The following is a 40,696-nucleotide window of genomic DNA, read 5'->3' as shown; positions in this document are numbered from 1 at the left end:
ACGCGCTCGGCGCTGCAGAACGCCGCTTCCATCGCGGCGCTCTTCCTCACCACCGAGGCGGTCATCGCCGAGAAGCCCGAGAAGAACCCTGCCGCTCCGGCCATGCCGGGTGGCGGAGACATGGACTTCTAAGGTCGCTTTTCATCAGACCGGCCCGGGCGCGTGTTGCCCGGGCCGGTCTGTGTTTTCTGCGGCGAATGACTACTTGAGGGGTTTGACCCAGCGCGACCATTCGGGCTGCGGTGTGTAGCCCGCGGCCGACCAGGCCCCCTGGGCGGAGACGTTGGAGTCCAGAACCATCGCGTCGGCGCGGAAGGCGCCGAAGGCGGTGATGCGGGCCTCGGCCGCGGCCAGGAGCGTGGTGGCGATGCCCTTGCGGCGGTGGGACGGGTGGACGGCCAGGCGGTAGAGGTGCGCCCGCCAGCCGTCCCAGCCCGCGATGAGCGTGCCTGCCAGCTGCCCGTCGAGCTCGGCGATGAGCAGAGCCTCCGGGTCGCGTTCGATCAGCGCGACCACCTTGTCGGGCGAGTCGCGCCGGTCGGTGCCCTCGGCGGCCAGGAGCCAGAAGTCGAGCACCGCGGGCACGTCGCCGAGCTCGGCGTAGCGGATCTTCAGTCCAGAATCGACGGCCATCACACGCCGAAGTGGGCGACGATGTGGCCGCGCGCGAGCGTGTTGGCGGTGATGTTGAAGCCGACCACCGCCGGGCTGGCGTCACTGGGGACGCCCAGCTCCGCCACACCCAGCGCGTGCACCGTGTAGACGTAGCGGTGCGGGTCGCCGGGCGGGGGAGCGGCGCCGCCGTACTCCTTACTGCCGTAGTCGTTGCGCGCGTGGGTCGCCCCCGCGGGCAGGCCCTTGAACTCGGGGGCGGTGCCCGCGCCCGTGGGGAGCTCGGTGACGGAGGCCGGGATGTCGAAGAGCACCCAGTGCCAGAACCCGCTGCCCGTGGGCGCGTCGGGGTCGTAGCAGGTCACGGCGTAGCTCTGGGTCTCGGCCGGGGCGCCGGACCACTGCAGGTGAGGTGACAGGTTCTGTCCGGTCATGCCCCAGTCATTGAAGACGTGGAGGTCTCCCAGCCTCTCCCCGTCCGTGATGTCGTTGCTCTGGACCGTGAGCGCGGGGACCGACGGCAGGTGTTCGTGTGGAAGCGGTGCGGGCACGGCGTCCTCCTTGGTTGAGATCCTCCACTACCCTCGCCATCCTAGGAGCTCGGGAGAGGCCGGGCCCGCTCGCGGTCAGGCGGTCAGCTGGGCGGGCAGTGCCTTCCCGTGCAGGACGGTGAGCGAGGTGACCGCGCGGGTGAGCACCACGTACAGCCTGGCCAGGCCGCGGGGCTCGGCCGCCACGATGTCGGCCGGCTCGACGACGATCACGTGGTCATACTCCAGGCCCTTGGCCAGCGTCGCCGGGACGATCAGCAGCCGGTGCTCCTCGGTCGTGTCGGGGTCGAGCACGGCGTGGGCGAGCCCGTCGAGCTGCCTCGACACCTCCTCCACCAGCGTGTCGGGCACGATCACGCCGATCGAGCCCTCCCGGGCCAGGGCCTCGCGCGCCGCGTCGGCGACCGCGCCGCCGGGGCGTACCGACAGCGAGCCCACGCCGGGACGCAGCGAGCGCGGCGGAGCCAGCGCCGGGGCGATCGACGGCAGCAGGCGGGCGGCGTAGTCGAGCACCTCGCGCGGCACGCGGAAGCCCAGCGTCAGCTCGGTGACCTCGCCCCCGTCCTGGCCCAGATGCCTGAGCACGGTCTCCCACGAGCTGGTGGACCACGGGGTGGTGCCCTGGGCGAGATCGCCGAGCACGGTGGCCGAGCCGTTGCGGCAGCGCCGGCCGAGCGCGCGCAGCTGCATCTCCGACAGGTCCTGCGCCTCGTCGACGACCAGGTGGCCGAGCGAGGGCGTGCGTTCGATCAGGTCGCCGAGCTCGTCGAGCAGCGCGGCGTCGGCCGCCGACCACTTCGCGGACTTCCAGCCTCGGTACGGCTTGCGCCAGAGCAGCTCCTGCTGCTCCTCGGGCGACAGATCCGACTTGGCGGCTCGCGCGAGGAAGTCGGGGTCCGAGAGGAGCTTGAAGAGAACCTGCTGCGGCACCAGTTTGGGCCAGACCGCGTCGACGAGCTGCTTGACCGGCTTGGACCTGGCCACGGCATCCTGGACCCGGTCGTCGGGCGACTCCCCGCGCTGCTCCATGCGTACGAGCACCATGTGCGCGAGCCGCTGCGCCAGCGCCGCCCGGCCGGGTCCGTAGCGGGTGGTGCCGCGCAGCGAGGCGACGATCTCGCGTACCTCGTAGTCGGCCACCCGGAAGCGGTAGGCGCCCTTGCTGTAGACGACGCCCTCCTCCGGCTTCACGATGTGCAGCCACAGCGCCCGCTCCAGCACGGCGGCCATGCGGGCGTCGCCCTTCAGCGCCGACACCATCGGGTCCTCCGGCGTGGCGTGCTCGCCGAGCAGGCCCGCGACCGTGGTCTGGTCGACCTTGACCTCGCCGAGCGCGGGGAGCACGGAGGAGATGTAGGACAGGAAGGCCCGGTTGGGGCCGACGATCATGACGCCCGACCTGGCCAGCCGCTCGCGGTGGGTGAACAGCAGGTACGCGGCCCGGTGCAGGCCGACGGCGGTCTTCCCGGTGCCCGGCGCGCCCTGGACGCAGACGGTCTGGGCGAGCGTGGCACGGACGATCTCGTCCTGGTCGGGCTGGATCGTGGCCACGATGTCGCGCATCGGGCCGGTGCGCGGGCGCTCGATCTCCTCGGTCAGGATCTTCGAGGGGCCGATGTCGGCGTCCTCGCCGAGCGGCTCGTCCTCGAACGCGGTCAGCAGGCCGCCGTGGTAGCCGAACCGGCGCCGCCGCGCGACGTTCATCGGATCGGCGGGGCTGGCCTGGTAGAACGCCCGGGACACCGGCGCGCGCCAGTCGATCACCAGCGGGCGGCTGGTGCCGTCGTGCACGTGGCGTCGGCCGACGTAGATCGTGCCGGGCAGGTCGTCATCCGCCGAGCGGTCGAGGCGGCCGAAGAACAGCGGGGTGTCGGGGTGGTCGGCCAGCGCGGCCACCCGCTTGTCGAGCAGCGACTGCAGAATCTGCTGCGACACCCAGTCGCCGGCCGCGTCGGCCGACAGTGATTGGGCGTGCAGGCGCATGGCCTGCAGCGCGGCTCTCGACTCGGCCAGATGGGCCTGCTCGGCGGCGAGGACGTCGGCGGGTATGTCGGGGGCCAACTGGTGTGCGGGCATGCGGAAGTGCCTCCCTGGTCAAGGTAACGGAGGTGGTGTAGGCAGCGAATCGACCAGTTTAGTGGGGCGCTCGGCAGGCTTCCACAGCATTTACCCGGGGTAGGGAGAGACTGTGGCAAGGGTACGGATCGGTATCTCTCCGATCATTCCGACGGTCGCCAGCTTCCTGCTGGCGGCGTTGTGGGCCTTGTCGGTGTTCGCGGGGTGGGGGCTGGAGGCGTTCTGCGCGGGTGGCGAGTCCGCGTCGGACTGCTCTCAACGGCTCGATTCGGTCTCGACGGTGTCGGGGCTGTTCGCCGTGGCCGCCGCCTGCTGCACGGCCGCCGCCTGGTTGGCGCCCTCGGCCAGAAACGATCCACGGGTGTTCACCCGATTCATGGGCGTGAGTGTGGCCGCCTGGATCGCCGCCGAAGGGGTGCTCTTCCTGGGCGGCATGCTGGCAAGATAACGACAACCTGCCAATAACCGAGAATTCGGGCATATCAGGTGGATTTGTCGGATCATGGGGGTATGTCGCTGGCTACTTGAGAGGTGCGGCGGCGATAGCACGCTGGTGAGGGGGGTGGTTCGATTGTCGACAGCCCGCGGAGTCTCGTGGACGTAATCGACGTCGGAGCCTGGCCGCTCGGAGGGTGAGCGGCCGGGCCTTCGCCTCACATAGCTTTACACGCCGCCGAGCACGTCGTCGGCGTCGATGATCTGGTACGCGTAACCCTGCTCGGCCAGGAACCGCTGCCGGTGCGCCGCGAACTCCTGATCGACCGTGTCCCTGCTGACCACCGTGTAGAAGCGGGCGCCTCCGCCGTCGGCCTTGGGCCGCAGCACCCGGCCGAGCCGCTGCGCCTCCTCCTGGCGCGACCCGAACGTGCCCGACACCTGGATGGCCACGGCCGCCTCGGGCAGGTCGATGGAGAAGTTCGCCACCTTGGACACGACCAGGACCTGGATCTCCTTGTCGCGGAAGGCCTGGTAGAGCCGCTCGCGCTCCTTGATCCGGGTCTCGCCCTTGATCACCGGCGCGTTGAGGTGCTCGCCCAGCTCGTCGAGCTGGTCGATGTACTGGCCGATGACCAGCACCTGCTCGCCCAGGTGCCGGCGGACCAGCGCCTCGGTCACGCGGGTCTTGGACGGTGTGGTGGCGCAGAACCGGTAGCGCTCCTCGGACTCGGCCATCGCGTACGCCAGCCGTTCCTCGTCCGTGAGGGTGACCCGGACCTCCACGCAGTCGGCGGGGGCGATCCAGCCCTGGTTCTCCATCTCCTTCCAGGGCGCGTCATAGCGCTTGGGGCCGATCAGCGAGAACACGTCGCCCTCGCGGCCGTCCTCGCGCACCAGCGTCGCGGTCAGTCCGACGCGCCTGCGGGCCTGCAGGTCGGCGGTCATCCGGAAGATCGGCGCGGGCAGCAGGTGCACCTCGTCGTAGACGACCAGGCCCCAGTCGCGCGCGTCGAACAGCTCCAGATGGCTGTAGACGCCCTTCCGCCTGGTCGTCATCACCTGGTAGGTGGCGATGGTGACCGGGCGGATCTCCTTCTTGCTGCCGGAGTATTCGCCGATCTCGTCCTCGGTCAGCGAGGTGCGCTTGAGCAGCTCCTGCTTCCACTGGTGGGCGCTCACCGTGTTGGTGACCAGGATCAGCGTGGTGGCCTGGGCGTGCGCCATCGCGGCCGCGCCGACGATCGTCTTGCCGGCCCCACAGGGCAGCACGACCACGCCGGAGCCGCCGTGCCAGAAGGAGTCGGCCGCGTCCTGCTGGTAGGGCCGCAGGCTCCAGCCCTCCTGCACCAGCTCGATCTTGTGGTGCTCGCCGTCGACGTAGCCCGCGAGGTCCTCCGCGGGCCAGCCCAGCTTGAGCAGCGCCTGCTTGACGTTGCCGCGGTCGCTCGGATGCACGGCCACCGAGTCGCCGGTGAGCCGTTCGCCCAGCATGGGCTGGATCTTCTTGGACCGCAGCACCTCTTCGAGCACGGCCCGGTCGGTGGAGGTCAGGACCAGGCCGTTGACCGGGTCCTTCTCCAGCTTGAGCCGGCCGTAGCGGTCCATGGTCTCGGCGATGTCCACCAGCAGCGCGTGGGGCACCGGGTAGCGGCTGAAACTGATCAGCGCGTCGATGACCTGCTCGGCGTCGTGCCCGGCCGCGCGCGCGTTCCACAGCGCCAGCGGGGTGACGCGGTAGGTGTGCACGTGTTCGGGGGCGCGCTCGAGCTCGGCGAACGGTGCGATGGCCTTGCGGCAGTCGCCGGCGTTCTCATGGTCGACTTCGAGGAGCAGCGTCTTGTCCGACTGGACGATGAGCGGGCCGTCGTTCACGGACATCCCTTCTACGGTTGACGCCTATCCAACACTCGCGACGGCAAGAACAGTCCCCGAACAGGTAATCAGTCGTCGAGGTAGCCGTTGACGCCGAGGAAGACGAAGGTGCCGAGCGTCAGTGCGAAGCCCACCCCGAACAGGACCCAGCTCCATACGAGCAGGTTCTTGGCACTGGCCGGCTCCGTGCTCGACCGGCCGAGCGCCAGGCCCGCGAGGACGGCTCCGGGGATGGCCAGGATGTTGCAACAGCTGACGATCGCGAGCAGATTGAGCACCAGCGCGACGATGGCGGTGGCCCTGGGCCCCTCGGACGGCCGAGGCGGCGGGGGATAGCCGTAGCCATAGCCGTAGCCATGATGCGGTGGCGGCTGCTGGCCGTATGGTGCGCCGTAGGGCTGGTACGGATATTCGCCCGATGGATCTTGCTGGCTCATGCCACCTCCCAACAGGTCAACATTTATCACGGAATGGCCACGCGCCCGGCCAGGTCTGCGGTCTCGCCATAGATATGGACCCTCTCACACGTCTCTAGAGGGCGAGACCCAGAGCAGGGAGGCGTGTTGCACCCGGACGACCTACGAGTCTTCACGGCGTTCGTCACGACGCGATCGGACAGCCTCATTCGTCTGGCGTACGTGCTCACCGGCGACCAGCACGCCGCGGAGGATCTGCTCCAGAGCGCGCTGGCCAAGACCGCGGACCGATGGCGGAGCATCAGGGGCGATCCTGAGGCGTACGTCCGCCGAGTCATGTACCACGAGCAGGTCGGCCGGTGGCGCAGCCCGCGCTGGGGCCGCGAGCGCGTGGTCGAGACGCCGCCCGAGCGGATCGCCGGCGACGACACCGCGCAGGTCGACGACCGGCTCACGCTCGAACAGGCGCTGCGCAGGCTGCCCGCCAAGAAGCGGGCCGTGCTGGTTCTGCGCTACTTCGAGGATCTGCCGGAGTCCGACGTCGCCAGGATCATGGGGTGCTCGATCGGCACCGTACGAAGCCAGACCCACCAGGCCGTGAAGCGGCTGCGCGGGCTGGTGGGCGAACCCGTCAATCTGGAGGCCTGAGATGCCAGTCGACGAACGTTCGGTCGCCGAGGCCCTGACCAGGCTGGCCGACCGAGCCCGGCCCGTGGATCCCGAGCTGCTGCTGACGCGTGTCCTACGGAGGCGGACACGGCTGCGGTGGCCGAGATGGGGGCTGGCCATGGCGGCGGCGGCCTCTGTGGTGGCCATCGGGGTGGTGGCGCTGCGGACGCACGACCAGATGGTGACCTCTCCCGCGACCTCGCCCGCGACCTCACCCATGAGCACACCCGTGAGCACACCGACGGCGAGCGCGCGGTTCACGAGCACGCCCCCCGCCGCGTACGTCCCGGACATCCCCGGCCTGCCGCGGAACACGATCGCGCAGTTCGCGACCGTCGAGGACTGCATGCCCAAGGGTGGTCCGGTGCACAGCATGGACGGCAACCAGCGGGTGCCCAGGTACGGGGGCGTCAAGGACTACCGCTGGCTCGTGGAGGCCAAGGACAAACTGGGCGTGACGCGGCTGGTCGGCAGCCGCAAGGGGTTCGTCCTGTGCACCCCGGGCATCCGGCTGGTCAGCTACCCGACGGACCCGATCTTCTCCTACTGGGGCGAGGACCCGCCCGGCAAGCTGGCCCTGCGCGGGGCGCTCAGCATCGACGCCTACGACAGCCAGATGCAGTCGGAGATCAACCCGGGTCGGGACGGCGACCCGTACTTCCTGGTGGTGGCCGGTCGGGTCGCTCCGCAGGCGACCCGGGTGGAGGTCGAGTGGGCGGACGGGCGGAAGATGACGGCCAACGTGCGGAACGGCTTCTACATCGGCCGGACGCGGGTGTATCCCGACAAGAAGGGTGCCTACCGCCCGGCCGTGCTGAGCAAGGTGACCGCCTATGGCTCAGGCGGGCGGGCGCTGGGCGAGGTCAAGGGCATCGCGTGGGGGTCGACGGGAGCCATCGACCAGGACGACTAGCCGAGTCTCGACCGCAGCGCCTTGCGGTCGAGCTTGAGCACGCTCGTGACCGGGATCGAGTCGACGAACATCACCTCACGGGGATACTTCACCCGGCCGACCCGGTCACGGGCCCAGGTCATCAGCTCGTCGGCGGTGGCCGTGGCGCCCGGTTTGAGCTGCACGAAAGCCACGACCTCCTCGCCGACGCGCGGGTCGGGACGGCCCACGACGCCGGACATCACCACGCCGGGGTGCTCGTTGAGCACGTCCTCGACGTCGCGCGGGAAGACGTTGAACCCGCCGCGGATGATGAGGTCCTTCTTCCTGTCGACGACGTAGAGGTAGCCGTCGTCGTCCACGCAACCTAGATCGCCGGTACGCAGCTCGCCCTCGGTCAGCGCGGTGTCGGCGGGGTCCGTGGCGTGCTCACCCCAGTAGCCGAGCATCAGCGAGTCACCGCTGACGCAGATCTCCCCGACGTCCCCCGGCTCGGCCTTGTCGCCCGAGGAGTCGCGGATCGTGATCGTGTAGCCGGGCAGCGGCAGGCCCACGCTGCCGATCCGGCGCCGGCCCGGCGGGTTGAACGTGGTCACGGCGCTGGTCTCGGTCATCCCGTAGCCTTCGAGTATCTGCACGCCGGGCATCCGGCGCTCGAACTCCTCCAGCGTCTCCCTGCCGAGCGGCGCCGCGCCGCAGGTGAGGAAGGCCAGGTCGGGCAGGGGGTGCGACTCCAGAGGCTCGGCCAGCAGCATCTGGAGCATGGCGGGCACGACCGCCCCATACTGGGCGCGCTGCGCGGCGGCCAGCTCCAGGAACGCCTTCGGGTCGAACCAGCGCATCAGCACCGCCTGCTGCGGATCCGTGGCGTGCATCCCGGCGACCGTGAGGATCAGCCCGTACGCGTGGGAGAGAGGCACCGGCACTATCGCGCGATTTTTCCCCTCTTGATGGGACATCTCGTAGGCGTCCTTGGCCACCTGCCAGAGCCCCCGATGGCTCAGCATGACGCCCTTGGCCAGGCCGGTCGTGCCTCCGGTGTACATGAGCGCCGCCAGATCGGTGGCGTCCCGCTCGACGGGTCCCCGCTCGGCCGCCCGCTCCAACTCCACCGTGTCCACAAATATCGGGACCGGTACGTCGGTGGCCCGGACCGTCTCCACCAGCTCGGGCGAGGTGACGACGGCGGTGGCGCCGCTGTCGACCAGGATGTGCCGCAACTCCTCGGCCCCCACCAGGAACACCACGGGCGTCACCACCGCACCGGCCGCCCAGATCGCCTGGTAGATCAGGCCCACCTCCGGCGAGTTGGCCATCATCACCACGACCCGGTCGCCGGGCCGTACGCCCGCCTCGGCCAGCCCGCCGCAGACCTTGCGCGCCCGCTCGGCCAGCGCGTGGCCGCGGTGCCAGACCCCCTCGTAATGGACCGCGTCGAAGTCGTCGAACCTGCCCCAGGACTCCTCGGCCAACCGGCCCAACGTCAGCTCGCTCACGGTCCCAACCTCGCCTGATCAACACCTGACGTCAAGACAGGTCGGCGACCCCGGTGATGCGATGGAGGGCGAAGCGGTGGACGGCGGCCCTGGTCTCGTCGTACGCCGTCAGGTAGCCGCCCTCCATCCGGGCGGGCTCCAGGATGCGCGAGGTGGCGTTGCCCTGGGAGTCGAGGTAGCCGATCCACACGCGTACGCCCTGCCTGATGGCCTCCTGCAGCGCCGAGATCGTGGCGGTCGCGGGGCCGCGCGGGATCTGGCCGTCGGGGGCGTCGGCGGGCTCGCGCCGCGTCAGGTGGGCCGCGTCGCCCGCCCGCAGCGCCCGTACGGCGGCGGCCGTCACCTCGGCGTCGAGGCCGTTGGGCGGGGGCACGGACCGGGCCGGCGGCAGGCCCTCGGTGCGCCTCTTGTCGAGCTGGGAAATGATCACATCGCCGTCGAGCGACTCGGCCACCGGGGCGTACCCCATCGCCCGCAGCCCGTCGACCAGCGCGGCGCGCGACGAGCGGGAGGCGATGACCGTCGGAGCCAGCCTGCGCAGGCGGAGCGCGGCCGAGCGCCGGTCGGCGGAGATCTGGTCGAGCAGGGCCGGGTCGTCGCAGCGGACGTAGGCACTCGCGGTGCCGACCCTGATCCGCCCGTGACGGCGGGCCACGTCGGCGACCAGGTACGACAGCGCCTGCGGGACCGGCGTGGCCGAGTGGCGCTCCAGCATGGCCAGCAGCTCCTCGGCCCCCTGGCCCGCGTCGAGCGCGCGGCGGATCGAGCCCTCGCCGAACCGGTAGACGGTCGCGCCGCCCTTGGACTCGACATCGGCGGCCAGCGTCATCCAGCGGTTCAGCTCGCTGGTGAGCGGACCGGGCGCGACGGCGGTCAGGTCGGCCTGGAGCAGCACGTGATCGACCGGCTCGGGCAGCAGCGGCGCCAGCACCGAGGCGGCGTCCTCGCCGGCCAGCAGCGCCCGGCCGTGTCCCGACAGCACGCCGAGCCCGGTGACGCCGACCTGCTCGGCCTCCCGCAGCGCGAACTCCGTCAACTGCTCCCGCAGCGGCCCACGGCGGCGCGGCTGTTCCCACGCCAGCCGATCGAACACCGACGCGCGCGTGGGCGCCAGACCGGGCGCCGACGCGAGCACGCCCAGCGCCGCCGACCTCACGGCCGGCGCGGACGAGCGGCGCAGGTCGGTGTGCAGCGCGTTGAGCGGCCGGTCACGGTCGTCGCGCTCGCCGACCAGGCCGGGGACGCGGTCGGTGTGTAGCCAGGTGACCGCCAGCGCCGCCCACCGGTCGGCGGTCGGCCGGATCCGCCACAGGTCGTAGCCGGTGGTCGGCAGCCACTCGCCGTCGACGCTGCCGCCGGCCGCGACCAGCCCGGCCGCGTGCGCGACCTCCACGGTCAGCGCGGCGGCCCACTCGGGCACGTCCAGCTCGGTCGCGGTGCGCTTCAGATCGCGTACGCCCAGCCCGCCGGTACGCAGCACGCCCGGCGGCTCGGCGCTCCACCGCTCGCACAGCTCCTCGACCGTCCGCACGAACGTGAACGCCTGCCCCGCCGCTGTGCGGTCGGCCAGCTTCTGGTCCCGTGTGGCCCCTTCCAGGGCCGGGGGCACGGCGTACAGGTCGCGGTGTACGAGGCCGTTGCGCAGGTGAAGGCCGACCTCCCTGGGCAGGGCCACGCTCTCCTCACCCGTCGCCGCCAGCAGGCCGCGGGCGAGCAGCTGATCGATGGGCGAGCGGGCGGAGGCGATCCGCACCTCGCGCCTGGCGTTGGGCACCCGGCCCGTCGGCGGCCCCCAGGTGAGCTGGTCGAGCGCCGCCCTGGCCTCGGGCGAGACCTCCTCGATCAGCTTCCCGGGGTGGATCAGGGCGGCGGCCAGACGTTCCTTGCCCGAGCCCTTGGTGCCCGGTGCGATGTCGTCGGCCATCTCCTCCAGTTGCTCGGGCGCGTGGTGCCGGAACGCCTCGACCGCCGGGGGGCCGAGCCCCGCCGGGTCGTCGAGCACCTTCCGCACACCGGGGGCCAGGCCGAGCGCGGTGTCGGGGCCGTAGACGAGGGCCAGGTCGCGCAGGTGGTCGAGCGCCGTCGACAGCGCGGGCTCCGGCTTGCCGGTCGCGAGCGCGCCACGGATCAGCTCGCGCAGGGCGGCCTTCGTGATGGGCTCCGGTCGTACGGGCTGCGGTCCTACGGGCTGTGTCTCGGCGGGCGCCGCGTCCGTATGCGCTGTTTCCGCATGGGCGGCGGCGGTGGCGCGTGTCTCGGCGACGGCCAGCGTTTCGAGGACGGCGAGCGTGAAGCGGTCGAGCCGGTCGAGCGCCCGGCCGATCGCCGAAGGGCTGCCCGCCCGTACGGCGAGGCCCTCCAGATGCGCGGGCACCGGGGTGATCAGCTCGGGACGCGCGGAGACCAGCGCCCGCAGCTGCTCGTCGGTGCGCCCCCTGATCCACTCCGTGAACTCCATCGTTGCCATGGTATGTCCACCCTGATTGGGGCAGCATGGCTCACGTGATTGAGCGAGCCGACCAGCTCATACTCAACTACGTCAGCGCCGCCGCCGACGCGGCTCACGGCGTGCTCAAACCCGACCAGCGGCTCGACTTCGCCAAGCGGCTGCGGGCCAGGATCGAGGTCGAACGGCAGGGCAGCCAGAACCCGCGCCAGGTGGTCAAGCTACTCGCCCGCTTCGGCGACCCGGTGGCGCTGGTCGAACGTGAGGCCCGCAGGCTGGCCGAGACGGCGCCGGACACCGCGTCCGGTGTCCCGCCGGGCACCCCGTCCGGAACGGCGCCCAGGGTCGCGCCCGGGGCCGCTCGGGGAACCGTGACGCCGGGCGCTGTGGCCAAGGCGGAGCGGGTCGCGGGAGCCGGAGGAGCGACGCCGTTCTTCCCCAAGATCGTCGACGACGTGGCCCCGCCCCCGGGGGTCCAGCTCGGCCGGCGCCTTGCGGAGGACCGGCTGATCGGGTGGCGTCGCGCGGAGGACCGGCTGATCGGGAGGCCTCGCGCGGAGGACGGCCTGACCGGGCGGCCCGTACGCGGCCTGCCGTTCGCGGGGCTGCGTCGGACGGCCATGTCCAGCGCGAACCCGATGGCCACCGGCGGTCGGGACGCCACCAGCATCGTCAAGGAGTATCCGCGCGAGACCGCGGCGATGGCGATCCTGGTGCTGGCCGCGCTGCTGATCCCGTTCGGCCTGCCGGCGGTGGCGATCTTCCGGGTGCCGGTGCTGGTGTGGGCGTTCGGCGCGTTGCTGGTGGTGTTCTCGGAGGGCTGGGCGCTGCGCGACCGGGTGATCGGGGTCGGCGCGCCGCTGCTCGGCTACACGCTCGGCGGCGCGCTGGTCGGTGGCCTGCGGGTGGGCGCCGAGCCGGGGGTGCAGGCGTTCGTCGTCCAGTTCTTCGACGTCAGCGGCGTGATGTTCATGATCGGCACAGCGTTGGGCGTGGCGTGGCTGGCCTACAGGCTGCTGGGAGCCGACTGAGCGCTGTCCGGTATCGGGGGGATCGGCTCAGCGCCGTCCGGCCGCGGCCTGGTCGGCTGAGCGCGCGACCGGGTCAGCTGACCGGGGCGGGGCTCGGTAGCAGGCCGACGGCCAGGCGTACCCAGGCGGTGACGAACTGGTCCTTCTCCGCGTGTCCCGGCGACTCGCCGACCGTCTCCTGGAACAGCCGGTAGTGCACCACGGAGCCACCGAGCACCGCCGCGATGCCGTTCCAGTCGAGCTTGGCGTCCTCGTACTCGGGCTGGGCGCGGAACCAGGTCGTGATGGCGTCGAACATGGGCTGCAGCAGCCCTTCGCGCACCACCGCCACCAGCTCGGGGAACTGGCTCAGGTCGCGGAAGAACACCCGCGTCAGCTCCGACTCCTCGCGTACCTTGGCCAGCCCGGCCCGGCACAGGTGCGAGAGCCGCGCCTCCAGGTCGGCCGAGGACTCCATGTCGCCGAGCTCGGCCAGGCTGTCGGCCACCTGCGTACGGGTGCGCGTGGCATGCTCGTTGATCGCCGCGGAGAGCACCTCGTACTTCGACTTGAAGTGCCTGTAGAGCCCTCCGGCGCCCGGCGAGAGCCCTGACGCGGCCTCGATCTCGGCCACCGAAGTGGCGGAGTAGCCCCGCTCGGCGAAGAGCCGCAGAGCCTCGTCGATGATCCGCTCACGCGTCGATCTGGTCATGTCTTTCCTGATACCTCCGTAAAGGAGCGTAGCCGTCACGGCGCGGCGCGACGGATCAGCCCCGCGACGACCGAGCCGACGATCAGCCACACCAGCGCCGCGAGCCCGTAGTTGACCAGTGTCGTCCACCGTATGTCGGCAAGCTGGAACAGGTTGGCCAGCCCCACCGACAACGACGAGGCGAGCGAGGCGACGAACTGGTACCAGATGTTGGCCGGGTTGGCCCTGAACACCGTGAAGATCGCGTACAGCGCCAGAATCAGCGCGGCCAGCCGCGACGCCAGCCGGACGGCCGAGGCCAGGAACGCCACCACGCCTCGCCACACCCTGACCGGTCCCGTCACCTGCCGTGGCAGTGCGGGCCGGTGCGGGCGCGGCTGGGTGAGCGAAACGGGCCGTTCCAGCGGACTGGGCCGGTTGGCGGCGGCGACCAGCCGATCTCCCGCTTCCGGCGGTTTGGGGGGCTCTGTCACGGCCACTCCTCCCGATAAGTAATTCCTTTCTTCCCACTCCCAACCGTCCCACAACAAGGGCCCGTTACCCGTAATGCGGACTCGTTTGGCATCCTCCACCTTGTGCAGACATCGGTGGGTTTCGACCTAGACATGACATTGGCGGACACACGGTCGGGCATCGCGGCCGTCTACGACGAGCTTTCGGCGCGCCTCGGCGTGCTCATCGACAGCAAGGCGATCATCACCAGACTCGGCCCGCCGCTCGAACAGGAGCTGGCGAACTGGCTGCCGCTGGAGGCGATTCCCGAGGCGGTGCGCCTTTTCCGGGAGATCTATCCGGAGCTCGGGGTGCCGGTGCACACGGCCATGGCCGGAGCCGCGGAGGCCATCGAGGCCGTACGCGCGCAAGGAGGCAGGATCATCGTCGTGACCGGCAAGAACCTGCGTGACGCGACCAGCACCGTCGAGCTGCTCGGGCTCGCCGTCGACGAGGTCGTCGGGGCGGTCTTCGGGGCGGACAAGGGTTCGGCACTCGCGCGCTTCGGCGCCGCCGCCTATGTTGGTGACCATGTGGCGGACATCGAGGCCGCGCGGGCCGGGGGAGCCGTCAGCGTGACGGTCGCGACCGGGCCTTACACGCTGGGAGAACTTCGGGACCATGGAGCGGATGTGGCGCTTGGGGACCTGACGGAATTCGCCGACTGGTTCGCCGGTTGGCGTTCGGCCGGCCAACTCTGGTAAATGCCACGAATATTCCTGGTCGCTACCGAGCCTCGCGGGGCATAACCTACATCCATTCATCTTTTACGACTGTTTGAACGAGGTTCCTCCTGTGCCGAGTGGCAAGGTCAAGTGGTACGACGCCGACAAGGGTTTCGGCTTCCTCACCCGCGACGACGGCGGTGAGGTCTTCGTGCATTCCTCCGCGCTACCCACTGGCGCCGGTCCGCTCAAGCCCGGCCAGAAGGTCGAGTTCGGCGTGGCCGAAGGACGCCGCGGCCAGCAGGCCCTCTCGGTGCGGATCCTCGAGCAGCCGCCGACGCTGGCCAAGCCCAAGCCCAAGGCCAAGCGTAAGAAGCCGGACGAGATGGTGGTCATCGTCGAAGACCTGATCAAGCTCCTCGACGACGTCTCGACCTCCTACCAGCGGGGCAAGCACCCGGACGCGGCGCACGCCAAGAAGATCGCTCAGGTGCTCAGAGCGGTGGCCGACGACCTCGACGCCTAGCCGTGGGGGTTGGTCAGCGGCTTGGTCGAGTCGATGGTGTCGACGCGCTGATCCCGCCGGTCAGCGCGCTGATTCCGCGCGCTCTGGTCCCAAGCGCTCCGATCCTGCGCGTCCTGGTCCCACGCGCCCTGGTCGCGCACATCGGTGTCCCGCTCGTCGGGGTCCTGAAGGTCCCGCGCGTCTAGGTCCCGTACGCCTTGGTCCTGGGCCTGGCCCCCGACGCCAGCGCCGAGTTTGGCCGCGCGGATCCGCTGACGCCGGCGGACGATCAGCCAGCCGAACGCGCCTGTCAGCGCCACGGCCAGCGTGATCAGCCCGGCCGCGCTGCTCTCGGCCAGTGACAGCACCAGCCCGACCAGCCCGCCGAACACCCAGGCGAGCTGCAGCACCGCCTCGACCACGCCGAACGTGGACGAGCGCACCTCCTCGCCGATCTCCCGCTGCACGATCGCGTCCAGCGCGAGCTTGCCGAGCTCCTGCGCGAACGCGGTGACGAGCGAGACCGCGACCGCGGTCCAGAGGCCGAAGAACACCGCGGCCACGATCGTGGTCGCGCCGGTCACGGCCAGCGTCAGCAGCGTGATGAGCTGCGGGGAGTGGTTGCGGGTCCAGTTCGCGACCATCGCGCCGACCAGGCCGCCCAGCCCGGCCGCCGCCGCGAGCAGCGCGATCGTCTTGGGGATGTCGAAGAACGGATCGCGTACGGTCAGCCACGGCACGCCCTTGTCCTGCACCAGGAACAGCAGGAAGAACAGCAGGAAGCCGGAGAACAGGCGGATGGCCACGTTCGCCCAGACCGCCTCGGCCACCGCCGGGCCCACGTTCAGGAGGGTCCGCCAGCGGAGCGGCCTGCCCCCCGCCTCCTCTTCCTCCAGTTCGGGAGAGTCGACGTGGCGCGGCAGCCGTACGGCGAGCACGCCGATCAGGAGAAAGGCGACCATCGCCGTACGCAGCACCGCCGCGCTGCCCAGCCACGCGGTCAGGCCCGCGGCGACCGGCACCATCACACCCGCCGAGACCAGCGAGAACAGCGCCACCCGGGCGTTGGCCGAGACCAGCGTGATGTCGGCGGGCAGCACGCTCGGCATGATGGCCGCGCGTGACACGTTGTACGCCTTCGACAGCACCAGCACGCCCAAGGCCCCGACGAACAGCGTCGGCAGGTCGCCGGGCCCCACGGCGGCGGCCATCGCGAAGCACAGCAGGCCGCGGCCGAACAGCGTGCCCGCCATGACGTAGCGGCGGCCCGACCTGAACCGGTCGAGTATCGGCCCCACGAACGGCGCCAGCAGGGCGAACGGCAGCATCGTGATGACCAGGTAGAGCGCCACGGGCCCGCGGGCCTCGCCGACGGGCACGCCGAAGAAGACGGTGCTCGCCAGCGCGACCGTGACCAGCGCGTCGCCGCCGCTGTGACCGGCGGTGAGCTCGATCAGGCGGCCGAGCCCGGTGCGGTCGGCGCCGTTGGCGTAGGTGAGGCGGCGGGTGGCCTGCCCGACCTTCTGCGCCCCCCTGGCCGTGGCCTTGCCCGCCCGCGCGGTGCCGCCGGCGGTCGCCTTTCCCGCGCGTACGGTGGCTCGGCCGGCGCGTGCGGTGGCGCGGCCCGCGTCGGCGACCCCTCGCCCCACGCGCCGCGAGATCTCGCGAGCGGCGTCCCAGCCTCCTTGCACGCTTACCAGTCTTACCCGATCCGCGCTCCATCACGGCGGCGGATCGCCCGGGGATGGGCGTTTGATGAGTCTCAAGTGGGTCCGGGATGGTCGGTGTGGGCACCTTCAGGTCCGGCCATGGGTGAGAATGAGGTGTGAGCCAACAGCACCTTGCGGCGGAGGCGGACAGATGACCCGCACCCGGACCCGCGTCTCCCCGCCCGACCAGGCGTGCGTCGCCGCGGTGGACCTGGCGCGCGCCGCCGCGGAGGAGCTCGCGCGGCCGGGCGAGCCGGGTGAGCACCTCGGTTACGAGGGCGAGGGCGACCGCATCGTCACCCATTACTTCGCCTGTCTCGACCGGGCCTACCGCGGCTGGCGCTGGGCCGTCACCGTGACCCGCGCCTCGCGGGCGAAGAACGTCACGGTGAGCGAGGCCGTCCTGCTGCCAGGGGCGGGAGCGTTGCTCGCGCCTGAGTGGCTGCCCTGGAGCGAGCGCCTGCGCCCCGGCGACCTGGGCGTCGGCGACCTGCTGCCGAGCCCGGAGGACGACGACCGGCTGGAGCCGGGTTTCGCCAAAACGGACGACGAGACCGATCATCAGACGATTTTCGAGTACGGCCTGGGCCGGGCACGTGTGCTCTCGGTCATCGGCAGGGACCGCGCTGCCAGACGCTGGCACTCGGGCGAGCACGGGCCGCATACGCCGATCGCACACGCCGCACCCGCGCAGTGTTCCACCTGTGGTTTCTACTGGCCGCTCGCGGGTGGGCTCCGGCAGGTGTTCGGGGTCTGCGCCAATGAGTACGCCCCCGACGACGGCAAGGTGGTCGCCGCCGACCACGGCTGCGGGGCCCACTCGGAGGCGGCGGTCATGCCGCCGTCCGTCGAGCAGGCCTTGCCCATCCTCGACGACATGGGCTTCGACCTGATGGAGGAGGAGGCCGGTTCCGTCGACGGAACGGCCACCGAGGAGCTCGGCCACTCCTGACCGCGAATGTCGGTGAGGGCCGCTAACCTACGGTGGCCCCCCATCGGTGGGTCCCGGACATGCGCCGGTGCCCGCCACACCTGCGACCAGGATCGTGACAGATGACCGACACCTTTGGCACCGACCGGACGCGAGCCGCCGTGCTCGCCGCGTGGACGGCCTCGACCGCCCGGTTCCGCGAGGACGCCAACGCCGAGGAGGACTTCGCACTCGGCGGCTACCGCGACCGGCTGATCGTGGAGCTGGCTCAAAACGCCGCCGACGCGGCGCTGCGCGCCGGTGTGCCAGGGGTGCTCCGGCTGACCTTGCGCGACGACGTGCTGACCGCCGCCAACACGGGCGCCCCGCTCGACGCGACCGGTGTGGAGGGGCTGTCGACGCTGCGGGTCTCCGGCAAGCGTGACGAAGCGGGCGCCGCGGGCCGGTTCGGTGTCGGGTTCGCCGCGGTCGTGTCGGTCTGCGATGAGCCGTCGATCAGCTCGCGCGAGACGGGCGCCGTCCGCTGGTCGCGCACGGAGACGGCCGCCGCGGTGGCCTCGGTGCCGGAGCTCGCGGCCGAGCTCGGCTCGCGGAGCGGACACGTGCCGCTGCTGCGTCTGCCGTTCGCGGCCGAGCCGTTCGACGTGCCACAGGGGTTCGACACGCTCGTACGGCTGCCGCTGCGCGACGACGCGTCGATCGCGGCGGTCCGGCGCATGCTGGCGGAGACCAGCCCCGCGCTGCTGCTCGGCATGCCCGCGCTGACCACCATCGAGATCGACCTCGACGGCTCGGTGCGCCAGGTGACGGCCGACGGGTGGCACGTGGTGTCGGAGTCGGGCGAGTTCACTCCCGACGAGGTGGCGGCCCTGTTCGCCGACCGGCCCACCGAAGAGCGCGCCCGCCCCTACTGGTCACTCCGCTGGGCCGTTCCCGTCGCGAGCGCGGAGCTGCAGGAGCCCCGTCCGCTGCCCGCCGGGGTGCCGCCGGTGGTGCACGCGCCGACGCCCAGCGACGAGCCGCTCGACCTGCCGGCGCTGCTCATCGCATCGTTCCCGATGGCCACCGACCGGCGGCACGTCGCCAAGGGGCCGCTGACCGACTTCCTGGTCGAGCGGGCCGCCGACGCCTACATCCGGCTGCTCGGCGAGCTGCCGCGCACGCCCAAGCTGCTCGACCTGGTCCCCGCCCTGATGGGCAAGGGCGAGCTCGACGCCAGGATCCGGCGGGCCATTCTGCGCCGCCTGCCCGCCACCCCGCTGCTGCCGGCCTTGTCCGCGCCGGCCCCGGCCGTGCACACGCCGTCGTTCGCCGAGGCCGAGGTCTACGAGCCCGACGCCGAGTGGCAGGTCGAGCACCCGGCCAAGGAGCCGCAGGAGGACGGCTGGGTCGTCGCCGGCCAGGAGGCGGCCGTGGTCGCCGGGTCGAGCGAGCTGCTGGCCGCCATCGCCGACTTCGTGCCCGGCCTGCTGCCCGCGGGGTGGCCCGCCCGGCATCCGGCGATGGGCTCGCTCGGCGTGCGCCGAGTCGAGCTGGCCGACGTCGTCGACCTGCTGTCCGGTGAGGCGGTCGAGGCGCGGGATCCGTCGTGGTGGCGTTCGCTCTACGAGGTGCTGCCGGCCGACGATCCCGAGTCGCTGGGCGCGCTGCCGGTGCCGCTCGCCGACGGCCGCCTGGTCCGCGGCCCGCGTGGCACCCTCATTCTCGACCTCGGCGGCACCCGCCTCGACCTGTCCGGAGACGGGCTCGACCTGACGCCGCTGGGGCTGCGGATCGTGCATCCGGAGGCGGCGCACGCGGCGCTGCTCCGGCTCGGCGCCGCCGAGGCCACGCCTCGGACGATCCTCGAGGACCCGCTCACCAAGGCCGCCGTCCGGGAGTCGCTCGACAGCGCCGACCCCGAGCCCGTGGCGCGGGCCGTGCTCTCCCTGGTGGGAGCCGCCTCGCTGGCGCCCGGAGAGGCGCCGTGGCTGGCCGAGCTGGCGCTGCGCGGCAGCGACGGCGAGCTCTACGCGGCGGGCGAGCTGATGCTGGCCGACGGCGCGCTGGCCGGGTTGCTGGCGCCCGACACGCACCTCGGCGTGGTCGCGCCGGAGCTGGAGGAGACCTACGGCTCGCGGGTGCTCGAAGCCGTGGGCGTGCTCGACGGGTTCGCCGTGGCCCACGATTCCGACGTGCTGCTCGATGGCGACGACTGTGACCACGACCTCGACGGCGAGGACGACTGGCTCGACCACGTGCTCCACCTGCTGCCGGAGCTCGACGTGCCGCCCGTGGTGCCGGAGTTCGCCGCGGTGCGCGATCTGGAGCTGGTCGCCGACTGGCCCGCCGCGCTGGCGCTGCTGACCAGGCCGCCGCTGCGTGCCGCGCTGCACCCGCTGCGGGTCGAGGGCGTCGAGGTGCCGTCCTACACGGCGTGGTGGCTGGCCAATCACCCCGTGCTCGACGGGCACCGGCCGCGCGAGCTGCGGCTGCCCGGTGCCGACCCGCTGCTCCAGGGCCTCTACGGCGACGCCCCCGGCGGGCTCGACGAGGTGGCGCTGGGGATGCTCGGCGTCCGCACCACGTTGGCCGAGCTGCTCGCCGGCCATGGCGGCCCCGAAGAGCTGCTCGACCTGATGGCGGACGAGTCCATCGAGGTCGACAGGGCCCAGTTGCGGGCCCTGTGGATCGCGCTGGCGGCCGTGGAGCCCTCGCGGGTGGCGCCACCTGGCAGGGTGCGGGCCGTGCTCGGTGGCGACATCGTGGTGGCCGCGGCCGAGGACGCCGTGGTGGTGGAGGCCCCCGACCTGCTCCAGCTCGTCACCGACCGGCCTTTGGTGCTGGCTCCGTACGATCTGGCCGAGTCGCTGTCCGAGCTGCTCGACCTGCCGCTGGCCGGTGAGCTGGCCCAGGGCGAGGTCACGTCCGAAGGCGAGACGCGGCAGGTGCCGGCCGAAGTGCGCTCCCTGCTCCCGACGGCCCCCGAGACCTACGTCGAGCACGAGAAGCTGTTGGTGGACGGTGTCGCCTGCGCGTGGCGGTTCTTCGAGGGCTCGGTGCACTGCACCGGCTTCGACGGCCTGGCGCGCGGCCTGGCCTGGGCGACGGGCCAGTGGAACGACCGGCTCGCGGTGGCCGCGCTGCTGCACGACCCCACGGCCGTGCCGCTCCTGCTGGCCGAGGCCGACCTGTCGTAGCGTCACGATGGTTCACGCCGCCGGGCAGGTGGCGTTCGCGCCGGGGTTCTTGCCGGTGAGGAAGTAGGCGTCGACCAGGCGGCTGACGCAGGTGCTGCCGCTCAGGTAGGCGCCGTGCCCCTCGCCCTCGTACGTGACCAGGACCCCGGTCTTGAGCTGCGCGGCGAGCTTGGGCGCCCACTGGTACGGCGTGGCGGGGTCGCCCTTGCCGCCGATCACGAGGATCGGCGCGGAGCCGGTGGCGTCGATCTTCTTGGACTCGTCGCCGCCGGGCGCCGGCCAATGCGCGCAGATCGCGCCGAGACCCCCGGACCGCATGAGCGGGAAGATCTTGCCCGTCTCGCGTTCGACCTTGTCGATGTCGGCCGGGCTCGGCCGTTCGGCGCTGTCCACGCAGTCGATCGCCAGGACACTCGTCATCAGCGTCGAGTACGTCCCGTCGGGCTTGCGGCCGGTGTAGCCGTCGGCCAGGGTGAGGAGTTGCGTGCCGTCGCCCTTGGCCGCGGCGGCGACCGCCTGCTCCAGCATCGGCCAGCTGAGCTTGGAGTAGAGAGCGGCCAGGACGCCGGTGCCCGCCAGGCCCTTGGTGAGTTCCCGGCCGGCCACCTTGAGCGGCTTGTCCTGTAGGCCGGCCAGCAGCGTCTCGACGCTCTTCCGCACGGCGGCGGGGTCCGCGCCGAGGTCGCAGCCCTGCTTCACGCAGTCGGCGGCGAACGCGTCGAACGCCTGCTTGAAGCCGGCCGACTGCGTCTTCGCGCGCTCGGCGAAGGTGACGGTCGGGTCGAGGGCGCCGTCGAGGACGAACCGGCCGACGTTCTTCGGATACTGGGTGGCGTACACGGCGCCGAGGTGCGTGCCGTAGGACATGCCGAAGTAGTTGAGCCGCTCGTCGCCCAGTGCGGCGCGGATGCGGTCGAGGTCCCGCGCGGCGTTCACGGTGCCGACGTGGGGGAGAAGCTTGCCGGAGTCCTTGGCGCAGGAGGCCGCGAACTCCTTGGCGATCTTGTCCATCTCGTCGCCCGCGGGGTCCACGGAGATCCACTTCTCGACACTGTCGCCGCACTTGACGGGTGCGCTGCGCTCGACGCCGCGTGGGTCGAAGCTGACCAGGTCGTAGCCGGCGCCCAAGCCGCCGAAGATCTTGGCGGCCATGCCCAGCATGTCGACCCCCGAGCCGCCGGGGCCGCCGAAGTTGAAGACCAGCGAGCCGAGCCGGTCGCCGGAGGCCTTGACGCGGATGAGGGCCAGGTCGATCTGCTCGCCGTCCTGCTTGGCGTAGTCGAGTGGCACCGCGAGCTTGCCGCATTCGACGGCCGGGTCGGGCGCGGCGGGCTTGCCGTCGGGACCGGTCAGGTCGGTGCAGGGGCTCCAGGCGACGGTGCCGGAGTTCGTCTGGGTGGGCTTCGTGGCGGCGGGCTGCTCCGCCGATCCGCAGCCCGTGAGGGCGGTGCTCGCGAGAGCCGCCGCGCACAGCAGCGCGGGGAATGAGGTTTTCTTCATGCCTCCAGCATGATCAGCCGGCTTTTCCCCAGGTAGTGGGGTAAAACAGCACTTTCAGCTGACTTCGGGGATCGGCCGGAGATGACGAATGTCAGCTCCGGGACGCCCGCCTGTGCACGTACCAGAGGCCCATCAGCCCGAGCACGACCCCGGCGACGCAGGTCCAGATCCACCACGACTGTTCGGCGGCGGGGCGGAAGATCAGCAGCACGACCAGCGCGATCGCCCACACGACCGTGCCCGCGGCGACCGTCGCGATGTCGTTGGTCTCGATCGGCTCCGGGTCCGGACGCCATTCCTGCTTCACGGGATCCAGCCTAGCTTCCAATCAGGTCTCGATCCGATCACCGCCACTTTTCGCAGATGACGCAGACTGTCACTCTTCGCCCGTGAGTGACACAAATAGCGGTATCGACAGGTTCTTCGCAATTTCCGCACGAGGCTCGACGATCTCCCGTGAGGTCCGTGGCGGGCTGGCCACGTTCTTCACGATGGCCTACATCGTCGTGCTGAACCCGATCATCATCGCCACCGGTAAGGACGTCCAGCACCAGTTCATCGGCGACGGCTCCTCGCCGAACCTGCCCCTCGTGGCCGCGGGCACGGCGTTCGTGGCGGGGGTCCTGACCATCCTCATGGGAGTGATCGGCCGGGTGCCGTTCGCCATGGCGGCGGGGCTGGGGCTCAACGCCTTCGTGACCTTCAACATCGCCTCGGTGATGAGCTGGGAGGAGGCCATGGGGCTGGTCTTCCTTGAGGGCGTCATCATCGGCATCCTGGTGCTGACCGGTTTCCGGGTGGCGGTGTTCAACGCCATCCCGAGCCAGCTCAAGACCGCCATCAGCGTCGGCATCGGGCTGTTCATCGCGCTGATCGGCTTCGTGGACGCGGGCTTCGTCCGCCGCGTGTCCGCGGGTCCGCCGCTGGAGATGGGCATCCACAACACCCTGACCTCCTGGCCGATCTTCGTCTTCGTCGTCGGGCTGCTCGTGACGGCGGCGCTGGTGGCCCGCCAGGTCAAGGGCGCGATCCTGATCGGCATCGTCGGCACCACCGTGCTGGCGATCATCGTGGAGTCGATCGCGAAGGCCGGCCAGGTCTCCGACAAGAACCCCGGCGGTTGGATGCTGAACGTGCCCACCCTGCCGGACCAGATCATCGGCTTCCACAACCCGCTGGTGCTGTTCAAGGAGTTCGACCCGTTCGGCGCGTTCAGCCGGGTCTCGGTGATCCTGGCCGTGCTGTTCGTCTTCACGTTGCTCATCACCGACTTCTTCGACACCATGGGCACTGTCGTCGGGGTCGGCCGTCAGGCCGGTCTGGTCGACGCCAACGGGATGCTGCCGCGTACGCGGGAGATCCTGCTCGTCGACTCGATCGGCGCGGCGGCCGGCGGCGCGGGCTCGGTCTCGTCGAACACCACCTACATCGAGTCGGCCGCGGGGGTCGGCGAGGGCGCGCGGACCGGACTGGCCAGCGTGGTCACCGGGCTGCTCTTCCTGGTGGCGATCTTCTTCGCGCCACTGGTCGAGATCGTGCCGTACGAGGCGGCCGCGCCCGCGCTGATCGTGGTGGGCTTCCTGATGATGACCTCGATCCGCGAGATCGACTTCACCGACTTCGAGATCGCCATCCCGGCCTTCCTCACGATCGAGGTCATGCCGTTCACGTACTCGATCTCGAACGGGATCGGCGCCGGCTTCCTCAGCTACGTGCTTATCAAGATCGTCAAGGGCAAGGTGCGGGAGATCCACCCGCTGTTGTGGGTGGTCACGGCGCTGTTCGTGATCTACTTCGCCCTCGGTCCGATCAGGGTACTTTTCGGGGTCTGACGTGGTGAGGCCGTCCGTCGCATGAGGGGCGGCCTCGGGGTATCAAGGAGTGAGATGAAAGGTGAGGTAGGGAAATAACGTGGAATGCCGTATAGTTAGCAAAGGTAATGACTCATGCTAACCAAGAACCAGTCCCAGATAAACCTGCGCAGCGACGCAGGCCTGGCCACAGCCCTGCGCGTGTCGCTGGCGCGGCTGACCAGGCGGCTACGACGACAAGCGGCGGCGCACTCGCTGACTCCCACGCAATTCGCGACGCTCGCCGCGGTGGAACGGCATTCCGCGATAACCCCCGGCGAATTGGCCGAGCACGAGAAGGTGCAACCTCCCTCGATGACTCGCGTGATCGCCGCGCTAGAGGAACGCGGTCTGGTGACCCGTACCCCGCACCCGACCGACCGGCGACAAGTGACCGTGAGCGTGACCGAGGCCGCCCAGAAACTGCTGAGGGAGGAACGACGTCTCAAGGAAGCGTGGCTGAGCCAGCGGTTGAAGGAGCTGACCGCGGAGGAGAGGTCCATCCTCAGGCAGGCGGCGCCGATTCTGGAGAAGCTCAGCAGGATCTAGAGCCTGAAGAACCCAAGACCGGGATGTTCCGGTCACTCAAGGTACGCAACTACCGCATGTTCGTAGCCGGTGGCGCCGTGTCCAACGTCGGCGGCTGGCTGCAACGCACCGCCCAGGACTGGCTGGTGCTCGATCTGACCCACGGCAGCGCGGCGGCCCTCGGTATGGCGACCGCGCTGCAGTTCCTGCCGATGCTGCTGTTCGGGCTCTTCGGCGGCGTGCTGGCCGACCGATACCCCAAGCGGCCGATCCTCATCGTGGCGCAGTCACTGATGGCCGTGCTCGCCCTGGCCATCGGCGTGCTGACGATGACGGGCACCGCGCAGGTGTGGCACGTCTACGTGATGGCGTTCACGCTGGGCCTGATCTCCTGCGTCGAGGTGCCGACCCGGCAGGCGTTCGTGGTCGAGATGGTGGGCCGCGCGGACCTGTCGAACGCGATCGCGCTCAACAGCTCCAGCTTCAACCTGGCCCGCGTCATGGGGCCGGCGATCGCCGGCGTGCTCATCTACCTGTTCGGCGGCACCGGACCGCTCTTCCTGATCAACGCGGTCACGTTCGCCGGGGTGATCTCCAGCCTGATCTTCATGCGCAAGTCCGAGCTGAACCTCTCCGTTCCCGTGCCCAGGGCCAAGGGCCAGCTCCGCGAGGGGCTGAGCTACGTGCTGCACCGCGAAGAGCTGCTGATGCCGGTGCTGCTGATCGGCTTCGTGTCGATGTTCTCGCAGTCGTTCTCGATGTCGATCGCGCTCATGGCCCGCGAGGTCTTCAAGGCGGGCGCCTCGTCGTTCGGCCTGGCCTCCAGCATGTTCGCCGTCGGCGCGCTGGGCGGGGCGTTGCTCGCCGCGCGCCGGGCCCGCCCGTCACGCAGGATGCTGATCGCCGGTGCGATCGGGTTCGGACTGTTCCAGATCGCGACCGGGCTCGCCCCGTTCTACCCGGTGTACCTGCTGCTGCTGATCCCCACCGGCATCGCGCTGATCACGATCAACACGGCCGCGAACGCTAGCGTCCAGCTCGCCACGGCACCGGACATGCGCGGCCGCGTCATGGGCATCTACATGCTGGTCTTCACCGGTGGCGCGCCCATCGGCGCCCCGCTGATCGGCTGGCTGTCCGAGCTGGGCGGCCCCAGGGCGGGCGTCATGCTCTCCGGGGTGCTCGTGCTGGTCGGCACGGGGGTCGCGGTGCTGCTGACGAAGCTGATCGCCGCGCGGGTGAGCGAGCCGGTGCTGGCGGTCGCCTGAGAAGGTTGCAGAATCGGGTGGCATGAGGTTATTCGCGGCGCTGATGCCGCCCGATGAGGTGCTCGACGAGATCGAGCGAGCCATCGCGCCGCATGTCGGGCAGGTGCCGGGCCTGCGCTGGCCGGACCGCGCCACCTGGCACATCACGCTGGCCTTCTTCGGCGAGGTGCCCGAGCACGTCCTGCCGGAGCTGGAGGTACGGTTGGCCCGCGCCGTGAGCCGGCACACCAGCCTGGACCTGGCCTTCACCGGGTTCGGGGCGTTCTCGTCCGCCCGCCGGGCCAGGGTGTTCTGGGCCGGGCTCTCGGGCGACCCGATGATCCGGCTGTCGGAGTCGGTCAAGGCGGGCGCCCGCCGGGCGGGGGCCGTACAGACCGATGAGAAGCGCTTCCATCCGCACCTGACGCTCGCGCGGGCGAGGACGGAGCTGGACCTCCGCCCGCTCGTCGAGTCACTGTCCGGGTTCAGCGGCTCGCCCTGGCGGGCGGGGTCCGTGCATCTCGTACGCAGCCATCAGGGCGCGCAGGTGAGGTACGAGTCACTGGCCGAATGGGACCTGGCACCCGCCGAGCACGATTAGGCTCACATTGTGGACCGTCCTCGCCAATGGCTGCTGCCTGTAGTGCTCGGCCTCCTGCTGCTGATCGTCGTGATCGGCGCCCTGCTGACCTGAGCTACCAGGCGTAGTCCTCCGGCGCCGTCTTGTGCCCGGGGAAGATCTCGTCGAGGCGGGCCAGCGCCTGCTCGTCCAGTTCGATCTCCAGCGTACGCAGGCTGCCGTCGAGCTGCTCCAGCGTGCGCGGGCCGATGATCGGTCCGGTGACCGCGGGCTGCTTCAGCAGCCAGGCCAGAGCCACGTGCGCGGGGTCCTCGCCGAGTTCGTCGCAGAACTTCTCGTACTGCTCGATCTTGTCGCGGTGCTTCTCGAGCTCCGTGACCATGCGGTCGGCGGCCGACCGCCCCTTGTCGATCTTGCGAAGCACGCCGCCCAGCAGGCCGCCGGCCAGCGGGCTCCACGGGATCACGCCGAGGCCGTAGTCCTGGCAGGCGGGCAGCACCTCCAGCTCGACCGCGCGGGTGAGCAGGTTGTAGTGGCTCTGCTCGCTGACCAGCCCGATCGAGTTGCGGCGCGCCGCGGTCTCCTGGGCCTTGGCGATGTGCCAGCCCGCGAAGTTGGACGAGCCCACGTACAGGATCTTGCCCTGCTGCTTGAGGACGTCCATGGCCTCCCAGAACTCGTCGAACGGTGTGTTCCGGTCGACGTGGTGGGCCTGGTAGATGTCGATGTAGTCGGTCTGCATGCGCTTGAGCGAGGCGTCGCAGGCGCGGCGGATGTTCAGCGCGGAGAGCAGGTTTTCGTTGGGCCAGTCACCCATCGAGCCGTAGAGCTTGGTCGCGATGACCGTCTTCTCCCGGCGGCCCCCGCCCTTGGCGAACCAGCGGCCGAGGATCTGCTCGGTGATCCCCTCGCCCTGCTTCCAGCCGTACACGTTGGCCGTGTCGAAGAAGTTGATGCCCAGCTCATGGGCCCTGTCCATGATCACGAAGGAGTCTTCCTCCGAGGTCACGGGGCCGAAGTTCATGGTGCCGAGGCAGAGTGGACTGACCCGGAGGCCACTGCGTCCGAGGTTCACATAATCCATGACCTCCACCCTAAGTACCTGGAGTGCACTCCAGCCAAGTAGGGTCGGCCGGGTGAGGTCGGGCATCCTACGTGCAGCGGTGCCCCTGTTCCTCTCCATGGTCACGACCACGCTCGGCACGCTCGTGGTCACCTCCGTGCTCGGCAGGCACGCCACCGTCACGCTGGCCGCCTTCGCGGTCATGTCGGCCGTGCTGAATCCCGCCTCGGCCGCCGTCGTGGGCGCTCTGCGTGGGCTCGCGCCGTTCGTCGCGCCGTACAAGGACTCGCCCGCGGCGGCCGTGCCGATCCTGCGGGACGCGCGCTGGCTCACCTTCTTGGTGGGTACGGCCGGCGCGCTCGCGGTGCTCTGCGTGCCGATGCTGGCCCGCGCCACCGGGGCGCCCGCCGAGGTCGTGGCCGAGCTGGGGCCGCTGCCCTGGCTCCTCGCGCTCTATCTGCTGGTGTTCGCCTCGGGTGGCGGGGCCAACACCGTGCTCGTGGCGCTCGGCCACAGCCGCCAGGTGCTCTGGTCCAGCCTGGCGGCCACCGCCGCGATGATCGGTTGCACGGTCGCCCTGGTGCCGCCGTTCGGCCTGACCGGCGTGGGCGTCGCCTGGCTGCTGTCGGGCGTCGCGGGCGTGGCCGTCTCGAACCTCTGCCTGCGCCGCGCCCTCGGGACGCGCGTCGGCCAGGCCCGGCCGCGGATCAGGGAGATCGTCCGGCTCGGCCGGGTGAGCATCCCGCTGGCCGGGACCGTCCTGATCAAGTTCGGCGGCCTCGGGGTCGTCACCTTCGCCGCGAGCGCGACCGGCACGCGTGACGTGGCCGCGCACGCGGTGCTGAGCACGCTCACCGCGTTCATCATGCTGTTCTCGATCTCCGTGGCGCAGGCGTCGGTGCCCGAGGTGGCCAGGGCCCGTGATGTGACGGAGGCGCGCCGGGCCAACCGGACCGCGGCACTGCTCGCCCTGGCGGGGACGGCGGTCGCCGCGGCCGTGCTGCTCGGGTTCGGTGACTCGGCGCTGATGCTGTTCAGCGAGGACCCGAGCGTGCGGGAGCGAGCCGCGGCGCTGCTGCCGCTGATGCTGCTGGCCTCGACGGCCGATGGGGCGCAGGCGGTTCAGGGCATCGGGCTCACCGCGCTCAAGCGGTCGGGAGCGAGCCTGATCTACTTCGCCGCCGGTTACGGGCTGATGGTGGCCGTCGCCGCACCCGTGGCCGCCGCCTGGGGGCTCGCCGGGCTGTGGTGGCTCATGGCGGTGACCAACGGCGTGCTGGTCGTCCTGCAGGGCACCGGGTTCCACCGGCACAGCGCGAGGGTGGGCGCGGCAGCCGTTGGGGCATGATGGCGGGGTGGGGGATCTTTTGCAGCGAACGACCGCCGGGGTGATCGCGGTGTTCGCCGTTTTCATGGCCGCTAGTCCGGCCTTCGCCGAAGACAGCGAGAAGAAGCTGTTCACCTTCAAGGATCCGCGGATCACCGAGTCGAGCGGGCTGGCCGTGTCGCCGACGCTGGAGGGCGTCTTCTACACGCACAACGACAGCTCCGCGGCGCCGACGTTCTACGCGGTCGGGACCGATGGGCGGACGCGGGCGACGTTCCGCGTCCAGGGGGCGCAGGCTCGCGACTGGGAGGCGATGGCCGCGAGCAAGGATCCCGCCACGGGGCGTGGGCTGCTGTGGTTCGCCGACATCGGCGACAACCTGAACGGCGCCTGGCCGGATGTCTCCGTCTACAAGGTCATGGAGCCGTCGAGCTTGAGGAATGCCACGCTTTCTGCGGTCCGCTACCGGTTTCGGTACGCGGACGGCGCCAGGAACGCCGAAGGCATCATGGTCAACCCGGTGACCGGACGGCTCTTCGTGGTGTCGAAGGAGTTCTCCGGGTCGGTGTACCAGGCGCCCAAGAAGCTCAGGACCGACCGGGTCAACGTGCTCCGCAAGGTGGGCGCGGCCCCGATCATGGCGACGGACGCCGCGTACGCGCCCGACGGCACGTCGTACGTCATCCGTACGTACTTCTCGGCCACGGTCTACCGGCCCTCGGGGGAGTCGATCGCCAAGGTGTCGATGCCGGAGCTGAAGCAGGCCGAGTCCATCGCCTACACGAGCGACGGCAAGAGCCTGCTGACCGGCTCGGAGGGCGTCCGCAGCCCGGTCTACCAGGTGGCGCTGCCCGCGGCCGCGCTGCCGTCCACCCGGCCGTCCAGTTCGCCGACTCCCCGCTCGAAGGCGGCCGCCTCATCGTCCGCCCGGCCGGCGCCGGCCGAGGGGCTCAGCCCGAGGGACGTGCTGATCTGGCTGGCCGCCGCCGTGGGCGCCACCGGCGTCATCGCGTTAGTCGCCCGCCGCACCCGGTAGGCGCCTCAAGGCTTGAGCACGATCTTGCCACGGGTGTGACGCTTCTCCAGTTCGCGGTAGGCGTCCTGGACCTCGTCCAGGCCGTACGTACCGGCGATCGGGATCTCCAGCCGGCCCGCGCTGATCAGCGCGGCCAGTTCGGCGAGCACCGAGGCGCTGGCCGCGGCCATGTTCCCCTCGGCCTTGACCCCGTACTTCTCGACGGCCTGGAAGTTGATGATCGTGTCGATCCGCTCAGGAGCGACTCCCAGGTCGAGGGCGATCTCGACATAGTCGGCGCCGAAGGCGTCGATGAAGGCGTCGACCTTCCCGCCGCCGGCGGCGGTCCTGATGCGGTCGGCGACCCCCTCTCCATAGGCGACGGGGATCGCGCCATGGTCGGCGAGCCACTGGTGGTTGGCCTCGCTCGCCAGACCGATCACGGTGGCGCCGGTGTCGCGGGCGAGCTGAACCGCGATCGACCCCACTCCACCCGCGGCACCGGAGATCACCACCGTGTCGCCCGGACCTGCCGCAACCGCCCGTACCGCCGCGTATGCCGTGGTTCCCGACACGAACAGCGATCCGGCCTGCTCCCAGGAAACGTCCGCGGGCCGGCGAGTGAGATCGGCGGCCTCCACGACGACGAACTCGGCATGGCTCGCCCGGTTGTGGGTGAACCCGATCACCTCATCGCCGCTGGTGAACCCGTCGACCCCCGCGCCGACCTCCGCCACCACCCCGGCCAGATCGCTGCCCTGTCCGGAGGGGAACGTTGCCGGCCAACGGTCATGCAGCGCTCCGGTACGGATCATCGCCTCACCCGGGTTGATCGCCGCCGCCTCGACCCGCACCAGGACCTGGCCGGGTCCGGGGACCGGCCGGTCCACCTCGACGACCCGCAGAACCTCGATGCCGCCGTACTGCTGAAATCTCACTGCCTTGGACATCCCATGCTCCTTGATCTTGTGTCCTCGCCGGCACTGACCACGCTGCCAGGGGTCCGCGGCGGACACGAGCGGACAGGCTTCCCTAGGATCGGCAGTCCCAGTCTGGCCGTGCTGACCTGGGGGAAGGCTCGGCGATGATGGTGAGATGGACATGGACCGCCCTGAGCTCGCCGATTTCCTGCGCCGTTCCAGGGAACGGCTACGCCCTCAGGAGGTAGGTCTGCCGGCCGGGCCACGGCGTCGCACGCCCGGATTGCGGCGCGAGGAGCTCTCCCAGCTCGCCGGGATGTCGGCTGACTACTACATGCGGCTCGAACAGGCCCGTAGTCCCCAGCCCTCGACCCAGATCCTCGCCTCGCTCGCCCGTGCGCTACGCCTGACCGAGGACGAGCGCGACCATCTCTATCTGCTGGCGGGGCACCGGCCGCCGGCCGGTCGGCTGGCGGGCGACCATGTACGGCCCGGCCTGCTCTACCTGCTCGACCAGCTCAAGGAGACCCCGGCGCACATCACCAACGACATCGGTGACCTCCTCGCGCACAACACCATGGCCGAAGCGCTCCTCGGCTGTGTCTGCTCGGTCCGCGAACAAGACCGCAACTTCGTGTGGCGCTGGTTCACCGATCCCACGATCCGCCAGATCTACTCACCCGACGAACGCCGGCAGCACAGCCGCGCCAACGTCGCGGACCTGCGCGCCGCCATCGCCCGGCGCGGCAGCGATGCCGCCTCCACCGGGCTCGTCACCAGACTGCGGGCCGCCAGTCCCGAGTTCGCCGAGCTGTGGGATCTGCACGAGGTCGCCGTACGGAGCAGCAGCCGCATGCGCGTCAACCACCCCGCCATCGGGCCGCTCGAACTCGAATGCGAAACGCTCCTCAGCCCAGCCGAAGACCAGAAACTCCTCATCTTCACCCCGCCGCCCGGCACCCCGAACATCGACCACCTGAGCCTGCTCCGCGTCCTCGGCCACGACGACTTCACCCCCGCGGCCCCCGAACGCCGCTGATCTCGGAATACGTCAGACCGCCGCCCCTCGAGTCCATGGGAGGGACGGCGGTCCGGTGAGCGGTGGGCTATCGCGAGGCGTTGTCGTCGAGCTGTGCGGTACCTGATTGCCGGGCGGTGGCGTTGAGCGCGGGCAGCACGATCATGCGGAGTTGGGCCTGGCCGGAGATGGTCCTACCGCTGTTTCCGCCGTAGTAGTAGGCCCGCATGATGTACGTGTCGGGCGTCAGCGAGGAGATGAACGTCTTCTGGTTGGAGACGCAGTTGCCGCCGGTCCGGTTACCGATGATGGTGGACACGTGGGCACCGTCGGACACGCGGTAGAAGGCCCAGAAGGGGTCCTCGTCCGGGGTGATGCCGTTGCCGCCGACGTTGTACCGCTGGCCGTTCCGGACGGTGAAGTCGGCGATGGGGCCGTCGATGGGATCGGTCTCGTACTTGATGTATCCCCCATTGATGTACACGTGCGCGGCCGTGTTGCACCGCGCCGCGGAGGCCGCCGTGGAGGTCTGCGCCGCCACGGCCGTACCCAGGCCGACGGCCAGCACCAGCACGCTCAGGACACGCATCAGGGCGGTTCGGGCGATGACTCCATGGGATCGGTGGTGCCGGCGGATCTTCATGAGCATTCTTCCTTTCTGGCTGAGCCTTCGTGATAGACGTGGCGCGATCACCTGACTGCCGGGGACGCTACGGAGATGGCATGACGTAGCCATGACGTGGCGATGACTCCGCCTGTCATCCGCACGCCGTCTTCTGGCGAAATGTTCGCGGCGGTGTCGGATAGAGAGGCACGGGCGATGCGGTTTCGGATGCTGGGTCCGTTACAGGTCCGCACAGGCGACAGGTGGACACGGGTGGCCGCCGAACAGCAGCGGGTGGTCCTGGCGGTGCTGCTGGTCGAGGCCGGGCGAGTGGTGAGCACGGACAGGCTGGTGGACGCGGTGTGGGGTGAGCGGCCACCGAGAACGGCGACCAACACGATCGCCGCGTACGTCACGCGGTTGCGCCGGCTCGTGGGCGGCGACGCATGGCGTGTGGCACCTCGCGGGTGACTACCGTCCCCGTGGCGCGATCCAGCAACTGCTCGCCGATCGCCTGCGCCCGCTCGGCTCGCGAACCCCGATGGTGCTGGAGCTGCTGGCGTGTGGCGAGCCGCTCCCGCTGGCGCTGCTGGCACAGCTGGTGGATCCGGCGTCGATCGACGAGGCCGAGGCACACGGATTGGCCGTGTCCGGGCGTGTGGGCAACCGCGTCCAGGTGCGACTCGCGCACCCGCTCTACGGTGAGGTGCTGCGTGCCCGATTATCGGCCGGCCGCGCCCGGCAGCTGTGGTGGCGGCTCGCCGGCGCGCTGCTGGACACCCCGCTGCGCCGTCGCGACGACCTGCTGCGGGCCGCGCTCTGGCAGGTCGAAGGCGGTGCGGTGGTACGCGCCGACATCGTGCGGACCGGCGCCCGCGAGGCCATCAACCGGGCGGATCTCGCCCTGGCCGAACGCCTCGCGCGAGCCGCCAGAGACGCCGAACCCTCTGTGGACGCCGACGCGCTGCTGGCCGAGGTGCTCGAATACCGTGGCCGCAGCGCCGAGGCGGCAGCCGTGCTACCGGAGCAGCCCCCGCCGGGCGACGAGCTGCTCCCGTGGGCCCTCGCCCGAGCCGAGACCATGTACTGGGGCAACGGGGACGCCGTCGCCGCCGAGCAGACGCTGGATCTCCTGCGCGGCCGGCCGGGGGAGGACCTGGCCGAGGGGATCCGCACCTGGATCCTGCTGTTCGACGGGCGCTGCGCGGCCGTGCTGGAGGTCGCCGACCGGCTGCTGGCCTCGGACTCGGCGAGCGCGCAGGCCCTCATCTGGGCCACCGCGGCGGCCACGGGGGCCGCAGGCTTCCTCGGGCGGGCCGTGGACGCCACCGGCTATCACGAGCGGGGGCTGGCCCTGGCCGAAGCGCGCCAGGCGGAGTTGCCCTGGGGCGTGGTCGAGCTAGGCGTCGCCCGGTCTCTGGCGTACCTGGCCATGGGTGAGCTGGACGCGGCATGGAGCGTCGCGGACGACGGATATCGGCAGGTGCTGGCCGGGCAGAGCCCGATGATGTCGGCCGGCCATCTCGGTTTCCGTGGGCTCGTGGAATGCGCGCAGGGCAGACCGGCCGACGCCGGCCGATCCCTCAGGGAAGCGATCAACGCGCTCGACGGCCGCGACACCCTCCGGCTCACCCACCTCTTCCTGGCCGGGCTGGCCACGGCCACCGCTCTGGGCGGCGCGGCGGACGACGCGCGAGCCTGGATGGACCACGCCGACCAGACCGGCAACGAGGCCAACCGGCTCTTCTCCCCGTGGATCGTGCTCGGCAACGCCTGGACGCTGGCGGCGGAAGGCCGCCTTGCCGACGCGGTGAGTGCCGCCCGGTACGCGGCCGGCCTGGCCCGCGGCATCGGACTCCCCAGCGTCGAGGCGATGGCCCGCTACGATGTGCTCCGCCTCGGCGGAGAGGGCGATCTCCGCCGGCTCGACGAGCTCAACACCGCACTCGGCACACCCATGAGCCACGCGCTGGCAAGAGCGGCTCATGGGCTCGAACACACCGATGGCGAGGCACTCTCGGGCGCCACCGATGCCCTCGCCCAGCTCGGTCACCACCTGCTCGCCGCCGAGACCGCGACCTGCGCGGTCCCCGCCTATCGCCAGGCCGGTCTGGCGGACAAGGCGGCGATGGCGCTCGAACGAGCGGCCTCATCGCGCACTCGATGCCAGGGCGCCGTCACGCCCCTGCTCATGCGGTCCGCTCCGCTGGTCGCCGACGCTCGCCGGGCTGACGACCTGCGAGCTCCTTAGCGAGAGTCACGCAGCAGCGCGGTGAAACCCTCGCCGCGGAGAGCTCGGTCGACGACTTCGATCGAGCGGGCCAGCCGGACCAGGCGCGGACCTTCCTCGCGATAGACGTCGAGCACCGCCTCCACCGCATGGGGCGGGAGGGAGGGCTTCAGATCGACGGCGGCACCCCGGTATCCCGCCCTGGCCGCCTCGATAGCCGCATTGACGTGGTGAAGCGCCATTCTGGCCAGCGCGATCGGGTGGCGCCGCAGCACCTCATACGCCCGGTAGTCGGGCGGTACGGCGTCGAGCAACCAGGCCACGGCCGAGGTCTCCCACTCGGGAACGCTGGGCGGACGGACCTCGGGCGGCCACTCCGGCGGGAGATACATGAATCCATCGTACTCACGTTCGATTCCCGCGTTATCGACGGCTGCTGACCGGCTTTCTGGCGTCGTAGTCCAGCCGGGCCTGCTCGACCTCGCCTAGGTTGACCGACCACTCGGCGAGTGCTTCGAACACCGGCGAGAGGCTCCGTCCCAATTCGGTGATCTCGTACTCCACTCGCGGTGGAACCTCGGGGTGGTAGGTGCGTACGACGAGCCCGTCGCGTTCCAGTTGCCGCAGTCGATCGGTCAGCACCTTGGGTGTGATGGTGGTGATGCGGCGTTCCAGCTCCACGAATCGATGCCGCCCGTATTCGTTGAGCACCCAAAGGATGGGGGTGGTCCAGCGGCTGAAGACGATGTCGACCACCGGGGTGATCGGGCAGGCCTGTTCCGGGGGGACGTCGGCAGGGGGCGCCCAAGCTGTGTCGTTGGTCACAATCCCAATACTTTCCTCTAGGTACCTACTATCACGGCGCTAGTAGCTTCCCAACATGATTGTGGTGACTGGAGCAACGGGCAACGTTGGGCAGCCGCTTGTGCGGGCGCTTGCCGCGGCCGGCGAACGGGTGACGGCGGTGTCACGGAAGATCTCGGACGTGCCGGTGGGGGTGCGGCACCGGCAGGCCGACCTGGCTGAGCCGGAGAGCCTCGAACCCGCCCTGCAAGGAGCCGAAGCGCTGTTCTTGCTGACCTCCCCCGACTTCATGGCGAACGGCGATCTCGGTGACGTCCTGAACGTCGTGCGAGCGGTCGGCGTCCGGCGGGTCGTGTTGCTGTCCTCCCACGGCGTGGGCACGCGACGCCACCCCTCGCGTCTGGAAGACGCGGTCAAGCGGTCCGGTCTGGCATGGACGATGCTGCGGCCGGGCAACTTCGCCTCCAACACGTTCCAGTGGGCTGATTCGGTCCGCGCGGAACGGGTGGTCCGGGCGCCGTTCGGCGACGTCGCGGTGCCGGCCATCGATCCGGCCGACATCGCCGAGGTCGCCGCCGTCGCCCTGCGCGAGCCGGGCCACGAGGGCAACGTCTACACGCTGACCGGACCGGTGCCGATCTCACCCCGGCAGCAGGCCGCGGCGATCGGGGACGCCCTGGGCGAGCCGGTGCGGTTCGTTGAGCAGAGCCGCGAGGAGGCGCGGGAGCAGATGCTGCGATACATGCCCGAGCCGGTCGTGGAGGCCACTCTCGGCGCCCTCGGCGCACCGTCGGCCGCCGAGCAGAGTGTCGGCCCCGACGTCGAGCGGCTCCTCGGCCGCCCGCCTCGCACATTCGCCGAGTGGGCGGAGCGCCACGTCGCGGCTTTCAAATAACGCGTCCGAGTGAGCCGGCACAACCCGACGTCGGCCGGCCCGCACGGGTCAGCCGCGTTCGCCGACCTCGGTCTTGTACGTGTGAAAGCCGCGCCGATGGTAGTTGGGCAGCGCGTGGGGGTGATCCAGGCTGGAGGTGTGCAGCCAGACCCGCCGTACGGCGGGGGTCAACCGCCACGCGCGCCGGACCGTCAGCGTCAGCGCGTATCCGCCCAGGCCCTTGCCGGTGAACTCGGGCAGCAGGCCGAAGGTCTCGATCTCGACCTCCTCGCCGGGGTGGACGTCGTAGGCGGCCGTGCCTACCGGTTCACCGTTCAGGGACAGCAGCGAGAACGCCCGCGCAGGGTGCTGAGCGAGCCAGGCGACCCATTGGTGTTCGCTCCGTCGCGCGCTCTGCCAGCCGTAGGGCGCGCCGATCCGGGACTGGAGGTCGACGACCAGCGGCGAGCCTCGGTCCAAGGACTCCAAGGCGAGACCGGGGACGGCCGCGCCTGGATTCAGCTGATCGGCGGCGGTCATCTCGACGTATGTCACGATTTCCTGCACTCTGCCCATTTTAGTGGAGGATCGATCTTCGGTTGGTTGATGTAATACCAAGTAAGCGCTAGCTTTCCTGACATGCGTGTCCTGGTGAGCGGTGCGTCGGGGTTCGTCGGCTCGCACGCGGTCTCGGCCCTGATCGCCGCTGGGCACGAGCCCTGCCTTTTGGCGAGAAGTCCGGAAAAAGTGCGACGTGTGTTGGGGGCTGGGGAGTGGGTGGTCCGTCAGGGGGACATCCGTGACGCGTCGGCCGTACGAGCGGCGCTGGACGGGTGTGACGCGGTGCTGCACGCCGCCGCTGACATGGGGGTCACTGGGCACGGGACCGACCTGCACGGGTCCAACGTCGTCGGGCTGCGTAACGTTCTCGGGCAGGCCGCCGAGCTGGGGCTGGATCCGATCGTGCACGTCTCCACGATCGCGGTGTTCGTGCCGCCCGCCGAGCCGCTCATCACCGCCGACAGCCCGCTGACCAGCCCCAGGAACGCCTACGGCAGGTCCAAGGTCGAGGGCGAGCGGTACGCCAGGGAGCTGGGCGGTGTGACCATCGTGTACCCGGGCGGCATCGCCGGGCCGGGACAGCCGACGCTCGACGCGCTCAACGAGGGGCTCCGCGCCGGCCTGCGGTGGGGGTGGCCGGTCGTGCCGGGTGGCGTGAGCGTGCTGGACGTCCGGGATCTGGCCGTCGCGCTGGCCCGCTGTTTCACGCCGGGCCACCGGGATCGCCGCTACCTGCTTGGGGGACATTTCCGTACCTGGGGGGAGCTGGCGGAAGTATGTGCGGAGGTGACGGGGCGGGCGGGCCGGGCCTATCGGATACCCGGTGGGCTGCTGCGCGGGATGGCCGCGGTGCTCGACCGGCTCAAGCGGCTGGCGCCCATCGACTACCCGCTCACCCGTGACGCGGCCGACTTCATGCTCACCCTGGTCCCCACCGACGACGGCCCCACGCTCAAGGACCTTGAGCTCACTCTGCGCCCGGTGGAAGACACCGTTTCGGATACATTGCGGTGGCTTGCCGCTGAAGGGCACCTGGATCCGCGCAGAGTCGGCAGACTGGCGCCGTGACAGAGAAGATCGGTGTCATCGGGGCCGGCATCGTCGGCCTGGCGGTCGCCCGCGAGCTCGCCACCACCAGAGGTGCCGAGGTGACCGTCCTCGAGAAGGAGAACAGCGTCGGCGCGCACCAGACCGGCCACAACAGCGGCGTCGTCCACGCGGGCATCTACTACCCGCCGGGCTCGCTCAAGGCCAGGCTCTGCCGTGAGGGCGTCGCGCTGCTCAAGGAGTACTGCGCGCACCACCGCCTGCCGTACGAGGAGGTCGGGAAGCTGGTCGTGGCCTGCACCGGCGCCGAGCGGCCGCGGCTGGCGGCGCTGGCCGAGCGGGCCAGGGCGAACGGCGTCCCCGGCATCGCCGAGCTGGACGCGCTCGCGCTGCGCGAGATCGAGCCGCACGCGGTCGGCGTCGGCGCGGTCCACTCGCCGCACACCGCGATCGCCGACTTCCCCGCCGTCGCGCGCCGGCTCGCGCTCGACGTGGCCGAACTGGGCGGTTCGGTACGGCTCGGGCACCCGGTCAGGGCGATCAGGGAGACCTTCAAGGGCGTCGAGGTGCTGGCCGCCGGGCGGAGGTTCGCCTTCGACCGGCTGGTGATCTGCGCGGGACTGAGCACCGACGCGGTGGCCAGGATGGCGGGACGGCCGGGCGACATCAGGATCGTGCCGTTCAGGGGCGAGTACTACGCGCTCGAGGGAGCGGCCAAGGACCTGGTGCGCGGCCTGATCTACCCGGTGCCAGACCCTCGATACCCGTTCCTCGGCGTCCATCTGACCAGGAACATCGACGGCGAGGTCCTGGTCGGGCCGAACGCGGTGCTGGCGCTGGCCTATGAGGGTTATCGGGGAATAAACCTCCGTAATTCCTGGCAGATTCTGCGCTGGCCGGGCACGCTGCGCATGGCCCGGCAGCACTGGCGCACCGGGCTCAAGGAGGTCCACGGCTCGCTGGTCAAGGGGGCCTTCGTCCGGGCCGCGCGCCGCTACGTGCCCGAGCTCACCGCCTCCGACCTGCGGCGAACCGAGGGCGGGGTACGCGCCCAGGCCGTGGCGAAGGACGGCCGGTTGGTCGACGACTTCGCCGTGGACGTTCAGGGCAGGGTTGTGCTGGTACGCAACGCGCCGTCTCCCGCGGCCACCTCCAGCCTGGCGATTGCCAGGCACATCGCCGGAATTGTCCCAGCACTCGTCCGTTGAGTGCATGCTTGGAGATGATGGAAGCGCGACTGCTGATCGTCGAGGACGACCCCAACATCCTCGAACTCCTCGCCGCGAGCCTGAGGTTCGCGGGTTTCGACGTGTCCACGGTTAAAAACGGCCTAGACGCCGTCACCGCTGTTCAACGGCACCGTCCCGACCTGGTCGTCCTCGACGTCATGCTGCCCGACCTCGACGGATTCGAGATCGTACGGCGGCTGCGCGGCGGGGGCGTGCACGTGCCGGTGGTCTTCCTGACCGCCCGTGACGAGACCGAGGACAAGATCCGCGGGCTGACGATCGGCGGCGACGACTACGTCACCAAGCCGTTCAGCCTCGAAGAGGTGGTCGCCAGGATCCACGCGGTGCTCCGGCGTACCAGTGGAGAGTCGCAGGCGCCGCCGCCCAGGCTGACGTTCGCCGACATCGAGCTCGACGAGGAGAGCCACGAGGTGTGGCGCGGCGGCAACGCCGTGTCGCTGTCGCCGACCGAGTTCAAGCTGCTGCGGTACTTCATGACGAACGCGGGCCGGGTGCTGTCGAAGCCGCAGATCCTCGACCACGTCTGGGACTACGACTTCAGAGGCGAGGTCGGGATCGTCGAGTCCTACGTGTCGGTGCTCCGCCGTAAGATCGACAACCGCAACCCGCGGCTCATTCACACGTTGCGCGGTGTCGGATACGTCCTGCGGCTGCCGCCGAGTCCGTGATGCGCGGCCTGCCGCTCAGGATCAAGCTGATCGCCGCGATGCTGGCGCTGCTCGGCCTCGGGCTGACCTTCATCGGCGTGGTGAGCGTCTCCGTGCTGCACGGCTACCTGATGAACCGCGTCGACAGCCAGATCCAGCTGCTCGCCGTACGCGTGGAGAACAAGCTCAAGCACGACCAGGAGAAGCGGGAGCGGGGCAAGGAGACCAACGACAAGATGGCGTTGATCGAGTCCGACACGATCGTGCTGGTGCAGCCGCCGGGCGGGACGCTGACCCCGGTGTTCGGCGACCGCGACGTGGACGCCAGGCCCAGGCCGGTGCTGTCGCAGGCGCCCGGACCGACCCTCTACACGACGCGGGCGGTCAGCGGCGACGGCGAGTGGCGGGTGCTGCGGACCTCGATCCCGGCGGGCGACTACGTGATCGCGGCGGACCTGGAGGAGGTCAGGGACATCACCCGGCGGCTCGGCCTCATCGAGCTGCTGGGCGGCGGCGGCATCCTGCTCATCCTCGCCGTCGTGGGCGTCGCGATGGTCCGGCGCAGCATGCGCCCGCTGACCGAGATCGAGAGCACCGCCGAGGCCATCGCGGGCGGTGAGCTCGGCCGCCGGGTGCCGACCGGCGACCCGCGTACGGAGGTGGGCCGCCTGGCCCTGTCGCTCAACGGGATGCTCGCGCAGATCGAGGCCGCGTTCGCCGCCAGGTCCGCCTCCGAGGCGGCCGCCCGCCGCTCGGAGGACCGGATGCGCCAGTTCATCGGCGACGCCTCGCACGAGCTGCGCACCCCGCTCACCTCGATCCGCGGTTTCGCCGAGTACGCCAGGCAGAACCAGAAGGCCGACGCCGCCGAGCTGATGCAGCGCGTGGAGAAGGCCGCCGGCCGGATGAGCCTGCTCGTGGACGACTTGCTGCTGCTCGCCCGCGTCGACCAGCAGCGCC

At 70.6% G+C, this 40,696-nt stretch carries 40 protein-coding genes (1 of these 40 running past the window's edge); 22 read left to right on the top strand and 18 right to left on the bottom strand.

The annotated features are described in order from the left end of the window. Positions 1 to 201: 201 nt before the first annotated feature. The 3 genes from ACGFNP_RS35825 to ACGFNP_RS35815 all read right to left on the bottom strand — a co-directional run bounded on the left by ACGFNP_RS35825 (position 202) and on the right by ACGFNP_RS35815 (position 3,239). On the bottom strand, positions 202 to 633 hold the full coding sequence (locus tag ACGFNP_RS35825; RefSeq protein WP_393326231.1) for a GNAT family N-acetyltransferase: 432 nt from the start codon (positions 631 to 633) through the stop codon (positions 202 to 204). After that, positions 633 to 1,163, bottom strand: coding sequence for a YbhB/YbcL family Raf kinase inhibitor-like protein (locus ACGFNP_RS35820; RefSeq protein ID WP_358340349.1), 531 nt, complete (start codon positions 1,161 to 1,163; stop codon positions 633 to 635). Before ACGFNP_RS35820 ends, ACGFNP_RS35825 begins: the two co-directional genes overlap by 1 nt. A gap of 75 nt (positions 1,164 to 1,238) precedes the next feature. After that, positions 1,239 to 3,239: a HelD family protein gene (locus ACGFNP_RS35815; protein ID WP_393326228.1), complete on the bottom strand. Its 2,001-nt coding sequence runs from the start codon at positions 3,237 to 3,239 to the stop codon at positions 1,239 to 1,241. 112 nt (positions 3,240 to 3,351) lie between these two features. Between ACGFNP_RS35815 and ACGFNP_RS35810 the strand changes: the two genes are divergently transcribed. Continuing rightward, the gene (locus tag ACGFNP_RS35810) at positions 3,352 to 3,687 is read left to right on the top strand and encodes a hypothetical protein (protein WP_358340353.1); all 336 of its coding nucleotides are present in this window, start codon (positions 3,352 to 3,354) and stop codon (positions 3,685 to 3,687) included. 215 nt (positions 3,688 to 3,902) lie between these two features. Here the strand turns inward: ACGFNP_RS35810 and ACGFNP_RS35805 are convergent, their stop codons facing one another. Continuing rightward, positions 3,903 to 5,555, bottom strand: coding sequence for a DNA repair helicase XPB (locus ACGFNP_RS35805; protein ID WP_358340355.1), 1,653 nt, complete (start codon positions 5,553 to 5,555; stop codon positions 3,903 to 3,905). Between the two features lie 62 nt (positions 5,556 to 5,617). Further along, on the bottom strand, positions 5,618 to 5,986 hold the full coding sequence (locus ACGFNP_RS35800; RefSeq protein WP_358340357.1) for a hypothetical protein: 369 nt from the start codon (positions 5,984 to 5,986) through the stop codon (positions 5,618 to 5,620). Between the two features lie 126 nt (positions 5,987 to 6,112). Between ACGFNP_RS35800 and ACGFNP_RS35795 the strand changes: the two genes are divergently transcribed. Both ACGFNP_RS35795 and ACGFNP_RS35790 read left to right on the top strand, forming a co-directional pair. Further along, entirely contained in the window at positions 6,113 to 6,613 is a 501-nt protein-coding gene (locus ACGFNP_RS35795) for a SigE family RNA polymerase sigma factor (RefSeq protein ID WP_393326224.1), read from the top strand. A 1-nt stretch (position 6,614) separates the two neighbouring features. After that, positions 6,615 to 7,547 carry a hypothetical protein gene (locus ACGFNP_RS35790; RefSeq protein ID WP_393326221.1) on the top strand — a complete coding sequence of 311 codons (933 nt, stop codon included), beginning with the start codon at positions 6,615 to 6,617 and terminating at the stop codon, positions 7,545 to 7,547. On the opposite strand, the gene ACGFNP_RS35785 is transcribed toward ACGFNP_RS35790, so the two are convergent. Together ACGFNP_RS35785 and ACGFNP_RS35780 are read right to left on the bottom strand one after the other, a co-directional pair. Further along, positions 7,544 to 9,022, bottom strand: a complete 1,479-nt coding sequence (locus ACGFNP_RS35785) for an AMP-binding protein (protein WP_393326218.1) — start codon at positions 9,020 to 9,022, stop codon at positions 7,544 to 7,546. The genes ACGFNP_RS35790 and ACGFNP_RS35785 overlap by 4 nt on opposite strands. 31 nt (positions 9,023 to 9,053) lie before the next feature. Then, complete coding sequence (locus ACGFNP_RS35780; protein ID WP_393326215.1) at positions 9,054 to 11,480, bottom strand: helicase-associated domain-containing protein; 2,427 nt, start codon at positions 11,478 to 11,480, stop codon at positions 9,054 to 9,056. Between the two features lie 44 nt (positions 11,481 to 11,524). Here ACGFNP_RS35780 and ACGFNP_RS35775 point away from each other — a divergent pair, with 44 nt between their 5' ends. Then, positions 11,525 to 12,499 carry a hypothetical protein gene (locus tag ACGFNP_RS35775; RefSeq protein ID WP_393326212.1) on the top strand — a complete coding sequence of 325 codons (975 nt, stop codon included), beginning with the start codon at positions 11,525 to 11,527 and terminating at the stop codon, positions 12,497 to 12,499. A gap of 73 nt (positions 12,500 to 12,572) precedes the next feature. Here ACGFNP_RS35775 and ACGFNP_RS35770 read toward each other — a convergent pair whose 3' ends face one another. Further along, positions 12,573 to 13,190, bottom strand: a complete 618-nt coding sequence (locus ACGFNP_RS35770) for a TetR/AcrR family transcriptional regulator (protein WP_219527750.1) — start codon at positions 13,188 to 13,190, stop codon at positions 12,573 to 12,575. 35 nt (positions 13,191 to 13,225) lie between these two features. Then, a complete protein-coding gene (locus ACGFNP_RS35765) occupies positions 13,226 to 13,663 on the bottom strand; it encodes a hypothetical protein (protein ID WP_358340370.1) in 438 nt (145 codons plus the stop codon). A 102-nt stretch (positions 13,664 to 13,765) separates the two neighbouring features. Here ACGFNP_RS35765 and ACGFNP_RS35760 point away from each other — a divergent pair, with 102 nt between their 5' ends. After that, positions 13,766 to 14,386 carry an HAD family hydrolase gene (locus ACGFNP_RS35760; protein WP_393326209.1) on the top strand — a complete coding sequence of 207 codons (621 nt, stop codon included), beginning with the start codon at positions 13,766 to 13,768 and terminating at the stop codon, positions 14,384 to 14,386. Between the two features lie 91 nt (positions 14,387 to 14,477). Beyond that, complete coding sequence (locus tag ACGFNP_RS35755) at positions 14,478 to 14,873, top strand: cold-shock protein (protein WP_219527753.1); 396 nt, start codon at positions 14,478 to 14,480, stop codon at positions 14,871 to 14,873. Here ACGFNP_RS35755 and ACGFNP_RS35750 read toward each other — a convergent pair. Continuing rightward, on the bottom strand, positions 14,870 to 16,543 hold the full coding sequence (locus ACGFNP_RS35750; RefSeq protein ID WP_393326205.1) for an MFS transporter: 1,674 nt from the start codon (positions 16,541 to 16,543) through the stop codon (positions 14,870 to 14,872). The genes ACGFNP_RS35755 and ACGFNP_RS35750 overlap by 4 nt on opposite strands. A gap of 169 nt (positions 16,544 to 16,712) precedes the next feature. Here ACGFNP_RS35750 and ACGFNP_RS35745 point away from each other — a divergent pair, with 169 nt between their 5' ends. Both ACGFNP_RS35745 and ACGFNP_RS35740 read left to right on the top strand, forming a co-directional pair. Continuing rightward, positions 16,713 to 17,513: a DUF3027 domain-containing protein gene (locus tag ACGFNP_RS35745; RefSeq protein WP_214644265.1), complete on the top strand. Its 801-nt coding sequence runs from the start codon at positions 16,713 to 16,715 to the stop codon at positions 17,511 to 17,513. 101 nt (positions 17,514 to 17,614) lie between these two features. Beyond that, positions 17,615 to 20,671: a sacsin N-terminal ATP-binding-like domain-containing protein gene (locus ACGFNP_RS35740; protein ID WP_393326202.1), complete on the top strand. Its 3,057-nt coding sequence runs from the start codon at positions 17,615 to 17,617 to the stop codon at positions 20,669 to 20,671. 12 nt (positions 20,672 to 20,683) lie between these two features. On the opposite strand, the gene ACGFNP_RS35735 is transcribed toward ACGFNP_RS35740, so the two are convergent. Further along, positions 20,684 to 22,171: an alpha/beta hydrolase gene (locus ACGFNP_RS35735; RefSeq protein ID WP_393326200.1), complete on the bottom strand. Its 1,488-nt coding sequence runs from the start codon at positions 22,169 to 22,171 to the stop codon at positions 20,684 to 20,686. Between the two features lie 91 nt (positions 22,172 to 22,262). Continuing rightward, positions 22,263 to 22,478, bottom strand: a complete 216-nt coding sequence (locus ACGFNP_RS35730) for a DUF2530 domain-containing protein (RefSeq protein WP_358340379.1) — start codon at positions 22,476 to 22,478, stop codon at positions 22,263 to 22,265. Positions 22,479 to 22,560: 82 nt separating this feature from the next. On the opposite strand from ACGFNP_RS35730, the gene ACGFNP_RS35725 reads away from it, so the two are divergent. From ACGFNP_RS35725 to thpR, 4 genes are all read left to right on the top strand, one after another. Beyond that, complete coding sequence (locus tag ACGFNP_RS35725) at positions 22,561 to 24,003, top strand: NCS2 family permease (protein ID WP_393326197.1); 1,443 nt, start codon at positions 22,561 to 22,563, stop codon at positions 24,001 to 24,003. A 114-nt stretch (positions 24,004 to 24,117) separates the two neighbouring features. Continuing rightward, positions 24,118 to 24,570 carry a MarR family transcriptional regulator gene (locus ACGFNP_RS35720; protein WP_358340501.1) on the top strand — a complete coding sequence of 151 codons (453 nt, stop codon included), beginning with the start codon at positions 24,118 to 24,120 and terminating at the stop codon, positions 24,568 to 24,570. 23 nt (positions 24,571 to 24,593) lie between these two features. Beyond that, a complete protein-coding gene (locus tag ACGFNP_RS35715; RefSeq protein ID WP_358340503.1) occupies positions 24,594 to 25,817 on the top strand; it encodes an MFS transporter in 1,224 nt (407 codons plus the stop codon). Positions 25,818 to 25,839: 22 nt separating this feature from the next. Continuing rightward, a complete protein-coding gene (thpR, locus tag ACGFNP_RS35710; RefSeq protein ID WP_358340505.1) occupies positions 25,840 to 26,397 on the top strand; it encodes an RNA 2',3'-cyclic phosphodiesterase in 558 nt (185 codons plus the stop codon). Positions 26,398 to 26,491: 94 nt separating this feature from the next. On the opposite strand, the gene ACGFNP_RS35705 is transcribed toward thpR, so the two are convergent. After that, the gene (locus tag ACGFNP_RS35705) at positions 26,492 to 27,460 is read right to left on the bottom strand and encodes an aldo/keto reductase (protein WP_393326192.1); all 969 of its coding nucleotides are present in this window, start codon (positions 27,458 to 27,460) and stop codon (positions 26,492 to 26,494) included. Positions 27,461 to 27,512: 52 nt separating this feature from the next. Between ACGFNP_RS35705 and ACGFNP_RS35700 the strand changes: the two genes are divergently transcribed. Beyond that, positions 27,513 to 28,787, top strand: coding sequence for an MATE family efflux transporter (locus tag ACGFNP_RS35700; RefSeq protein ID WP_393326189.1), 1,275 nt, complete (start codon positions 27,513 to 27,515; stop codon positions 28,785 to 28,787). Positions 28,788 to 28,794: 7 nt separating this feature from the next. Continuing rightward, positions 28,795 to 29,802 carry a hypothetical protein gene (locus ACGFNP_RS35695; RefSeq protein WP_393326186.1) on the top strand — a complete coding sequence of 336 codons (1,008 nt, stop codon included), beginning with the start codon at positions 28,795 to 28,797 and terminating at the stop codon, positions 29,800 to 29,802. 5 nt (positions 29,803 to 29,807) lie between these two features. Here the strand turns inward: ACGFNP_RS35695 and ACGFNP_RS35690 are convergent, their stop codons facing one another. Then, positions 29,808 to 30,731: an NADP-dependent oxidoreductase gene (locus ACGFNP_RS35690; RefSeq protein WP_393326183.1), complete on the bottom strand. Its 924-nt coding sequence runs from the start codon at positions 30,729 to 30,731 to the stop codon at positions 29,808 to 29,810. Positions 30,732 to 30,882: 151 nt separating this feature from the next. Here ACGFNP_RS35690 and ACGFNP_RS35685 point away from each other — a divergent pair, with 151 nt between their 5' ends. Then, entirely contained in the window at positions 30,883 to 31,740 is an 858-nt protein-coding gene (locus tag ACGFNP_RS35685; RefSeq protein ID WP_358340514.1) for a helix-turn-helix transcriptional regulator, read from the top strand. A 67-nt stretch (positions 31,741 to 31,807) separates the two neighbouring features. Here ACGFNP_RS35685 and ACGFNP_RS35680 read toward each other — a convergent pair whose 3' ends face one another. Further along, positions 31,808 to 32,362, bottom strand: coding sequence for a hypothetical protein (locus tag ACGFNP_RS35680; protein ID WP_393326180.1), 555 nt, complete (start codon positions 32,360 to 32,362; stop codon positions 31,808 to 31,810). 234 nt (positions 32,363 to 32,596) lie between these two features. On the opposite strand from ACGFNP_RS35680, the gene ACGFNP_RS35675 reads away from it, so the two are divergent. Both ACGFNP_RS35675 and ACGFNP_RS35670 read left to right on the top strand, forming a co-directional pair. Continuing rightward, positions 32,597 to 32,794 (top strand): helix-turn-helix domain-containing protein, encoded by a 198-nt coding sequence (locus ACGFNP_RS35675; RefSeq protein WP_358340518.1) that lies wholly within the window; start codon positions 32,597 to 32,599, stop codon positions 32,792 to 32,794. Then, the gene (locus tag ACGFNP_RS35670; protein ID WP_393326177.1) at positions 32,775 to 34,574 is read left to right on the top strand and encodes a hypothetical protein; all 1,800 of its coding nucleotides are present in this window, start codon (positions 32,775 to 32,777) and stop codon (positions 34,572 to 34,574) included. The genes ACGFNP_RS35675 and ACGFNP_RS35670 overlap by 20 nt, the downstream gene beginning before the upstream one ends. Here the strand turns inward: ACGFNP_RS35670 and ACGFNP_RS35665 are convergent. Next, positions 34,571 to 34,945, bottom strand: a complete 375-nt coding sequence (locus tag ACGFNP_RS35665) for a hypothetical protein (protein ID WP_358340521.1) — start codon at positions 34,943 to 34,945, stop codon at positions 34,571 to 34,573. The genes ACGFNP_RS35670 and ACGFNP_RS35665 overlap by 4 nt on opposite strands. A 31-nt stretch (positions 34,946 to 34,976) precedes the next feature. Beyond that, positions 34,977 to 35,378 (bottom strand): helix-turn-helix domain-containing protein, encoded by a 402-nt coding sequence (locus tag ACGFNP_RS35660; RefSeq protein ID WP_358340523.1) that lies wholly within the window; start codon positions 35,376 to 35,378, stop codon positions 34,977 to 34,979. A 55-nt stretch (positions 35,379 to 35,433) separates the two neighbouring features. Between ACGFNP_RS35660 and ACGFNP_RS35655 the strand changes: the two genes are divergently transcribed. Continuing rightward, the gene (locus tag ACGFNP_RS35655) at positions 35,434 to 36,252 is read left to right on the top strand and encodes an NAD(P)H-binding protein (RefSeq protein ID WP_393326175.1); all 819 of its coding nucleotides are present in this window, start codon (positions 35,434 to 35,436) and stop codon (positions 36,250 to 36,252) included. Positions 36,253 to 36,300: 48 nt separating this feature from the next. On the opposite strand, the gene ACGFNP_RS35650 is transcribed toward ACGFNP_RS35655, so the two are convergent. Further along, on the bottom strand, positions 36,301 to 36,798 hold the full coding sequence (locus tag ACGFNP_RS35650; RefSeq protein ID WP_358340526.1) for a GNAT family N-acetyltransferase: 498 nt from the start codon (positions 36,796 to 36,798) through the stop codon (positions 36,301 to 36,303). A gap of 72 nt (positions 36,799 to 36,870) precedes the next feature. Between ACGFNP_RS35650 and ACGFNP_RS35645 the strand changes: the two genes are divergently transcribed. The 4 genes in view from ACGFNP_RS35645 to ACGFNP_RS35630 are tightly spaced (at most 14 nt apart) and all read left to right on the top strand, a layout consistent with a single transcriptional unit that may run on beyond the window. Continuing rightward, positions 36,871 to 37,860, top strand: a complete 990-nt coding sequence (locus ACGFNP_RS35645; RefSeq protein ID WP_393326172.1) for an NAD-dependent epimerase/dehydratase family protein — start codon at positions 36,871 to 36,873, stop codon at positions 37,858 to 37,860. Further along, positions 37,857 to 39,047 (top strand): L-2-hydroxyglutarate oxidase, encoded by a 1,191-nt coding sequence (gene lhgO / locus ACGFNP_RS35640; RefSeq protein ID WP_393326170.1) that lies wholly within the window; start codon positions 37,857 to 37,859, stop codon positions 39,045 to 39,047. The genes ACGFNP_RS35645 and lhgO overlap by 4 nt, the downstream gene beginning before the upstream one ends. A gap of 14 nt (positions 39,048 to 39,061) precedes the next feature. Then, a complete protein-coding gene (locus ACGFNP_RS35635; RefSeq protein ID WP_214644281.1) occupies positions 39,062 to 39,757 on the top strand; it encodes a response regulator transcription factor in 696 nt (231 codons plus the stop codon). After that, positions 39,757 to 40,696, top strand: partial view of an ATP-binding protein gene (locus tag ACGFNP_RS35630; protein ID WP_393326168.1) — the 5' portion only. Its footprint extends 482 nt past the window's final position; only the first 940 of its 1,422 coding nucleotides appear in the window; the start codon lies at positions 39,757 to 39,759; the stop codon falls past the right edge of the window. Before ACGFNP_RS35635 ends, ACGFNP_RS35630 begins: the two co-directional genes overlap by 1 nt.

This window comes from Nonomuraea sp. NPDC049269 (genome assembly GCF_043197155.1).
GTDB lineage: Bacteria > Actinomycetota > Actinomycetes > Streptosporangiales > Streptosporangiaceae > Nonomuraea.
The sequence above is the reverse complement of the archived record's forward strand: the minus strand, read 5'-3'. Positions and strand labels throughout refer to the sequence as shown.

What these genes read in the sequence shown, in the direction of transcription:
- ACGFNP_RS35825 (WP_393326231.1), bottom strand. Translation starts at nt 633, where the DNA reads ATGGCCGTCGATTCTGGACTGAAGATCCGCTACGCCGAGCTCGGCGAC.
- ACGFNP_RS35815 (WP_393326228.1), bottom strand. Translation starts at nt 3,239, where the DNA reads ATGCCCGCACACCAGTTGGCCCCCGACATACCCGCCGACGTCCTCGCC.
- ACGFNP_RS35805 (WP_358340355.1), bottom strand. Translation starts at nt 5,555, where the DNA reads ATGTCCGTGAACGACGGCCCGCTCATCGTCCAGTCGGACAAGACGCTG.
- ACGFNP_RS35800 (WP_358340357.1), bottom strand. Translation starts at nt 5,986, where the DNA reads ATGAGCCAGCAAGATCCATCGGGCGAATATCCGTACCAGCCCTACGGC.
- ACGFNP_RS35790 (WP_393326221.1), top strand. Translation starts at nt 6,615, where the DNA reads ATGCCAGTCGACGAACGTTCGGTCGCCGAGGCCCTGACCAGGCTGGCC.
- ACGFNP_RS35780 (WP_393326215.1), bottom strand. Translation starts at nt 11,480, where the DNA reads ATGGAGTTCACGGAGTGGATCAGGGGGCGCACCGACGAGCAGCTGCGG.
- ACGFNP_RS35770 (WP_219527750.1), bottom strand. Translation starts at nt 13,190, where the DNA reads ATGACCAGATCGACGCGTGAGCGGATCATCGACGAGGCTCTGCGGCTC.
- ACGFNP_RS35745 (WP_214644265.1), top strand. Translation starts at nt 16,713, where the DNA reads ATGACCCGCACCCGGACCCGCGTCTCCCCGCCCGACCAGGCGTGCGTC.
- ACGFNP_RS35740 (WP_393326202.1), top strand. Translation starts at nt 17,615, where the DNA reads ATGACCGACACCTTTGGCACCGACCGGACGCGAGCCGCCGTGCTCGCC.
- ACGFNP_RS35735 (WP_393326200.1), bottom strand. Translation starts at nt 22,171, where the DNA reads ATGAAGAAAACCTCATTCCCCGCGCTGCTGTGCGCGGCGGCTCTCGCG.
- ACGFNP_RS35720 (WP_358340501.1), top strand. Translation starts at nt 24,118, where the DNA reads ATGCTAACCAAGAACCAGTCCCAGATAAACCTGCGCAGCGACGCAGGC.
- ACGFNP_RS35715 (WP_358340503.1), top strand. Translation starts at nt 24,594, where the DNA reads ATGTTCCGGTCACTCAAGGTACGCAACTACCGCATGTTCGTAGCCGGT.
- thpR (WP_358340505.1), top strand. Translation starts at nt 25,840, where the DNA reads ATGAGGTTATTCGCGGCGCTGATGCCGCCCGATGAGGTGCTCGACGAG.
- ACGFNP_RS35705 (WP_393326192.1), bottom strand. Translation starts at nt 27,460, where the DNA reads ATGGATTATGTGAACCTCGGACGCAGTGGCCTCCGGGTCAGTCCACTC.
- ACGFNP_RS35690 (WP_393326183.1), bottom strand. Translation starts at nt 30,731, where the DNA reads ATGTCCAAGGCAGTGAGATTTCAGCAGTACGGCGGCATCGAGGTTCTG.
- ACGFNP_RS35685 (WP_358340514.1), top strand. Translation starts at nt 30,883, where the DNA reads ATGGACCGCCCTGAGCTCGCCGATTTCCTGCGCCGTTCCAGGGAACGG.
- ACGFNP_RS35680 (WP_393326180.1), bottom strand. Translation starts at nt 32,362, where the DNA reads ATGAAGATCCGCCGGCACCACCGATCCCATGGAGTCATCGCCCGAACC.
- ACGFNP_RS35665 (WP_358340521.1), bottom strand. Translation starts at nt 34,945, where the DNA reads ATGTATCTCCCGCCGGAGTGGCCGCCCGAGGTCCGTCCGCCCAGCGTT.
- ACGFNP_RS35655 (WP_393326175.1), top strand. Translation starts at nt 35,434, where the DNA reads ATGATTGTGGTGACTGGAGCAACGGGCAACGTTGGGCAGCCGCTTGTG.
- ACGFNP_RS35645 (WP_393326172.1), top strand. Translation starts at nt 36,871, where the DNA reads ATGCGTGTCCTGGTGAGCGGTGCGTCGGGGTTCGTCGGCTCGCACGCG.
- ACGFNP_RS35635 (WP_214644281.1), top strand. Translation starts at nt 39,062, where the DNA reads ATGATGGAAGCGCGACTGCTGATCGTCGAGGACGACCCCAACATCCTC.